Consider the following 57,671-nt stretch of genomic DNA (forward strand, 5'->3'; position numbering starts at 1 on the left):
GAGTACACGACTTTCCAGGGAAGGTGCTCTGAGACTTTTTTCTTTCTGTAAACTGATGACAGTATACAGAACAATCCAGAGACACGCAAGCTAATCATTATTACGCTATTTTAAGAGGTCAATAACAGAGCATCATGAGAAAAACAACAGAGTATAAACTGTTTGAACAAAACCTGTAAAGAAAATAAACAAAGTAACTAATAAATTTCTTAGTTAGTTGATTCTATACGAAAACAGGATTATGATAATTATCGACATATGACGGAAATAAAAAAGGAGAAATTATGGCGCGACCAAGAAGATGCAGAAAAATCTGTACAGAACCTGCATATGACAGTTTTAAACCGGAAGGAATCTCTGTGGGAGAAGAGATTACTATGACCGTAGATGAATACGAAGTGATTCGACTGGTTGACCTGGAAAAATATACACATGAACAGTGTGCAGAGCGAATGGGAATCTCAAGGACAACAGTGACTGAGATCTATGAATCCGCACGTTATAAACTGGCAGACAGTGTGGTAAATGGAAAAAAGTTACATATTTCAGGGGGCGACTATCAGTTATGTGATGGAAAGAATGTATTTTGCTGTAACAGACTCTGTAAAAGATCCGAAGAATCCGTCAGAAAAATAATCATTCAAAGAAAGGTTGGAGAACAGACAGCACTGAAAGAGGCAGGAATCCGGTTATATGGAGGCGTAAAAGGAAATGCAGATAAAGCGATAGAGGCTTATTTGAAAGGAAACCTTGACTATAATCCGGAAGTACACTGTACCACACACGAACATGGTCACTCCTGTGGCGAGCATCACTGTGGTGAAGAGAAACACGGATGTTCCGGAAATGGTGAAAATCAATAGGAAATAAAGTACTTTCTTTGGTTTTTCTCTAAAAAAAAGTAGTGGTTTGATGTACTTAGGGCTAGACGTCGCGCTAGCGACTTGGTACAATAAAAAACAACATGGTTTTATACCAAAAGAAAGGACGATTTATTATGAAACTGAAAGTTGGCGTACAGCTTTTCTCGGTTATGACCGAGTTGGCAAATGACTACCTCAAAACTCTGGAGAATGTTGCAAAAGCAGGCTATAAGTATGTTGAGTATGTAGATGTTCCCGGCAACAGCCCCGAAGAAATCGGCAATAAAGTAAAAGAGCTTGGTCTGACTGCTATTGCAAGCCACGTACATTTTGATCCTTTTACCTCTACCCATGAAGATATGGTTAAGATTGTAGAAGACAACGTCAAGATGCATTCGGAAGCTATTATCCTGCCGATGGGTATCATGACCACAATGGAAGAGATCAAAACAGTTGCCGCAGCCTGCAATGAAATGGCTGCTCTGGCAAAAGCACACAGCATGGCTTTCTATTATCACAACCACTGTCAGGAATTTTATCAGGTTGAAGGCAAAACCGCTTATGAATGGCTGGTTGAACTGACCGATCCCGAACTGGTTTTCTTCGAAGTCGATACTTTCTGGGCAACCCGCGGCGGACAGAAGGCTGTTGAACTGATTAAAAAGCTCGGTTCCCGTGCAAAACTGATCCATCAGAAAGATATGGGTAAATCTGCTGATCCGATCAACCTGATTGAGGGTGTTACCGATCTGACCAGAGAGAACTACTGCGAAAAGATTTTCGGCCGTACAAATCCGACCGATATCTGCACCGTTGGCACCGGTATCATGGATATCCCCGAAATCGTTAAAACTGTAACTGAGCTTGACTATGCTCCTTACATTATTGTTGAACTTGACTGCTGCGCCCGTCAGACCGAAGAAGAGTACAACACTCCTCTTTCGCCTCTCGCAAGCATCAAAGCAAGCCGCGAGTATCTCGAAAGCGTTATCGGCTGATTTAAACTTAATAAAACGCGCTTCCTTCTCCGGAAAATGAGGTGACCCCAAAAAGTTAGACTTTTGCGAGACGATTTCGGTCGTCTCGTTTTTCTTTATGTAGCTAGGATATGAAGCCTGTATTGAACAGGGCTCATCCATCTTAACTTCTCTTTTATTCGTTTTTCATTGTAGTATTTTATAAAACGTTCTATCTTAGATTTTAATTCCTCGTAGCTATAGTAAACAACACCATAGTAAATTTCTTGCTTGAGCAGTCCAAAGAAGTTTTCCATTACAGAGTTATCCAGGCAGTTTCCCTTTCTTGACATACTTTGAAATATACGTTCTTCTTTTAGTCTATGAGAATATGCTTTCATTTGGTAAGCCCACCCTTGATCAGAATGAAAAGTTCTTCTGTACGGACAATCCGCAGTGATCTCAATTGCCTTATCTAAAGCATCCATTACGTTCTTTGCAGAAGGTTTCCGGTGTAAAGGTGCCTGACACCAATGGATTTATGCTGTTTCAAAACAAGCCTTGAGCATTTGCGCAAATTCTTCAATATAGTATCCGGATAGGATAAAAATATCCCCTTTCACGAAAGAAAAATTTTTGTGAAAGGGGATGTTTTTTACAAGTATAGTAAATGCATGTATTTTACAGAATGTCACTTCCATCCGGTATTTTAGAAATAATCTGTCGGTTGACACTGAACAGGAAAGTCAGTGAAACAACAAGAGATGCAACCTCTGCAATCGGGAAGCACCACCATACCACATGCAGTCCTCCGATCCGGGAAAGAAGGTAGGCTACCGGGATCAGAACCACGAGCTGACGAAGGATCGATACGATCATGCTGTATACTGCTTTTCCGAGAGCCTGAAATACTGTTCCGCAGATGATACAGAACCAGGCGATCAGATAATGAACCCCGATGATACGCAGTGCAGATATACCGATGGCGAGCATATCTTCGGAAGCATTGAACATTCCAAGAAGAACCTGTGGAATCAGCTCAAAAGATAAGAATCCGACAAAGGTCAGACAGAAAGCAGTGATCAGGCTGAGTTTGATCGTTTTGATCATACGTTTTCTGTTCTGAGCCCCGTAGTTGAAGGCAATGATCGGCGTGATACCATTGTTCAGACCGAACACCGGCATGAAGAAGAAACTCTGAAGCTTGAAATATACACCGAACACAGCGGTTGCTGTGGATGAGAAAGCAATCAGGATCCGGTTCATGGAGTACGTCATCACAGAGCCGATAGACTGCATGATGATCGAAGGAACACCGATCGCATAGATCGTTCCGATGATTTTGATATCCGGACGGAATCCCTGAAAACGGATCTTAATCTCTGTGTTAAACTTGTGATTGCAGGTAAACGCAACAACAGCAGCGACACACTGGCCGATGACGGTTGCCACAGCGGCACCGGTAACGCCCATGGCCGGACATCCCAGCAGACCGAAGATCATGATCGGATCCAGAATGATATTGGTAAGAGCTCCGCATAACTGGGAAGTCATGCTGAAAAGTGTTTTTCCGGTGGAGGTTAGAAGGCGTTCAAAGTAAATCTGTGCAAGTAAACCGAAAGAGAAAATCATAACGGTACGAAGATATTCGATGCCCATCTCCATGATCTCAGCATCCGCACCTTTGATCTGGCTGGCATAAAATGGTTTTACAACGGTAAATCCCAGAATCAAAAATACAAGATAACTTAAAAAATACAGAAAAGCTGCATTGACACCGATCTTATTGGCTTCTTTAAACTTATGTTCCCCCAGTGATCTGGAGAGCAGAGCATTCATACCGACACCGGTACCGGTTGCAACAGCAATCAGTAATGTCTGTAAAGGAAAGGCAAGAGAAACAGCAGTAAGGGCATTCTCGGAAAGCTTCGCCACGAAGATACTGTCAACGATGTTGTAAAGTGCCTGCACGAGCATGGAAATCATCATCGGTAACGACATATTAAATAAAAGTTTACCGATGGGCATAGTTCCCATTTTATTTTCTGCTGCAGGGGCAGAAGTATTTTCTTTTGTCATAGGTCCTCCAATCTGTATGATATGTTTGGCTTCGCAGCGCAAAAAAGCGCCAACGATGTATGATACCACTATTTGTTGTAAGATTCAAGAAAAAAGAAAAAGTTCATAATATTTTGCATTGAGAACCGGAAACGAAAACTGTATAATGAAAACAATACGAAAGACAGGAAAATGAGGTGTGGGAAGAGCAATGATTACATATAATTATGGGAACAGTCATTCACCGATCACTTTGCTTCAGATGGTGGGAGATCATGATCTGCCGGGAATAGAAAACGAGATCCGGGAGATCCACAGACTGACGGATCAGGAGTTTGCGTTTGTGGCAGTAAAAGTGGAAAACTGGAATCACGATCTTTCACCATGGAATGCCCCGGCTGTATTTGGAACGGAAGATTTTGGAGACGGTGCGGAAAATACACTGGAAGAAGTATTGCAATTGTGTACGGACAACGACCGCAAATACTGTATCGGTGGATATTCGATGGCAGGATTATTTGCCCTGTGGGCAGCCATGCAGACAGATCGCTTCAAAGGTGTCGCAGCAACATCTCCCTCGGTCTGGTTTCCGGGATTCCTGGAAGATATGAAGAGCCGGCGGGTAGGAAGTGACTGTATTTACCTGAGTCTTGGCGATAAAGAAGAAAAAACAAGGAATCCGGTGATGGCGCAGGTGGGAAACTGCATCAGAGAGACGTTTACCTGGCTGAAAGAAGAAGAGATACCGTGTACGCTGGAATGGAATCACGGCGGCCATTTTAAAGAACCGGATATGCGGACCGCCCGGGCCTTCGCGTGGGTGCTGGAAGAACTTGCAAAGAAAGATTAGTATACTTTAAAATATGGAATGGAAAAATACGGGAGAATGAGAAAATGACAACGACAACGTTATGTTACATAGAAAACGAAGGCAAATACCTGATGCTTCACAGAGTAAAAAAGAAGAATGATATCAACGAGGGAAAATGGATCGGTGTCGGCGGTCATGTGGAATATCAGGAAAGCCCGGAGGAATGTCTGGTGCGTGAGGTGAAGGAAGAGACCGGGCTTACACTTACCTCGTATCGGTTCCGTGGTGTGGTGACATTTATCAGCGATACCTGCGAAGCGGAACTGATGTGCGTGTTCACAGCGGATGGATACACAGGGGAACTGATCGAATGCGATGAGGGAGAACTTTGCTGGGTAGATAAAACAGTTGTGCCAGAACTTCCGACCTGGGAGGGCGACAGAGTGTTTCTGGATATGCTTCTTTCCGGGGAAGAAAGATTTTTCTCGCTGAAATTAAGATATGAGGGAGATAAGCTTGTGGAGAAGAAAACTCATTTGTACTAAAAGATAGAGAGGAAGATTTATGCAAACAGTAGGAATAGATATCGGAACAACAACCATAAGCGGTGTGGTTCTGGAAAAAAACGGAACACAAAAACCCCGGATTCTTAAAGCAAAAACAATTGAAAACGGGAGCTTTCTTACAACGACAAAGGACTGGGAAAGGATCCAGGATGCAGAAAAGATTGTAAAGAAGAGCAGACAGATGCTGGATGATTTTCTGGACGAATATCCGGAAGTGGAAAAAATCGGACTTACCGGGCAGATGCATGGGATCGTCTATATCGACAAAGAAGGAACCTGTGTCAGTCCGTTGTATACCTGGCAGGATGCGAGAGGAAGTCTCTGTGAGGAGAATAACGGTTCCCTGACAGAAGAGATTCAGCAGACATGTAACGTGCAGGTGGCTTCCGGCTATGGAATAGTCACGCATATTTATAATTTGAGACATCATCTGATCCCGGATACGGCAGTGAGCTTCTGTACAATTATGGATTACTTCGGGATGCGGCTGACCGGGAGAAAAAAAGCACTGGTACATGCAGGCAATGCTGCAAGTTTTGGCTTTTTTGACGTATCGAAAAATGTTTTTATGACAGAAGAACTTTACAAAATGGGTGTGGAAGAACAGTGGCTTCCGCAAGTCTGCACCGGAATCGAAGCACTGGGAAGTTACAGAGAGCGAATCGTGACCACCGCGATCGGCGATAATCAGGCAAGTTTTCTCGGAGCAGCGGGAAATGAGAATAATACATTGCTGGTAAATATGGGAACCGGCGGACAGATCTCAGTACTCTCAGATCAGTATTTTACAGCGGAGGGAATCGAAGCAAGACCTTTCTTACATGGTACTTACCTGCTTGCAGGAGCTTCTCTGTGCGGAGGAAAAGCGTATGCACTGCTGGAAAAATTCTTCAGAGAATTTGTGAAAGAGGCAACCGGACAGGAGAAACCTCTGTACAAAACCCTGGAGAAACTGGCAGGAGACGGGAAAGCATCCTGCACCGGAAGGGAAAACAGGCAAAAACTTCAGATAGAAACAACATTTGACGGAACCAGAGTACATCCGGAGCAAACCGGAAGTATTACCAATCTCAGTGTGGACAATTTCACACCGGCAGCGTTTGTTTACGGGACTCTCGAGGGAATGAGCAGGGAACTCTATCAGATGTATCAGACGATTCAGAACGGAACCGGAATGCAAATAAAACGCATGATCGGATCCGGAAACGGATTGCGAAAGAATCCGGTTCTCTGTGAAATTGTAGAAGAAATGTTTGGCGCGAAACTGGCATTGGCAGAATGTGAAGAAGAAGCGGCAACAGGGGCGGCATTGAGCAGTATGCAGCAGGATGAATAATTGAAAAGTATGGGATGTGATTAATTTCTACAGTGATCATTGTATAGATTCCAGGCTTGCACAGGAGAATGAGAAAAAATGTGAGAATGCATTTCAGCAGATTACAGTTATTAAAGCGTATGAAGAGGATGTTACATGAAACAGAAGCTGTTAGATGAACTGATGGAGGTATCTGAAGAAGAACAGAAATATCTGGATGGTCAGGGTGACATTGAAAGACAATTGTATGTGAAGGAAAAGATAGAGGAAATAGACAGGGAACTGCTGCTTAAAAGGGGTCAGCATTATGTAGAGATTATGTATGTGGCACAGGGCAGCATTACGCATTGCATAGAGGGAAAGGAATTAGTGCTTCATAAGGGTGATGTTTTTCAGGCAATTTAAGAAACGATATGGAATGATACCGCACAAATATCGAAAAGAAAACAGAAAAGACAAAAAATGATAACGTGGAAAATAAGATATGACCTTGCCATCTGGGCACATCATGGAATGTTTGCTGCCGGAGAGGATTTTGATCTCACATTCGGCCTCATGCATACAGCAGAAAAGTCAGCAGAGATTCTGGTAAAAATGCTGTCAATGAGACCTGATAAACTGCAGACAATCACACCTGATAATTTCAGACATCTGGCTAAAAATTTTAACGTTACCCTTTCAGAAGAGTTTCTGTATGATAAATAAAAATTTAAAAAGCTGAAAGTGAAAAGCAGCAAGAACAAGGCAACATGCAGTTCCGGCTGCTTTTCTATATATTAATATTCTCCAAGATCAAATAATTCATCAAAAGTTATCTTAAGATTCGGAAACATCACCAGTTGCAGATCGTCTTTATTCTGAGCGGTGACGGTTTTGTAAAGATAGGGATACCCGGTACCATCTTCTCTAAAATCAAAAAGATAAATTTCCACAGATTTTTTTCTCCAGTCAACGATCCAGTATTCAGAGACCCCCACCTTACAGTAAATATCCATTTTCTCATGTCGGTCATAGTCTTCCGTGGCATTGGATAAAACTTCCATTACGAAACGGGGAATACCGGTAAAAGAAATATTTTTACGATCTCGCAGGTTGCAGATGATGGAGACATCAGGAACGATTATCTTATCATCATTCTCACGCCATTCATATTGTACACCGTCACCAAAAACACGACACAGGCTGTCTTTAATCTGGCTGCCGATTTTGATAACAAAATTATTGATAACCATAGAGTGTTCAAGATAAGTTTTGCTTAAATCTTCGATTGGTAAGGCATCATTCATACAGCGCTGCACCTCCTTACTTTATTGAGATAATTATAAGGTTTTGCAGGATATTCGTCAAGAACAGGAAAGCAAATGATGAGCAGATCAAGATGTCTTGCAAAACAGATAAAACTTTGTTAAAATAACCAAAATTACAGTTCCGGCAGATGCTTTTCAGATTTTAGTGATGTTATCTTAGCACAAAGCTGTTTCGAAAATAACGGGGAAAAGGAGAAATCATATGAGCATTATAAAAAATGAAATACCAATATTGGAGTTTGATACAGAACAAACGGCAGTGATCAGCCCAGTGCATGAGAACCTGAATCTGATTCTTCCGAAAAAATGTGTATTTGCCTTTCTTGGCGAATACATTGATGAATATGCGGAGAAGACCGGAGCACAGATTGTATCGTATTTTATCAGTGCGACCAAAGAATATCCTGTTTATATAACAACATATAAAGGTGAAAAAATTGTGCTTTGTCAGGCACCGGTGGGTGCGGCAGCTGCCACGCAGATTCTGGACTGGCTGATTGGATATGGGGTGCATGAAATTATTTCTGCAGGCAGTTGTGGAGCGTTGGAGGAGTTCGCAGAAGGAACGTTTCTGATACCGGAGAAAGCTTTGCGTGATGAAGGAACCTCATACCATTATGCTGCGCCTTCGAGATTTATGGAAATTAATAAAAGGGCAAGAAAAGCGATCGAAAAGACGATACTGGAACACGGGATGAAATATCAGGAAGTATTTACCTGGTCAACCGATGGATTTTTTCGTGAAACAAAAGAAAAGGTTGCATACAGGAAGGCAGAGGGATGCTCAGTAGTAGAAATGGAATGTTCAGCACTTGCCGCCTGTGCGGCATTCAGGAATGTGATCTGGGGAATGATATTATATACGGCGGACAGTCTTGCCGAGGTTGATGGATACGATGAGAGAAACTGGGGCGGCAATGCATATGAATATGCACTTACATTATGTATGGATTCTGTACTGGCGGTATAAAGAAAATCAGAGGAAGATATGACTTTGGTAAAAAACAGGGTTTTGTCTATGGAATCTGAGTTCCGCAGATGGTAAACTGGTGATATTAAAAACGGGCAGAAAAAGTTCTGACCTGTTACTTTATATTTGGGGAAAGGAAGAACAGACATGAAAAACAAGGAGAATTTATACGCTTCGATTCCTTATGTAGACAAAAAGGTATCCCGAATTTTTGCAGGAACTGCATTTTCACCGATCCAGGACGGGGCAGATGGAACGGATTTTTTTGAGGCGGCTCTGGCCAATGGAATCAATGCTTTTGATACGGCAAGGGTATATATGGAGGCGGAGCATTCTTTTGGCAACTGGCTGGAAAAGAGTGGCAGACGGGAGGAGGTAGTCATTCTCAGCAAATGCGGCCATCCGGATGCCATGTGGAACAAACGGGTGAATGAAAAAGAGATGCGAAAAGACCTGAAGAAGTCACTGGAAGAGTTGAAAACCGATTATATTGATATCTATATACTTCACAGGGATGATCCGGATATCGATGTGGCGGTAGCTGTGGAGACGTTTAATGCCATGCATGAAGAAGGAAGCATCGGCGCGTTTGGTGCATCGAACTGGATGCATACAAGGATCGAGGAGGCTAATGAATATGCCTACAAACATAACCTGATCCCGTTTTCCGTTTCCAGCCCGAACTTCTGTCTGGCCCGACAGGTGGAAGATCCGTGGGGAGGTGGATGCGTCAACATTTCCGGACCGGAAAATCAAGAGGCCAGAGCATGGTATGAAAAAAATCAGATGCCGGTGATCGCGTATGCATCTTTGGGCAGAGGCTTTTTCTCCGGCAGGATGAAAAGCGAGTATGCGGATCATGCCAGTGACTATCTGGATTCTTTTGCAATGACAGGCTATGCGTGTTCGGATAATTTTGAACGCCTCCGACGCTGTGAAATCATCGCAGAAAAACACGGTGTGACGGTAGCACAGATTGCCATGAACTGGATATTTTCCCATCCGTTGAATATTTTCGCAATCGCGAGTATGTCAAAAGCAGACAGGATGAAAGCGAACCGGGAAGCACTGCTGTTACAACTTTCCGATGAAGAAATCGCGTATCTTGACCTGGAAACACCTGAATTCTGTGGGTAAACGATTCGTATAGTCTTGCGTATCTGATACAGGAAAGCTAAAATAAACGAGATGAGAAAAAAATAAAAGCTATTATCATAGTGTGAGGTGAATACGCAATGAATTATTATGACCTTTCCAACCCGTCCACACCGCCAACCCGTGGATACCGGCTGGGGTTGTGGCGGCTTCGGAGGCAGCGGATCTACCGTAGCCTGGTCGTCCTGGCAGCGATTCTTACCTATATCCTGCTGTATCTGACATTGAAAAGAGACGATTATACGAATGATATGTTAAAAGCCATCGTTCTGCTGTTTTGTTCTGTGGCAGTGTTTCTGGCACTGTTACTGGTTGCACGCAATCGGATCGATGTCGTACGGATGAGAAAACGGGAAGTGCAGGAGCGGCATGATTATAATTATGCCATGTACCGTACCTTATATAAAAAGAAGGAAAAACTTCGCTCCATTACCCTGCTTCAGATGGCAAGGCAGCAGATCGAACTGCACCATCCGCAGATGGCACTGCAGGCACTGGAGCTGGTGAAAAGGGAAAAATTGAATGTAGCGCAGCTTCGCAGTTTTTATTTTTACCAGGCAGCAGCGCTATATCTGGATGCACAGGAGAGCTGGCAGGAAGCGCTGACCAGTTGTTATGCAATCCCACAAAAACCGCAGCAGTTATCACAGGAGGAAATCGAAAGCCTGTTTTTACCAGAGAGCAATCCGGACAAACTGGTGCTTGCTGTGAGTGACTGGGAGGAGCAGAAAGCTTCCTGGCCGGTGGTTACGATGCTGGCTGCGATTCTGATTTTGTATACCGGAGTCTATTACAGTGTCAATGGGTTACTGTCATGGCGGTATCATTACAGAGACTGGGTTGTGTATGTCTCCTTTTTCGTTCTTTTCTTTGGATGGACAGTGCTCACGCTGTACTGGCTGGTCAAACTGTTCCGGCTGATCGGAAAACAGATGGAAAAAGGAAAGGGTGCAAAGACTGTGCAGAAGATCTTTTTGGTGATTCTCTGGATCTGTCTCTTTTTGGGAAATAGCCTGATGCAGGTGGCTCAGATTTTTGGAAGTGATGCGGAGGTAGAGGTACAGCCGAATGGTGTGATCGAGATGAAGCATGAAAACTGGCTGGATCCGCCGGAGTATTATTATAACAAAGCTACCGGACTGTTTTTCCGCCGAACGCTGACACTGGATGAGATTATCGAATATGGAATCTCCGAGGAAACACTGGAAGACGATTCGACAGAACAGATATCCGATGGGGAAATACAGAATGATAGCGGAACCGAAGAAGATCAGACGACCGGAGAGAATACGACAGATACAAATATAGATGGAACCACAGAGAGCGGAGCAGATACCAAAACAGAAGATCCGCTGATGTCTCAGGCGCGGGCAGTCTATACATACATGAAAGAACATGGTGAGATAGCAGATGACGGAGATGTCTCCCAGGTGACTGCAAGTTGTAATGCAAAAGGAAACTTTTATGCCATTTTTGAAAGCGGTGAAGAGAATGGCAACAGCTGGGACAATCGCCTGGTCTATGACCGGACATCAAAGAATGGAGAATGCGAGTTGTTTGTCTATGAGAGGGTGGAAACAGGAAAAGATACCCAGCTGCTCGGATTCTATGCAGTGAATAAGACAACCGGGGAAGTAATCTCAGGGGAAAAAACATCCTGGAGTGAGGTGGGAAGCGAAGCCTACCGGGAAGCTACCGGAGAATAAAAATAACAAAAAAAGATACGATATCATATCATTGGTTTTCTTACGATATGATATCGTATCTTTTTTGCTTTACAGGAAATTGCTTTCCTGTAAAGCAAAAAACGCTCCGCGAGGATGCGCACTGCGCGTATAAGGTAGATGTCGCAAGCGACCGCCGCAGGCGCGAGAATGTGCCAAGGCACATTCTTTATATATTGCGGTCAGCAAAAGTGCTGATCTGCTTCCCTTTATTTCAGCAGATTGTCATCTGTGAAGTAGTCGATGCGCATGGAGTGACGAACATCGTCCAATGTTTTGGCGGCGGTTTCTCTGGCTGCGGCGCTGCCTTTTTTCAGGATGTCGTATACGTCCGGCAGGTTTTTCTCCCACATTTTACGGCGGTTACGGATCGGCTCAAGTTCGGACTGAATAACGTTATTCAGGAATTTCTTTACTTTTACATCGCCCAGGCCACCGCGCTGATAGTGGGCTTTCAGTTCATCCAGGTTGTTGTAGTCCGGCAGGAATTCTTCAAAGTGTTCCGGGCGACAGAATGCGTCCAGATAGATGAATACCGGGTTGCCTTCCACTTTTCCGGGATCCTGCACACGGATGTGGTTCGGATCAGTGAACATGGACATGATCTTTGTTCTGATATCTTCCGATTCGTCGGACAGGTAGATGCAGTTGCCAAGGGATTTGCTCATTTTTGCCTTACCGTCGATACCCGGCAGACGCAGGCAGGCCTGGTTGCTTGGCAGGACGATCTTTGGCTCAGTCAGGGTCTCGCCATATACGCTGTTGAACTTGTGTACGATTTCTTTACACTGTTCGATCATCGGCATCTGGTCTTCACCTACCGGTACACTTGTGGCACGGAAAGCGGTGATGTCAGCGGCCTGGCTGATCGGATAACAGAAGAATCCAACCGGGATGCTGGCTTCGAAGTTTCTCATCTGGATCTCAGCTTTTACAGTAGGGTTACGCTGTACACGGGATACGGTAACCAGATTCATATAGTAGAAAGTCAGCTCAGTCAGTTCCGGGATCATGGACTGGATGAAAATCGTGGATTTCTCCGGATCCAGACCACAGGCAAGATAATCGAGTGCTACCTGCATGATGTTCTGACGAACTTTCTCCGGGTGTTCTGCGTTATCGGTCAATGCCTGCGCATCGGCGATCATAATATAGATTTCGTCATAGTTGCCGGAGTTCTGTAATTTTACTCTTTCTTTCAGGGATCCGACATAATGACCCACATGAAGACGACCGGTTGGACGGTCGCCGGTTAAAATAATTTGCTTCATAAAAACTCTCCTTTGTGCTCTGTAAATAATGTGTAACTGCAGTATGCGTCTGACAGAGCAATATAAATTAATTATAAAGCCCGAGTAAGGGACTGTCAACAACGCAAAAGGGAAAATCGGGCGCGCCGGGAACAGAATTTTCCGAAATTTAGCAATTTAAAGTGGAAAAACATTAAATCGTATTGTGATAACTAAAAACACCTGTTATAATAACGAAAAGATGTTAAAGTCTTGAACTTGAATAAGGAAGGTAAGAAGAATGAATCAGTTGGAAATATTAAGAGAAAGTCTTGGACAGTGCGATGAAATTATTCTGGATGCACTGCTTATGCGTAACCGTATTGTAGAAGATATCATGGCATATAAAGAGGCAAATGGTATCCCGATCCTGCAGCCGGAACAGGAAGCAAAACAGAAAGAATGGCTGGAGCGCCGGATGGCAGACAGACGCCATAAAGCAGAAGTGGAAGATGTCTTTGGAAGCATTACCCAGAACAGTAAAAGAATTCAGGCAAGAAAACTGTTCAACTATAATATCGTCCTGATCGGCTTCATGGGAGCAGGTAAGAGTACGATTTCTGAATTTTTGAAAACCGCATTTGCGATGGATGTGATCGAGATGGATCAGATCATCGCCGAGAGAGAAGGCATGAGTATCTCCGATATCTTCGAAGTGTATGGCGAACAGTATTTCCGCGATCTGGAGACTAACCTGCTGATCGAGATGCAGTCGAGAACCAATGTGGTTATCTCCTGTGGTGGCGGTACTCCGATGAGAGAGTGCAATGTTGTGGAGATGAAGAAAAATGGTCGTGTCGTATTACTGACCGCAAAACCGGAGACGATTCTGGATCGTGTCAAAGACAGCCATGACCGTCCACTGATCGAAAACAACAAGACGGTATCATTTATTGCGGAACTGATGGAAAAACGTAGAGAAAAATACGAGGCAGCTGCCGATATCGTCATCGAGACCGATGAAAAAGATGAGCTGCAGATCTGCGAAGAACTGATCCACAGACTGCGTCAGATGGATAACAAATAATTTATGAAAAGCACATAAAAAGCTGCAGAAGCAATGGAAAAACATTGTTTCTGCAGCTTTTTTAGTTACGCGAGCAAAGAGCCAAAGTTCGTGTTCCAATGATAACAGATACCGGGCAGGATCAGATCGTCCGGTAATCAAGTTCCCCTCGTGTCTGGTCAATGACAAACTGTTTGAAGATATCCACCACCGGCGGATGATAGGCATCTTTTAAGATTCCGTGTATCGCCTGTCTGCAGGAAAACCGTTATGTTGTCTGACAAACCCGTTCCTGGGTCAGGATGCAGAACCGTTAAAACAGGCAGAAACACCGAAGAATATCATGTAATCGGTGGCGATGTTGCCGGTCTGTGTGCAGCCTTTGTCGCGAAAGAAAGAGGCCATGAGGTTACTTTATACGAAGCAGGCGAAAAGCTTGGCGGAAATATGCGACTGGCTGCTTACCCGCCGGGAAAAGGTGATATCACAAACATGATCCGCAGCTACATTCATCGTTGCCAAAAAGATGGAGTTGAGATAAAATTGAACCACGAGGTGACAGCAGACTTCATCAAAGAGGAAAACCCGGACAGCGTGATTCTTGCAACAGGCTCCCGGACACTGGTACTGCCGATCGAAGGCATCGATCATCCGTCCATTATTTACGGATCAGATCTGCTGGAAGGAAAACGTGCAGCAGGTAAGAAAGTACTGGTAGTCGGCGGCGGAATGGTTGGCTGTGAGACAGCAGCCTTCCTTGGCGAACAGAACCACGAGGTAACAGTTATTGAATTCAGAGATATCGTAGGTGCAGATGTGATCCACGAGCACAGAGTATATCTGATGAAAGATTTCGAAGAATATGGTATCGGTCAGATTACCGGAGCAAAAGTATGCAGATTCTTCGAAGACGGCGTAGAGTATGAGACAGCAGACGGCGAACATCACGAGGCCGGAGGCTACGATTCCGTTGTACTTTCCATGGGTTACAGAAATTATAATCCTCTTGAAGAACAGGTGAAAGCTATCGTACCGGATACCTATGTAATCGGTGATGCAATCCGTGCAAGACGTGCACTGGATGCAACGAAAGAAGCCTACGATGTGGCATCTCAGATTTAGACCCAAAACAGGAGGAAAAGAAGATGGAACAGAGAATCAAAGGAACAACAGGATTATTGGCACTGATTGGAAGCCCGGTAGGACATTCAGGATCCCCGGATATGTACAATTTCTGCTTCCGCTATCATAATCTGGATTATTGCTACATGGCTTTTGATATCAAAGAAGATCAGGTACCGGCAGCGCTGGATGCCATGCGTCTGTTTAACATGAGAGGATGCAACGTAACCATGCCGTGCAAAACCGCAGCAGCACAGAACATGGACGAATTATCCGATGCAGCAAGAATCATCGGTGCAGTCAATACAATCGTCAACGAAAACGGAAAACTGGTCGGTCATATGACAGACGGAATCGGATTCGTTGGAAACCTGAGAGACCACGGTGTAGATGTAAAAGGAAAGAAAATGGTAGTATTAGGTGCAGGTGGAGCTGCAACAGCGATCCAGGTGCAGTGTGCACTGGACGGAGCAGCATCTATTTCCATCTTTAACCCGAACGATCCTTTCCTGGATCGCGCAAAGAATACAGCTGCAAAGCTGAAAAAAGAAGTACCGGATTGCGATGTTCAGGTATTCTGTATCGAAGATCAGGACAAACTGAAAGAAGAGATCGCAAAAGCAGATATTCTGGTAAACGGAACAATGGCAGGGATGAAACCTCATGAAGATGTTTCCCTGATCACGGACAAATCCGTATTCCGTCCGGATCTGGTAGTATGCGATGTTGTATACAATCCGGAAGAAACAAAACTCCTCCGGGAAGCAAGAGAAGCCGGCTGTGCAAAGACCATCGGCGGAAAGGGCATGCTTCTGTGGCAGGGAGTTGCAGCCTACAAATTATATACCGGCCTGGATATGCCAGTAGAGGAATATAAAAAGTTCCAGGCGGAAAACGCAAAATAAAATGATGTAAAAAATGAAACAGAACAGCAAGAAGAATTATGTGATAACATCTCTCGCATTGTATTTCACGTATTTTATTCATGGAATAGGAGCGTCTATTTTAGGACAGTACAAACCACAGTTTGCAAAAGTGTGGGGCGCGACAGTGGGAAGTTAAGCGGATTGATCGGTGTGATCTGCTATGTGATCTTTTTCTTCGGAATTGCATTTTCTCCGTCGATGGGAATCGGCTATGCATTCGCCATTGTGGGCGGAATCGCCAATTCCTTCCTGGACACCTGTGTAAGTCCGACCTGTATGGAGATTTATGTCAATAATCCTTCGATTGCGAATCTGTTTACAAAATTTTCCATGTGTATCAGTCAGTTTCTGCTGCCGTTCTTTATCGGAATGGTAGCGGCAGCAAATATGTCCTACCGCACCATTTTTCTGGTGGCAGGAATTGCGATCCTGATAGATGGAGTTCTGATCCTGTTACTTCCGTTCCCGGTAAGAGAAAAGAAGAGCGGTGAAAAACAGGAGAAGAGTAAAGTGAAACTGACAAAAGTTTCTCTGGCAGCTGTGCTGATCGGATTTACCAGTTCTTCCACCTTTATGCTGTGGCTGAACTGTAACCAGGACAGAAAGAAATTGAGAGCACAGAAGAGTAAAGCAAAATACAGAATAATATAAAAAGAAGATACAGAATATAAGAGAAGACCTGCGGTAAGGGGAAATTACTGCAGGTCTTCTCTTTTTATCTTATACAAAAGGGTTATGAAGTAAGTTGGAATTTGAAATTATGTTTTTAAAGCTTTATTATTTTCTGTATTACAGACTTTTGTGAATGATGTCCAGAACCTGTTTCAATTCATGGACACCGATCTGTCCAGGTGCAGAAGCTTTGGAAGCGGCACCGAAGGTCAGTGCGGAACCAAAGGTCTCACCGGTCAGACGGCTTACAACACCCGTTCCGGCCATAGACATGGTGATGATCGGGCGGTCTGCGTACTGTTCTGACATTTCCAGAGTGGCTTCTAAAAGTGTCAGAACATCTTTTTTGCAGGTCGGCATCAGAGCAATCTTAGGAATGTCTGCGCCGAGGGTCTGCATTTTCCTGAGACGGCGAACAATCTCGTCTTTTTCAGGGGTTTTTGCAAAGTCATGGTTGGAAGCGATGACTTTTACGCCATTTGCATGGGCATGAGAAATGATGGAGGTTACAATCTCATCCCCGGTAAATGCTTCCACATCCACCAGATCCACATAGCCGCTTTCCGCTACGGCTTTGTTTAACTGTGCATACTGTCCCGGAGAGATTTCTTTTTCTCCGCCTTCCTTGGAGGTTCGGAAAGTGAAGAGTACAGGAATCTCGCCCAGAGCTTCATTCAGCTGCTTAGCGGTGGTCAGAACTTCCTCGGTATCGAAGACGTCATCGTACCAGTCCACACGCCACTCTGCAACATCTACAGGCAGTGCGGAGAAGGTAGAGGCTTCTTTGAGGATTTCCTCGCGGGTTTTACCAACGATCGGAACACAGATCTTCGGTCTGCCTTCGCCGATGGTAATGTTTCTTACTTTTACAGTATTCATAGTGTTTTCCTTTCCTGAAAAACGTTTTACATTTTAGTCGTATTTGATGTTCAGAACTTCTTTCATGTGTTCGATAGGCATCGGTTCGCCGGTCCACAACTCGAAAGCAGCAGATCCCTGGAACAGCATCATGCCCAGACCGTTCATGGTCTTGCATCCAACTTCTTTTGCCATGGAACGCATCTTTGTCTCCAGTGGAGAATAAGGAACATCGACAACGATCAGTTCCGGACGGAAGTAAGATTTGTCCGGTACTACGGACTGTCCTTCCAGCGGTTTCATACCAACACCGGTAGCGTTGACAAACAGGTAGCTGTCATCCATCTCTTCTTTCAGTTTGTCAAGATCTGCCAGATCGTAGAGTACTGCGTGAGAAGAAGTCCGGGTGTTGATCTTTTCTACGGTAGATACTGCACGGTCCCAGAATTCGTCTTTGCGGTTGAAGATTACGATTTCTGAAACTCCGTCCAGTGCCGCCTGGATCTCAATAGCTGTAGCAGCACCGCCGGCACCTACGATGGTCATCTTTTTGCCGATCACATCGATGTTGTTGTCTTTCAGAGACTGCATAAAACCGATACCGTCTGTGATATGACCGGTCAGATGACCGTTATCATTGACGATGGTGTTTACAGCACCGCAAAGTTCGGCTGCCGGTGACAGTTCGTCAAGATACTGTCCTACCAGTGTTTTGTTTGGCATGGATACGTTGGATCCTCTCATTTTAAGAGTACGGATGGCCTTTACTGCGTCTTCAATCTCGTCGGCACCAACTTCGAATGCCAGATATGCATAGTCATATCCCAGTTTTGCAAATGCTTCGTTCTGCATTGCCGGTGAGCTGGTGTACACCGTGAGCTTTCATCTGACATTTCATATCGTTTTTGGTTACCGGATCCAGATCACGGCCAATCTGATCCATCATTTCAACGATAGAGATATCTGCTTTACGTGTTGCAAAGAATTCCACAACATCCAGACCTACGGCACCGCCACCGATAACAGCTATCTTTTTGCCTTCCAGATCCTGCGGAAATCGTTGATATGACTGATCATACCTAAGATAGAATAAACATTTCCGCCTTCTTTGTCAATATTATCCATCAGACCATTGATCGGAGGAAGCAGAGGGCCGGAGCCGGTAGCATTAACGATCAGGTTCGGATGGAACTTGCGGATGTTTTCAGGTGTTGCCTGTGTTCCGGTAAAGATATACAGATTATCCAGAGCAGCGGCACGATGTTCCAGGAGATACATTTTCGGATATCACATTCGTGACCGGTTGCAACTTTATTTACCCATTCCGGATCTGCGATCAGTCCACGACCCATACCGATCAGATCTGCATCACCGTCAGCCAGGAGCTTTTCAGCCACTTCCGGATCACGGATATTTCCCATGGAGATACATGGTTTGCCGAATCTTTCTTTGACAGCTCTTGGCATGTAGGAACGCCATCCGTCTTCCAGTGTGTTTCCACCTTCTACCATCTCATCTGCACTCAGACGCAGCATGATCGGAGAGAAAGGTCCTACCTGTTTTCTGACTTCTTCGATGACCATACGGCAGAAACGTGTTCTGTTTTCTACAGAACCACCGAATTCGTCAGTACGTTTGTTAGTGGTAGGAGAGAGAAACTGGCTGATCAGATAAGAGTGTCCTGCATGAATCTCTACAGCGTCAAAATCTGCGATCTGCGCACGTTTTGCCCCATTTGATACCGGATTGTTCCGTACTTCGTACTCTCCCAATCCTCAAAAACATTCGTAATCCGCGCATTTTTCTTCAAAAAATGGCTACTTACTCATGTTTCTGGCAAGTCTTAAGGTCAGAAATCTTCCTGCAAGCAAGCCTGCGCCAGACTTCCGACTTTTTGACGTTTAGGTATCATGTATGTGTTAATTGTATAACAAAAGCATAACAAGTACTAATTCGTATTATTTGCGGTATGATTAAAAAATCTATCGGTTATTCTAAATTTTATTAAAATAAGAAAAAACGACTGTAATACGGATTCACATTGCATATCGGGCGGTGGAATGGTAAGATAAAACATATGTTTGAAAAAAGGAGAGGGATAGCATGAAAGAAGAACTGACGATCCGGGTGGCAAAGCCGGAAGACGCAAAAGGACTTCTGGAGATCTACGCGCCTTATGTGGAGAAAACAGCGATCACATTCGAATATGGAGTACCATCGGAGAAAGAGTTTGCCGGACGGATCCGCCATATTCTGACGAAATACCCATATCTGGTACTGGAAGAAAACGGGGAGCTGTTGGGGTATGTGTATGCAGGGACATTCAATGAACGGTCTGCTTACGACTGGGCGGTAGAGACGACGATCTATATCCGGGAAGATCAGAAAAAGAGAGGACTTGGAAAGAAGATGTATGCGGCGCTGGAACAGGTGTTGAAAAAGCAGAACATCACAAATCTGAATGCCTGCATCGGTGTGCCGGAAGTGCCGGATGAACATCTTGACCGCAACAGCATGGATTTTCATCATCATCTGGGATACCGGCTGGTGGGAGAATTTTATCAGTGCGGGTATAAGTTTGATACCTGGTATAACATGGTGTGGATGGAGAAAATAATCGGCGAACATCAGAAAAAACAGCCGGCGATGATCACGTTTCCGGAACTTTTAAAGAAAGATCCGACACCATGGGAAGCATAAAATCAGAGAAATAGTGGATGAAGCACAAAAAGAAAAATATGATGTAAGGAGAATTATATTACATGGAAGGAAATTTGACGAAGGGGCCTATTCTGAAGACGCTGACCAAACTGGCGATACCGATCATGGCGTCTTCCTTTCTGGGAACTTTATACAACATTACCGATATGGCATGGATCGGACTGCTCGGCTCAAAAGCAGTGGCTGGTATCGGTGTCGGAGGCATGTTCACCTGGCTGTCTCAGGGATTTGCATCTATGGCAAGGATGGGCGGACAGGTGCAGGTGGGGCAGTGTGTCGGAAGAGGAGATAAGGAAAAGGCTCATGGGTATGCCCAGGCGGCGGTTCAGCTGGCAACGGTGATGGGGCTGGTGTATGCACTGGTTGTACTTATTTTTACAAAGCAGATGATCGGATTTTTTAAACTGGAGGATCCGGAGGCGTATGCGGCGGCATTTGTCTACACAGAGATTGCCTGCGGACTGATCGTCTTTTCATTTTTGTCGGTGACACTGACCGGTATCTATACGGCGCAGGGAGATTCGAAAACACCGTTTTATGCGAACCTGATCGGTCTGGCGATGAATATGATCCTGGATCCGCTTCTGATTCTCGGACCGGGACCGCTTCCGAAACTGGGTGCGGCAGGAGGAGCCATTGCAACGGTAACGGCGCAGTTTATCGTTATGAGTATCATGATTCTTGGAATCGTGAAACAGAAGAAAGAAAATGTATTAAAAGGTATTACCCTGTTCGCAAAAATTCCGGCAGAATATCTGAACGGGATCTGCAAAATCGGAATTCCTACTGCGATACAGGGAATGGCATACTGCGTGATATCGATGGTAATCACCCGCATGGTATCTGCTTTTGGGGCAGAAGCCATCGCCACACAGCGTGTGGGAGGACAGATTGAATCCATATCCTGGAATACGGCAGACGGATTCGCCACCGCGTTAAATGCGTTTATCGCGCAGAACTATGGTGCGGGAGAGATGGGGCGTGTAAAGAAAGGATATCGGGCATCTCAGTGGACAGTCGGAATCTGGGGGATTTTCATTACGCTGTTGTTTGTGTGTGTTCCGCGTCCGATCGCAAATATTTTCTTCCATGAGCCGAAAGCGATTGCCACAGCGGTTGATTATCTGATCATCGTTGGATTCAGCGAAGCCTTTTTATGTATCGAGACAACGACAGTAGGAGCGCTTTCCGGACTGGGAAGGACACATCTATGCAGTGTGATCAGCATAATCTTTACCAGTGCCCGGATACCGCTGGCGATCATTCTTGGAGGGACTTCGCTGGGACTGAACGGTATCTGGTGGGCACTGTCATCGACTTCCATTGTTAAAGGTGTGCTGTTTGTGATTGTGTTCCAATGGGTAATCCGCACAAAAAAACAGGTGGCTGCCTGACGGAAAAACAGATACAGAATGTCAGAACGGAATCGGCAGAGACTTGGGGTCTTCGGTATTCCGGTAGGCAGAAGGGGTACAGCCTTTGCAACGTCTGAACTGACGGATAAAATAACTCATATTTTCGAAACCGGCGTTTAAAGCAATCTCAGTGATGGGAAGCCGGGTGGAGAGCAGCTGGGAGGCCGCCTGGTTGACCCGGTATTCATTCAGGTAGGAGAACGGTGTTTTTCCTGCCTTTTCTTTAAAAAAACGGCAGAAATAATTCCGGTTCATATGAATTGTGCCGGCAAGGTCTTCCAGAGATATTTTTTCTCCGTAGTGAGATTCAATATAAGAAAATACAGCTTTTAACGGATTCACATCACCGGAAGTTTCTCCTGCCTGTGTACCGGGGATAAAGGACTGGCTGGCAAACAGCAGTTCCAGAATCTGCAACAGCGTGATCTTGATCGAGAGAGCGGCAGTCAGCGAGGTATCGCAGTTTCGGTACTCGTCGGCTGCTTTTTTTATGAGTGCAGCAATCTGAGCAGTGAGTTCCGGAGCAAGTGCTTCACTATCGGGAAACAGATATTTTCCGGTGCAAAGAGGTACCAGATAAGAGGTCTGGCAGGAATCTGTCTGAAGAAAATTCAGCATATCCAACCGGAAAACCAGCGCATAATGGTGGGAAAACGGACTGTTTCCAAACAGTCCGTGCAGTGTGCCGGGATTAATAAAATAAATATGTCCTTCCTGGAGCAGCCGGGTACGGTTCTGGGTACGAAGTACAAGACTTCCTTTGGTAACATATATAAATTCCACTTCCTCATGCCAGTGATATGGCACAAAGTATTGCCCGTAAGGATCTTCCTGAGAGTATGCCTGAAACGGAAGACCGAGAGAACCATGAGAGTGACTTTCGTGATAAGATAAGCTATTCATGTAAATACAGTCCTTTAATTAAAATATAATCGAGTAATTATCTCAAAATGCTATGTTTATATTCTAAAGATAACACATGATTTTCAAAAAAGAAAGAGATGACGCATGGATCACAGGGATATCGTGGATTATTCGTTACTGTTCATTGGTAATATCCCACGAAGCGTGTTACCGGAATCGGAGTGAACAGTAACGATTGCTCTGTTTTGTGTATTTCTTATGAAAAATGGAAGAAACACACAGAAAGATATTACATAGGTGTCAAAAACAGAGCAACAGAAAGTGAATATAGTATAAAAAAATAGCAATATATTACAAGAAATGTGAAATGAAATATAGTATCCTGAATATATATGAAAACGAGTCTGAAAATACAGAAAATTTTCGGAAGAAAGAAAAGAGGACAAACATATGAGCAAAGCATGGTGGAAAAGTAGTGTTATTTATCAGATTTATCCAAGAAGTTTTGCAGATAGCAACGGAGACGGTATCGGTGATCTGAATGGTATTACCGCACATCTGGATTATCTGAAAGAACTGGGAGTTGATGTGATCTGGCTGTCACCAATCTATAAATCCCCGAACGATGACAATGGATATGATATCTCCGATTATCAGGATATCATGACCGATTTCGGAACAATGGAAGACTTTGACCGGATGATCGCTGAGATGCACAAACGAGGCATCAAACTGGTGATGGATCTGGTAGTAAACCACAGCTCCGATGAGCACAGATGGTTCCTGGAAAGCAAAAAATCAAAAGACAATCCGTATCGTGATTATTATATCTGGAAAGATCCGAAAGACGGCAAAGAGCCTAATAACTGGGGAGCATGCTTCGGAGGTTCTGTCTGGGAGTTTGACGAAGAAACAGGAATGTATTATCTGCATTGCTTCTCAAAAAAACAGCCGGATCTGAACTGGGAGAACCCGGTAGTACGTGACGAAGTATTTAACATGATGACCTGGTGGTGTGAAAAAGGTGTAGATGGTTTCCGTATGGACGTTATCAGCATGATCTCCAAAGATCCTGCATATCCGGACGGAGAGATCCGTGATGGACTGCACGGCGATATGTCACCATATGTATGCAACGGACCTCATGTACATGAATATCTGCAGGAAATGAACCAGCGTGTACTTTCCAAATTTGATCTGATCACTGTTGGTGAAACACCAGGTGTTACAACAGAGGAAGCAAAGAAATATGCAAATCTGGATGGAAGCGAACTGAACATGGTATTCCAGTTTGAACACATGGGAACAACAGAAGGAAAATACGGCAAATGGACCACTAAGAAACCGGAAATGAAAAAAGTCCGTGCTGTCATGAATAAATGGCAGAATGACCTGGAAGGAAAAGCATGGAACAGTCTATACTGGGATAACCACGATCAGCCGCGTGCCGTATCCAGATTCGGTGATGACAGCCCGATGTACCGTGAGGTATCCGCAAAGATGATCGCAACCTGCCTGCATATGCTGAAAGGTTCTCCGTATATCTATCAGGGCGAAGAAATTGGCATGACTAATGCATATTTCAAATCCATCGATGATTACAAAGATATCGAAGCTATCAACGCATACAAAGAGTATACCGAGAGCGGTCTGATGACAGAAGAAGAGATGCTGAACTGTCTGAAGATGGTCAGCCGTGATAACGCCAGAACTCCGATGCAGTGGGATGACAGCGCAAATGCCGGATTTACCACAGGAACGCCATGGATCAGTGTGAACAAAAACTATACACAGATCAACGCAAAGGCTGCCCTGGAAGACAAAGACAGTGTATTCTACTACTATCAGAAACTGATCCGGCTGCGTCATGAGAATGAGATTATCGTAGAGGGTGTATTCCACGGACTGCTGGAAGACAACGATGATATCTATGCATACGAGAGAATACTGGGCGATGAGAAACTGGTGGTAGCTTGTAACTTTACAAACAAAGAAGTACCTTGCGATCTGTTCGAAGGAAAAGAAGGCGAAGAACTGATCACTAACTACAAAAACCATGTAGCAGGTGTTCTGCAGCCATATGAAACAAGAGTAATTCTCTACAAATAATAATAAAAAACAAGAAAATATACCGCTGATCCGAAAGGAATATGTATAATAATTTCGAAAAAGTGAAAAATCAGGAATGGGGTGTCGAGCGAAACTGTCGTTCGACACCCCATTTTTGACAAAATAAGCACTTCCTGTTCCATATAATAATACTTGTTTTCCAGTAAGTATTCCAGATGGAACAGGGGGTGCTTTTTGTCTTACACAATCTATCCGGATGAACTGTTTGTTACCAATCTGGTGATGGATTATTATTTACTCCGACTGGTAAAAAAACTGTGTGGAGGAAGGGCAGGAGTATTGGCTTCTCTTGGAGGAGCTGCTTTTGGAGCTTTGAGTTACTGTATGCTGATTCTTTTACCCGTCAGCTTTCCGGCGAATACATTACTGGCATATGTGGCAATCAACACAATCATGGTGAGGTTTGGATGTGGACTGCGGACACCAGGAAGGCTCTGTGGTGGAATCGCCGGTCTGTACATAGCAGGATTCCTCATGGGAGGTATGCTGGAAGTCCTGAAACGATTCCTGGGATTTGCCGGGACAAAAGACGTATTGCTGGCGGGAACCGTCTGTTACCTTGTGTATGCTGCTGTTCTTCCACGATACCGGGAATGGAGAAAAAAAAGCAGGATCCGCTGCCGGGTAAGACTGCAGATGGAAGGGCAGATTACAGAGGTAAATGCCTTTTTTGATACAGGGAACAGCCTGTATGATCCGATCGCACAAAAACCGGTAAGTATCATTCAAAAAGGAACTCTGGAAAAGCTTTGTGATGCAGATACAATGGAAAAATTACAGGAATTTCAGAGGGGAAAGGCAGAAAAAGAAGCGGCTTTGTCGTTTCGGCGTATGCATCCACATTTTCTGGTTTATTCCAGTCTTGGCTGTTCTTGCGGGCTGCTGGTAGCAGTCACGCTGGATGCCATGTACCTGGAAAATGAAAACGTACAGAAAGTGATCCACGCTCCGGTGGTCGCTTTTTCGGGGGAAGACAGTTCTGCTTTCGGGGACTGTCAGATGATCTTACATCCAAATCTGATAGACAGTTAGGAGGAAATTCTATGATGCAGGCAGTATTACCCAGTCATTTTCGTATGCGTATGTTACCGGGTTTTTCCCGCATGCTGTGGAGAAAACCCGGAGAGGTGTATTATATCGGTGGAGCAGACGTACTGCCCAATCCGTTATCTCCTCAGCAGGAATCCGCAGTGATAGAGAGTCTGACAAAAGAGGACAGCCAGCAGGCGAGGGCAAGTCTGATCGAACACAATCTGCGCCTTGTGGTATACATCGCACAGAAGTTTGATAACACCGGTGTTGGAATGGAAGATCTGATATCTATTGGAACGATTGGACTGATCAAGGCAATCAATACCTTCAATCCGGAAAAGAAGATTAAACTTGCAACGTATGCGTCCCGCTGTATCGAAAACGAAATCCTGATGTATCTGAGAAGAAACAGCAGAACCCGCATGGAAGTCTCCATCGATGAACCGTTGAATGTGGACTGGGACGGGAATGAGCTGCTGCTTTCTGATATCCTCGGAACAGACGAAGATGTGATCTACAGGGATCTGGAGCACGAGGTGGAGTGTAAGCTTCTGGTAAAAGCTATTAACAAGCTAAATGCCAGAGAAAAGATGATCATCTGTCTTCGCTTCGGGCTGAATCAGCCGGATGGAAAAGAAAAAACGCAAAAAGAAGTGGCAGATCTTCTCGGAATATCTCAATCCTACATCTCCAGACTGGAAAAAAGGATCATGGTGCGGTTAAAAAAAGAAATTGTCCGCTATGAATAAACAGTTAAACGTAACTGTTCAGTACCTTCACAGTTACGAGCCAAAATGCATTTAAACGATAAAAACACGCTTTGCGAGTTTTTATCGTTATCGCGGCACTCCTCAAGGTTCCGTGCAAGCACGGACTTTGACTTGTTGCTCGCGTAAATCACCTTCGGTGATGGCATTTTGGCTTGTATGTCTCGGGATTTTGACATATTCATGTCAAAACACCTCGCGGGACAGTGGCTATTGAATAGTTACAGTTAAACTATGTTTATTGCTTGAAAGAAATGTCTGAAAACAGTATAATATAGAAAAACAAAAGCGAAAGTGAGGAGTTGCACCATGCATTGTGTGAAAAAAGTAACAGATGATTTATACTGGATCGGCGGTAGTGACCGCAGACTGGCTTTATTTGAAAATGTATACCCGATTTCAAGAGGAGTTTCTTATAACTCTTATGTCCTGCTGGACGAAAAAACGGTTCTGTTAGATACCGTGGACGCATCCATCAGCGGATTGTTTTTTGAAAATCTGGAATATGTACTGAACGGAAGGACACTGGATTACCTGATCGTCAACCATATGGAACCGGATCACTGCGCGGTCATCGGAGATGTGGTGAGAAGATATCCGGATGTAAAACTGGTATGTAATGCGAAAACAGTTCCTATGTTAAAACAGTTCTTTAATTTCCCGGTGGAAGACCGTACTGTGATTGTAAAAGAAATGGACACCCTGTGTACCGGAAAACATACCTTTGCCTTCGTGATGGCACCGATGGTGCACTGGCCGGAAGCTATGGTTTCCTATGATACTGTCGATAAGATCCTGTTTTCCGCAGATGGATTCGGAACGTTCGGAGCAATCAATGGAAACCTGTTTGCGGATGAAGTGAATTTTGAAAGAGACTGGCTGGATGATGCCAGAAGATATTTTATTAATATCGTAGGAAAATATGGCGTTCAGGTACAGAATCTTCTGAAAAAAGCAGCTACCCTGGAGATTAAAATGATCTGTCCTCTCCACGGACCGGTCTGGAGAGAGAATCTCGGATGGTTTATTGAAAAATACGATACCTGGAGCAGCTACAAACCGGAGGATCAGGCAGTTATGATCGCTTATGCATCCATCTATGGCAATACGGAAAATGCCGCTGAGATCCTGGCATCAAAACTGGCAGATAAAGGTGTAAAGAATATCGCCATGTACGATGTATCTGTGACAGATCCTTCGGTGATCGTATCTGAATCTTTCCGCTGCAGCCATCTGGTATTTGCCGCACCGAGCTATAACGGCGGTATCTTTACCAAGATGGAGACTGTACTGTCTGAATTGAAAGCACACAGTTTGCAGAACCGTACTGTAGCCATCATGGAAAACGGGACCTGGGCACCGGTTGCCGGAAGACAGATGCGGGAAATCTTTGCCGGTATGAAAAATATTGAACTCTTAGAGGAAAGTGTAACGATCCGTTCTGCGGTAAAAGAAGCACAGGAAGCATCTCTGGAAGCACTGGCTGAAAAAATCGCTTCTTCCTTACAATAAAAGGCAGGACAAAAAAGTCAAAATAATATACTTTTTTGTCAGTTTAATAGAGGAATTCTCCAAATTTTTATAGTATATTTATTTTAAACTATAATTATTCAGTATTCTCACAGTTACAAAATAAAAAATTAAAGGAGGTTTTTACAAACATGGGAATGGAAGAGTATAAGCTGGAAGCACATCCGGTAAGCAAAAAAGAAGCGATTATTCAGGGAGACTGTTATCGAATCACGATGCTGACATCTGCACTGGTACGTCTGGAATACAACAGCGAAGGTGTATTCGAGGACCGTGCAACACAGTCCGTACTGAACCGTGATTTCCCGGTACCGGAATTCAAGGTCGTTGAGGATGAAGAAGAGCTGGTTATTTATACAGATTCTCTGGAGATTCATTACAACAGAAAACCATTTGCAGCAAACGGTCTGTCTATCAAAGTCGTAGGCGGCGGTAGCGGCTGGGGAAGAAACTGGAATTACGGAGATGAACCGAGTGATCTTCTTGGAACAGCCCGTACACTGGACGGATGCGACGGTGCTATGAAACTGAGTGATGATGCTTATTTGAAGGGTGACACACCGATGAACGAAAAATACAGCGGTAAAGTTAAAATGGAGCATGGTATCATCTCAAGAAAAGGCTTTGCTGTTGTGGATGACAGTCATTCGATGGCACTGACAGAAGACGGATGGGTAAGTCCGAGACAGGGAGATGGCGAGGATCTGTATTTCTTCGGATATGGACATCGTTATCTGGAAAGTCTGAAAGATTTCTATTATCTGTGTGGAAAACAGCCGCTGCTGCCAAGATATGCATTTGGTAACTGGTGGAGCCGTTATCATCGTTACACAGAGGAGGAATATAAAGAACTGGTAGAACGTTTTGAAGACGAAAAACTGCCGTTCTCTGTAGCTGTTGTTGATATGGACTGGCATATTGTTGATGATGTAGATCCGAAATACGGAAGCGGCTGGACAGGATATACCTGGAACAAAAACTTCTTCCCCGATCCAAAAGGATTTATGTCCTGGCTGCATGAGCACAATATGAAGATTACACTGAATGTGCATCCGGCTGACGGAATCCGTGCATATGAGGAACTGTATCCGCGCGTGGCAGAAAAGATGGGAATCGATCCTGAAAGTGAGATTGCAGTACAGTTTGATCCTGCAGATCCACATTTCATGGAAGTGTACCTGAAAGATCTGCATCATCCGCTGGAAGAAGAAGGCGTGGATTTCTGGTGGCTTGACTGGCAGCAGGGAACTGTTACCAAAGTGCCGGGACTGGATCCGCTGTGGATGCTGAACCATTATCATTATCTGGACAGCAGCTGGAAGGGTAATCGTCCGCTGACTTTCTCCAGATATGCAGGTGTGGGAAGTCACAGATATCCGGTAGGATTCTCAGGTGACAGTGTAATCTCATGGGAAAGCTTACAGTTCCAGCCATATTTTACCAATACAGCAAGCAACGTTGGATATGGATGGTGGAGCCATGATATCGGTGGCCATATGATGGGTATCCGTGACGATGAACTGATGGCAAGATGGGTAGAATACGGAGTATTCTCTCCGATTAACCGTCTGCACAGCACCGATAATCCGTTCAACGGAAAAGAACCATGGAAATTTGACAAGATCACACAGGGTGTTATGGAAGATTACCTGCGTCTGCGTCATGGAATGGTTCCATATCTGTACACCATGAACCACAGAGCAAATTACGATGATCTGCCGCTGATCCAGCCAATGTATTATCTGGAGCCGGATCGTGAAGAAGCTTATCAGGTACCGAATGAATATTACTTTGGTTCTGAACTGCTGGTATCCCCGATCACAGAGAAACAGGATCCGGAAGTTCGTGCAGCGAAAGTAACAACCTGGCTGCCGGAAGGAATGTGGGTTGATTTCTTCACGGGTATGGTATACCAGGGTGGCCGTATGATCGATCTGTGGAGAGGTGTAGAAGATATGCCTGTTCTGATGAAAGCAGGAGCTATCGTTCCGATGAAAGATATGGCTGATTATGACAGCAGCACCGATAACCCGAAAGCTATGGAAGTTCGTGTATTCCCGGCAGAAGACGGAACCTTCACTCTGTGGGAAGACCAGGGAGATACACCTGTAGATAAAGAAGAAAACTGGGTAGCTACACAGCTGACATTTACCGGCGGAGAAGAAGATACTTTCACCATCGGCAAAGCACTGGGCAATGTATCTGTGATTCCGGAAAGCAGAAGCTGGAAGGTAGTATTCATGGGTGTGGAAAAAGCATGCTGCAAAGTAACTGCAGACGGCGAAGAAGTAGCTGTAAAAGTTTCCTATAATAAAGCAATTGCAGCACTGACCGTAGAAGTACCGGAAACAGCAGTAGGAAAAGAAATCGTGATCACATTTGCAGACGGTATATCTCTTGCAGAAAACGATCTGGCCGGACGCTGCTATGCAATGCTTGATAAAGCTCAGATTCCTTACAATCTGAAGTCTGCTATTCAGGCGGTTGTGGAAAAGATGGGCAAAGACGGCATCGGAACACTGGCAACCATGAATCTGAGCCCGGCACTGATGGGTGCAGTTCTGGAACTGCTGACAGCATAAGAGTGTGTGACAGATAAATTACATAGGTAAATACAAAAGCCCCTGTCCGGACAATACTATAAAGATTGTCCGGACAGGGGCTTTTTTGAAATATAGATTACTCTTTTTTGTAGTGACCGGATTTTCCGCCCAGTTTTTCCAAAAGCTGAATCCCGGAGATTACCATGCTGCGATCCATCGCCTTACACATATCGTAGATTGTCAGAAGAGCCACACTGACACCGGTCATGGCTTCCATCTCAACACCGGTTTTCCCTACACAGGAAGTCCGGCAGATTGCCGTTATTTGATGATTGGCAACATCCAGCGAAAATTGCACTTCACAGTCTGTCAGAGCAATGATATGGCACAGAGGAATCAATTCGGCGTTTTTTTTAGCAGCCATAATTCCCGCAATTCTTGCAACGCCAAGAACATCACCTTTTTTTGCAGTATGATGGGTGATTGCGTCAAAGACCTCTTTGTTAACGGTAATGGTTCCCTGAGCTATAGCTACCCGGTAAGTATCTGCTTTTTCATGGACGTCTACCATTATGGCATTTCCTTCATGATCAAAATGTGTAAATCCATTCATTGTATGTTTATCCTTTCTCATATGTGGTTTCCGTATGTCACGGATGTAATTTTGTTAAAATTATATGGTTTATAGTAGGATCTAATCCGCAGAGAATGTCACTGATTTGTTCACCGGCATTCTTTCGGTCTTCGTTGTCACACTGATTTAATACGACAACATATTCGCTGTTGTTTGTAGCTTTCCGTAGTCCCTGCCTGGAAGCAAAAATTGTTGCCATATGTTGGCAGGTCAGAGGATGTGATTCTTTTGCAGACAGAAGTTTGGTTGCTTGGTCCAGTCGGAAACAGCAGTCTTTTAAAGGAAGATCTAGCGCAGAAAGTCCAAGAACGGCAACAACTACGTCTGTCTGAGGGAGTATGACCGGTTCATGGGAATCCGGTACCTTGCAGGGCAGGCGTTTGGAACCGTCTGCTTCAATCAGAATCAGATCCGCAAGTTCTGCCGCACGCTGTAACCAGTGAGGATCCGGACTTTGAAGTTTCTGTGGCTGCACAGAATCCACAGTACCAATCACCGCCCAATTGTCTGTCTGCCAGATATGTTCCAGTTCCTGTTCGGTTTGAGCCAGTTTTAGGGAAGAGGGACGGAAAATATGGGTGGTTGTAGTTACCAGAACCTTTTTTTGGTGGAGCGCACCCCAGTCAGCGATACAGGCAATCAGAGAACTTTTTCCTCCAGCGCCTACAAAAGAAACACAGCATTTTTCTTTCATGAGAAATGGAAAAGCAGTCTGAAGAGGACTTTCTTTACTTTTTTTCAGTTCTTTATAATATTTATAAAATTTGCACATAAAATTCTGTTTGATTTGTGATACCGTGTGGTCTGGTGTCAGGCACTATAAATTTTTGATTTTCGGTATCTTTCCTTTCTCCTGCCTAGTTTATCAAATTATCAGAAAAAAGGAAAGCAAGGTTTTAATCTAACGCAGATAATTTCGCATCACTCGAAGAGCGTTTTTTTCAAGCCGGCTGACTTGTGCCTGAGAGATGCCGATTTCCTGTGCAACTTCCATCTGTGTTTTACCTTCGTAAAATCGTAGATTTACGATATGCCGTTCCCGTGTGTTTAACCGGTTCATTGCATCTTGCAGTGCAAGATTTTCCACCCAGTTTTCCTCCTTATTTTTCTTATCACTGACCTGATCCATTACATAGAGGGTGTCACCACCTTCGGTATATACTGGTTCGTATAAACTCATCGGACTCTGGATTGCATCAAGCGCATAGACAATTTCTTCTTTTCCCATTCCGATTTCGGAGGCAATCTCCATAATCGTCGGTTCACGGAGATTGTTTTTCAGATAATTTTCCCTGGCGTAGATAGCCTTGTAAGCAGTGTCGCGCAGGGAACGACTGACTCGGATGGTACTGTTGTCACGCAGATATCTTCGGATTTCCCCGATGATCATCGGTACAGCGTAAGTGGAAAATTTCACCTGCAAGGTTGTATCAAAATTATCAATTGCTTTCATGAGTCCGATGCATCCGATCTGAAAAAGATCGTCAGCGTTTTCGTTGCTTCCGGAAAAACGTTTGATCACACTGAGTACCAGACGAAGATTTCCCTTGATATACAGTTCTCTTGCCTCTTTGTCCCCTTTTTTTATCTTTTCAAAGAGCAATTCTTTTTCCTCATTGGTCAGTATCGGAAGCCTGGATGTATTTACGCCGCAGATTTCTACCTTGTTCAATGCCATAATAAGAATCCTCCTAATTGTATTTGTTTTTACAACTAAAATGATTCTCAGCTGGCAAAGCCTCTATTCATTTCCGACAAAAATAAAAAAAGTTTTACTCCTTGACAGATCATCACTTTTCTTTCTTTTCGAAGAGAATCTATCTGTGTTATACTGTCTGTAAGATAAGAATTTGAGAAAGACGAGGCAAATTTATGACAGATCACAGAAATATATCGACCGATGAAGAGTTAAAGGATAATGAACGAATGGAACAGGCAATTCTTTCCCTGCAGCAGAATCCGACACAGGAAATGCTGGCACATGCTCTGACTGTTGTACGCAGACGGATGCAGGCTCACGGACAGCTTATCGTGGCCGTGGAGCCGTCGGTGGGAAATCAGCAGATGCGCCTGCAGGCTATTCAGACCGATGATGGAAAAAAATGGTGGGCTGCTTTTACCAGTTTCGATGAGGAATTAAAGGGCGGTGGAAGTGTGATGTCCACGTTCCTTACAGATATGGAAAAATTATTTGTATCGGCACTTTCAGTGGATGAGATTGAGGGCGTGATAATCAATCCGTGGAATCGGACATTGATGTTGGATAAAAATCTGATTCGGATTATCCGGGGATAGGATACAGGAAAAATTGCTTCCAAGAGATGCCGATAAAAAAGTATTATGATTGTGCGAATGTGATAGAGAAAGCAGGAAAATAAGGATGGAAAAACGAAAATATAAAGTTGGAATTGTTACATTAAGTGATAAAGGATCCCGCGGAGAGCGGGAGGATCTGAGTGGTCCGAAGATTCAGGAATTGCTTCCGGACGATCGGTATGAAGTGGTATCTTATCGGATACTTCCAGACGATCAGCCAGCGATCGAGAAAGAACTTTGCAGACTGGCAGATGAGGAGCATTGTGCGTTGGTTCTGACAACCGGTGGTACAGGATTTTCCGTGCGGGATGTGACGCCGGAAGCTACGCTCGCTGTAGCTGACCGGGTAGCACCGGGGATTGCAGAGGCGATTCGGGCATACAGCCTGACGATCACACCGAGAGCAATGTTAAGCCGCGCAGCCAGTGCGATCCGCAAACAGACCCTGATCGTCAATCTTCCGGGAAGCCCGAAGGCAGTAGAGGAGAGTCTTACTTACATACTGAGTTCACTGGGACACGGGCTGGATATTCTTTTGGGAGAAGATGGGGAATGTGCACGGAAGTAGGAGAAAAAATGAGCGAAAAAGAAATTGTATTCTGCAAAAGCGGTGGATGTACAGCAAAACTGGGAGCCGGAGTGCTGGAACACATCCTGGAACGGCTTCCGAAGGGAAAAAAAGATGAAAATTTGCTGGTAGGATATGACAGCAAGGATGATGCAGCAGTATATCGCCTGAATGAGCACCAGGCAGTGGTACAGACATTGGATTTTTTTCCACCGATGGTAGAGGATCCGTATATATTTGGAAAAATAGCGGCGACGAATGCCCTGAGCGACATCTATGCCATGGGAGGAGAAGTAAAGACAGCACTGAATATTGTTTGTTTTCCGGAATTCATGGATCTGAATATCCTCGGAAAGATCTTACAGGGGGGAGCTGAAAAAGTACAGGAAGCTGGAGGAAGCCTTGCAGGCGGTCATTCGATCGCAGACAGTGATGTCAAATACGGTCTGTCCGTGACCGGTGTGGTAGATCCGGAAAAAATATGGGAAAACAACGGCGCAAAACCGGGTGATTGCCTGATTCTGACTAAACGACTGGGCGTAGGCATCCTCTGCGCCGCGAACCGTGTCAACCAGGCACCAAAAGGAGCGATGGAGCAGGTGATTGCTTCCATGACAACACTGAACCGCAAAGCGTCCGAGATCGGACGAAAATACCCGGTACACGCCTGCACCGATGTCACCGGATTTGGATTCCTTGGGCATCTGCACGAAATGATGGACGGCAGACATTCCTGCAAAATCTACGCAGACCGGCTCCCGGTATTTGACGGAGCGGAATCATGCGCAGAAGAATTCCTCCTGACCGCAGCAGGACAGAAAAACAGGAATCATCTGGAGCAGTATGTGCGGTTTGAGAATGTGTCGTTCGGGATGGAAGAAGTATTGTACGATCCGCAAACTTCTGGCGGACTGCTGTTTGCAGTGCCGGGAGAGGTGGCGGAAGAACTGCGCGGAGAACTGTGGGAGGCCGGACTTCCGGCGGAGATTGTCGGGGAAGTGATGGAGAGACAGGAAGTGGAGATTCGGGTGGCAGGGCGCAAATAGAGACTTGAATGATCCGGCATACAAAACGTATCTGTCATTCTTTTTTCGCCCAGAAAGAACTGAGTACCTGGAGCGTGTTGAAAAATCATTTCCGCAATCTGCAAGCCCTCTTTGCGGTATATTTTACCCTCATTCGGTTGCCGTAGCCCGTTACGCCGCCCTCATTCGGATAAAATCTCCCACAAACTGGGACTCGCAGCTCACGAAAAGCCTTTTTCAGACACGCTCTAATTCACACATCAGAGTTTCTATGTTTGATGATAGAATAGAAATCTTGCTGTTCATTTTACTACGAACAGCTTATTGGACAGCATTTAATTTGCCGGACGTGGAGTTCATAGTCATTGGAAGATCATTGACAAGGATACCCGTCCGTTATAAATTAATAGATAGCTAATAGTATCTATCATCAATATGAAAAAATACATAGGAGGAACCGAAAATGAAAAAAACAGTAAATGCACTCGGAGATATCTGCCCGATCCCGTTAGTGAAAGCAAAGGAAGCCATCAAAGAACTGCAGGGTGCCGGAACGGTGGAGGTGCTGGTAGATAATGAGATTGCTGTGCAGAACCTGACCAAGATGGCAAACCAGAAAGGTTATGGCTGTAGTTCACGGAAAGTGAAAGAACAGGAATACCAGGTGACGCTGACGGTTGGCGAGGTAGAAGCAACGCAGGAGACATCAGTGGAAGAAGCAGATTATGTAGTATGTGCACCGGCGAAGAAGAATCGGCTGGTGGTGATTTCTTCGAAAACGATGGGTGAGGGAAATGACGAACTGGGTGCTACGTTGTTGAAGGGATTTATTTACGCGCTGACACAGCAGGACGAGTTGCCGGGTCAGATGCTCTTTTATAATGGGGGAGCATTCCTGACCTGTGAAGGTTCTCAGTCTCTGGAAGATCTGAAAATGCTGGAAGAACAGGGCGTGGAGATTCGTACCTGTGGTACCTGTCTGAACTTTTATGGAATATCCGATAAATTACAGGTGGGAGAAGTTACCAATATGTACGATATCGCAGAGCGGATGACAAAAGCCGACCGGATCATCAAGCCATGATATATCTGGATAACGCGGCAACATCGCTGCAAAAGCCGAAAGAGGTGGAAGAAGCTGTGATTCGTGCCTTTCATACCATGGGGAATCCCGGACGGGGCGCACATGAGGCCACGTTGCAGGCGGGACGGTGTGTCTATCAGGTAAGAGAGCAGCTGGCAGAACTTTTTCATGCAGAAAAAGGAGAGCGGATCGCATTTACCTCGAACGCTACAGAGGCACTGAACACTGCGATTTTTGGACTGTTCCATAAGGGGGATCATGTGATCACCACAGTCTGCGAACATAATTCGGTTCTTCGGCCTCTTTACCGGTTGCAGGAGGAAGGTGTGGAAGTCAGTTTTCTTTCCGCAGATGAAAATGGTGTGTTGGAGTATGAAAAACTTCCGGAGCTTGTCAGGGAGAATACAAAAGGTATCGTAATTACACATGCTTCCAATCTGACCGGAAATATTACCGACCTGGAAAGAATCCGGGAAGTAACAGAGAGCAGAGATTTGCTTTTGGTGGTAGACGGGTCGCAGACGGCGGGAATTTTACCGGTGGATGTACAGAAACAGGGAATAGATATCTTTTGCTTTACCGGGCATAAGGGACTTTTGGGACCCCAGGGAACCGGTGGACTTTATGTGCGTCCGGGAGTGGAGATTTGTCCGTTGAAGGTAGGCGGAAGCGGTATCCACAGCTTTGACCGGGAACATCCGAAAGCGATGCCGGAGCATCTGGAAGCCGGAACTATGAATGTCCATGGAATCGCCGGACTTGGTGGTGCGCTGGATTATCTGAAGAAAAAAGGAACAAAGGAGATTTTGCAGCGGGAGCGGCAATTATTAAGACGGCTGGAAGAACAGATCAGGGAGATTCCCGGGATTCGTCTTTATGGTGATCCGGACGGAAACCGGCGTGTGGGAATTCTTTCTTTTAATATAGGAGAAGAAGATTCTGCGTATGTTGCGGACTGGCTGTATGAGGAACATGGAATTGCTGTCCGGGCGGGGGCGCATTGCGCTCCGTTGATGCACCAGACGCTGGGAACAAAAGAACAGGGGGCTGTGAGAATCTCTGTGTCACACTGGAATACGGAGAAAGAAGTGGATCGAACGGCAGAGGCTTTGTGGGAGTTGTCAGAAATATGAGAATGAAAAAGAAAACATGGATTTTGACTTTCGAGAGTACGACGCAGGCGATGGCAGCAGAAAAATATGCCATGGAACAGAACCTGCCGGGACGTCTGATACCGATTCCAAGGGAAATTACAGCAGGTTGTGGCCTTTCCTGGAAGGCAGTGCCGGAGGCAAGAGACGAGATTCTTACGGCACTGGAGAAAGCGGGCTGTCACTGGGAAGGGGAGTATATACTGGAATTGTAGAAAAACCTGAACGGCAGCTGTTTGGTTCCTTCACCTTGCAGGACAGTGACTGCTGAACAGCTGGTATAAATTTAATAATTCAGGAAAATACAGGAATGTATGGTGGACAAGGAGAAAAATGGAAGAAAATAAGCTGCATTATCATATGAAGGTGCGGGTGTTTCGAAAAGAAGGAGCTTTTGGTCCGGGAGTGGCGGAGTTGATGCACCATGTGGAAGAGACAGGGTCGCTCTCCGAGGCCTGTCGGTGCATGGGGATGGCGTATTCCAAGGGATGGCGTATTATGAAGCACGCGGAAGAAGATCTGGGGTTTTCTCTGATGGAAGGAAGCCGGGGCGGAAGCAGAGGCGGCAGGACCATGCTTACCGAGAAAGGAAAGGATTTCCTGCATCGATATGAAATGTTTATGGCGGAACTGAATCGGAGCGCCGGAGAATCTTTTATGAGATGGTTTGAAGTATAGACAGAGAAAGCATGCGCCGGAATATATATGGGATACTATGCGAAACGTGTTACCGGGAACGAAGTGCCCAGTAACTCATATGGGAAAAAGAGAGTCAAAAAAAGCGTACAGAATTGACAAATAAATATAAGTATTGTAAAGTTATATGTATGCAAGCGTTATTCTCGAATGAGAATAACGAAAGAGAAAGGAATTACGAATGAAAAAGAGTGATCTGATCATTGTCCGAGGAGCGGGGGATCTGGCGACCGGGACGATTCATCGACTGAAAAAAAGCGGATTTCATCTGCTGGTTCTGGAAACAGATCACCCGGCAGCGATCCGAAGACAGGTGGCACTGAGTGAAGCTGTGTACAGTGGAAGCACCTGTGTGGAGAATGTAGAGGCTGTCCGGATCGAAAGCGTGGAGCAGATGCGTCAGGTCTGGGAGGAAGGAAAAGTTCCGGTTCTGGTGGATCCGAAGGGAGAAAGTATCCGGTTACTGAAACCGAAGGTTGTGGTGGATGCGATCCTTGCAAAGAAAAATCTCGGAACAACAAAAGATATGGCACCGCTTACGATCGGACTTGGTCCTGGATTTTGTGCGGGTGAAGATGTGGATGTGGTGATCGAGACGAAACGTGGGCATAATCTTGGAAGGATTATCCGTCAGGGAAGTGCATATCCGAACACCGGGATTCCGGGAATCATCGGCGGCTACGGTGCAGAACGTGTCATTCATGCACCGGCAGCAGGAAGAATGAAAAACAGAAGTAAAATCGGAGATATCGTGGAAGCCGGGCAGGTTCTGGCTGTGATAGAGGGAGAAGACGGATCGACAGAAGTATCAGCAACCATTGACGGACTTCTCCGTGGTCTGATCCGCGATGATTATCCGGTGACAAAAGGATTTAAGATCGCAGATATTGATCCGAGAAAAGAAGAACTGGCAAACTGTTTTACGATTTCAGACAAAGCCCGCTGTATCGCAGGAAGCGTGCTTGAAGTGATCTGTGAAGCAGTGGAGTAGGTAGAGGAGAACACGCATGAAATTAATGAAGACTGAAGACGCGATCGGGCAGGTTCTGTGTCATGATATCACACAGATCATTCCCGGGGTGACGAAAGATGCAGTATTCCGGAAAGGTCATATCATTACCGAGGAGGATATACCGGTACTTTTGAGTGTTGGAAAAGAACATATTTATATCTGGGAAAAAGATGAGCATATGCTTCATGAAAATGAGGCGGCACAGATTCTGTATGCAATGTGCGGAAATGAGCATATGCATCCTTCAGAGGTCAAAGAAGGGAAAATTGAGGTGATCGCTGACTGTGACGGACTGTTGAAAATAGACAGGGAAAAACTGAAAAAAGTCAACGGGCTTGGAGAAATGATGATCGCAACCCGTCACGGCAATACCTGCGTCAAAGAAGGAGATAAGCTTGCAGGAACCAGGATTATTCCGCTGGTTATAGAAAAAGAGAAGATGGAGCGGGCGAAAGCAGTCTGTCAGGATGGTCCGATTCTGACATTGAAACCGCTGCACGGGAAAAAAGTGGCGATTCTGACAACGGGAAGTGAAGTATACCATGGACGAATCGAGGACAAATTTACTCCGGTACTGGTTGAAAAACTGAAAGAATATAACTGTGAAATGATCTTTCATGAAGTATATGATGATGATCATGAAGCAATCACCAAAGGCTGTCTGCAGGCAATCGAACAGGGGGCTGAGCTGGTACTTTGTACCGGCGGTATGAGTGTGGATCCGGATGACAAAACACCTCTGGCCATAAAAAACACAGGAGCGCGGATGGTTTCTTATGGTGCACCGGTACTTCCGGGAGCCATGTTCCTGTTGTCTTATTACCGGGAAAAGATCCCGATCGTAGGACTTCCCGGGTGTGTGATGTATGCAAAACGGACGATTTTTGATCTGGCACTGCCCCGTCTGCTGGCAGATGATGAGATCACAGCAGAGGAACTGGCAGCGTTGGGAGAGGGCGGTCTGTGCCTGAACTGTCCGGTCTGTACGTATCCAAACTGTGGTTTTGGAAAAGGGTGGTAACAGGAAGATGCTGGATCGGTATGGAAGAGTGATCAATTATCTGCGTATATCCGTTACGGATCGTTGCAATCTGCGATGCTGCTACTGTATGCCGGAAGGCGTTCAGGATGTAGGAATGAAAAACATCCTGACTTTTGAGGAAATCTGGGAGATCGTGAGAACAGGCGTAAGCCTTGGTATCACGCACATCCGTATTACGGGCGGGGAACCGCTGGTGCGAAAAGGCTGTGTGGATCTGATCCGTGGAATCAGGGAGATTCCCGGGGTAGAGACTATCACTATGACGACCAATGGTGTTTTGCTTGGAAATTATGGGAAACAGTTAAAAGAAGCCGGTGTGGACGGCGTGAATATCAGCCTGGACACACTGGATCCGGAAGAATTCTATAAGATTACCGGAAAACGGGAACTGCAGGAAGTCCTGGCAGGAATCCGGGCGGCAAAGACTGCCGGATTGCCGGTAAAGCTGAATGCAGTGAATAGAAAAGAACTGGATCCGATTCCACTGGTGCGTTATGCACAGGAAGAAAACCTGCCCCTTCGTTTTATTGAAATAATGCCAGTCGGATATGGCAAAAAATATGTGGGGAGAAGCAATGAAGAACTGCGGGAGACACTGGAGGCAGTCTGTGGAAAAGCAGAATGTATGACCAATCGGGAAGAACTTTCCCGGATGGGCAGTGGGCCGGCGGTGTATTATCAGTTTTCAGATCTGAAAGTTCCGGTTGGGTTTATCAGTGCCATACACGGAAAATTCTGTGATACCTGTAACCGGGTACGACTGACGGCAGAAGGGTATCTGAAACTGTGTCTGTGCTATGATGAGGGGGAGGATCTTCGCCGGGTGCTCCGCGAAGGAGAGAAGGAAAATTTGCGAACGATCATGGAGCAGACGATTTTCCGAAAACCGGCGGCACACTGCTTTGAACATCCGGCCGAGATGACAGAGACACATGAAATGGTAAAAATTGGTGGATAGAGTAGACACAATAGAAAGGAACAGTTTTGGGAGTAATTAAAGGAATCTGTATCAGTGAAAAACGTGGTACAGCGAAACATGAAATCGAAGAGGCCATTCTGGCAAAGGACTGGGGGATTCAGGGAGACGCTCATGCGGGACACTGGCACAGACAGGTCAGCATGTTATCTTATGAAAAAATCGAAGAATTTCGGAAAAAGGGTGCTGATATCGAACTTGGTGCTTTTGGAGAAAACCTGATCGTCAGCGGATATGATTTTCGCAACCTTGCGGTGGGAACCCGTTTTCAATGTGGAGAAGCCGTTCTGGAGATGACTCAGATCGGGAAAGAATGTCACAGCCACTGTGAGATTTATAAACGGATGGGTGAATGCATCATGCCCAGAGAAGGTGTATTTGCCATTGTGTTACATGGTGGTACGATCCGAAAAGGTGACCTATTGGAAAGAATAGAATAGCAGAAAAATCGTAACTGTTCAGTACCTTCACAGTTACGAAAAATCAAATAAAAGGAAACACAATCAATGAAAAAATTATATCAGTTGTTACTGGATCGATGGAATCAGAAGACAGATACGGTGCTGGTTACTATTGTAGAAGGAAATGGTTCTGTTCCGCGAACTACAGGGGCTTATATGGTAGTGGCTAAAAACGGAAGAATCTACGGAACTATCGGAGGCGGCAACCTGGAATATCAGGCAGTAAAAAAAGCCATGGAACTGGCAGGAACAGCTGCCCATTATGTGGAAAATTTTGATCTGGGAACCGGAGAAAACAGCGAACTGGGCATGGTCTGTGGAGGCAGAGTAAAAGTACTGTTTTACAGTGCCTGTGCACAGGATCCGGGCGTCGGAGAATTTTTAAAAGAAGCACTGGCGGCAGCAGATGAGGGAAAACCTTACTGGCTGGTTCTTCCATTTTCTGAAGGAACGCCCCGGATCCGAAGAGAGATCACAGAAGGAAGAGGACACTGCAGGATTCTGGAGGAAAACGGACAGAAGATTTACGCAGAAGAATTCTGTTACGATGGAAGGGTTTACATTTTTGGAGGCGGTCATCTGGCTCAGGAGCTGGTTCCGGTGCTCAGTCATCTGGGATTCTGGTGTATGGTTCTGGATGATCGGGAAGAATATACAGATCACGCTTTGTTTCCGGGAGTTCAGGAGACAAAGACCGTAGACTTTACAGCACTTTCGCAGATTCTGGAAGTAAAACCGGAAGACTATCTGGTGGTAGTCACGAGAGGGCATCGCTGTGATGCCGATGTGGAACGGTTTGCCTTGCGGACACCTGCTTCTTATATAGGTGTAGTGGGAAGTAAAAGAAAAACCCGGTACGTCAGAGAAAAATTGGCAAGCGAAGGCTTCACAGAGGAAGAACTGGATCAGGTGTATGCACCTATCGGAATCGAAATCGGAAGTGAAACACCGGCAGAGATCGCAATCAGCATCGCAGCACAGCTGATACAGGTCCGCGCAGACAAAACAGGAATGAGGAGAAAGAAAGAATGAAGAAAAAATGAAGAAAAAAAGTGTAAGTATGTTACTTGCAACAGCTATGGTAGTGTCTCTGCTTACAGGATGCGGCTCTAAGAACAACAGTGCGGCGGATACAACAAAAGAAGAGACACAGACAGAAGCAACTGCAGAAGCAGCAGCTGACGAAAGCAATGATACAACAGCAGACAATGCAGGCGAAGAAACTACTATTACAGTATTTGCTGCCAAGAGTCTGAATCAGGTAATGGAAGAACTGATTACAAATTTTCAGGAGACTCATCCAAATGTAAATGTACAGGGAAGTTATGACAGTTCAGGAACGCTGCTGACACAGATCGAAGAAGGTGCAGCCTGCGATGTGTTTTTCTCAGCAGCGGTAAAACAGATGGATCAGCTGGATGAGACAGATGGTCTGGTTGTGGACGGTACCCGTCATAATGTAGTAAATAACCAGGTGTGTCTGGTAACTTATAAAGAAAGTAACACAGAAGTAACCAGTCTGGAGGATCTGAACAAAGCCAGCAGTATCGCACTGGCGGATGGTTCGGTGCCGGTTGGAAAATACACCCGTCAGGCACTGGTAAATACAGGAATTCTGGAAAAAGCTGACGATGTATCTACTATTCCGACAGCTACTGTTTCAGAAGCGCTGGGCGGTGTGGAGATCAATGAGTGTGCCAATGTTGGTGCGGTTACTTCCGCAGTAGCAGAAGGCTCCAATGAGGTAGGAACGGTATACTATTCCGATACTTATGGACTGGAGGATCGTCTGGAGATCCTCCAGGTCATTCCGTATGATCTGACCGGTGATGTTATCTATCCGGTGGCACAGGTACAGAATCCGGAAGCAGAAGAACTGGAATCCACAACAGCCAAGGAATTTATAGATTTTCTGATCACCGATGATGCAAAGACCATTTTCCGGAAATACTACTTTGATACAGATGTAGAGAACTAATCAGACTTTTTGAAATAATATAATTAAAATACATATTTCCCGCCGTAACAGGATGTTCCGGCGGGGGGAAAGATTAGAATGGAGACACGAATGGAACAGATGATGGAATTTATGAAGGGGCTGGACTGGAGTCCTCTGCTGATCTCATTAAAGACTGGAGTGGTGGCTACCATTCTTTCTTTTTTTGGAGGAATCTATGCGGCAAGACAGGTGGTAAAAGCAGGTCCGAAGACAAAAGCGGTGATGGACGGGATTCTGACCCTTCCGATGGTACTTCCTCCCACAGTTGCCGGATTTTTCCTGCTTCTGATCTTCAGTGTGCGACGGCCGTTTGGTGCTGCGTTGTATGGAAATTTTGGAATCAAGGTGGTACAGACCTGGCTTGGCTGTATTCTGGCGGCAACGGTAATTGCTTTTCCACTGATGTACCGGAATGCCAGAGCTGCTTTTGAACAGGTGGATGCCAACCTGGTTTATGCGGCAAGAACGCTTGGTATGTCGGAAATAAAGATTTTCTGGAAAGTAGTGATTCCATCTGCCGGACCGGGTATTCTTTCAGGAACGATTCTGACATTTGCCAGGGCTATGGGTGAGTATGGGGCAACTTCCATGCTGGCGGGAAATATCCCGGGAAAGACAGGGACGATCTCTCAGAAGATCGCCATGGTTATCCAGGATGGCGACTATGGGACAGCAGGTTTCTGGGTCGTTGTGATCATGCTGATTGCTTTTTTTGTGGTGCTGGTGATGAACCTGCTCGGATCCGGTGATAATAAACATAAAAAACGGTGGTAAGGAGGGCGGATATGCTGCAGGTAAGGATAAAAAAGAAACTGGGGAATTTTCTGCTGGATGTGGATTTTTCCATGGATGGAGGCATATTTGCCATTCTGGGAGCTTCCGGATGCGGAAAAAGTATGACGTTAAAATGTATTGCAGGTATCGAACGGCCGGATGAGGGAAGAATCGTTTTGAATGACAGGGTACTCTTTGATTCGGCAAAACGGATTAATCTGCCACCGCAGAAACGAAAAGTCGGATATATGTTTCAGGATTACGCATTGTTTCCTACAATGAATGTGGTACAGAATATTCAGGCAGGGATGGGGAGAAAGCCGGATCCGAAAAAAGTCAGGGAATATATTACAGGATTTCAGCTTGGCGGACTGGAACATCATATGCCGGATCAGCTCTCCGGTGGACAAAAACAACGGGTAGCCATGGCACGTATGCTGGCAGCAGAGCCGGAAGTATTGCTTCTGGATGAACCGTTTGCCGCATTGGACAGCTATCTGAAATGGAAAATGGAACAACAGATGCTGGAACTTTTACAAAAAGTACAGACACCGGTACTGTTTGTATCTCACAGCCGGGATGAAGTCTATCGACTGTGTGATACGGTCAGCTGTATTCATCAGGGGCGGATGGAAGTGATCGAACCGGTAAAAGAATTTTTCCGGAATCCGAAGACGAAGACGGCGGCACTTTTATCCGGATGTAAGAATATCTGCGCGGTGGAAGCTATGGAAAGCCACAGAGATGGAAACTGGTTGTGGACATTGGACTGGGGAGTTGGCATCCGGGTATCGAAAGAAGCTTTACAGGCACGGACCATCGGGATCCGCGCCCACTTTTTTACAAAGGAAAAACCGTCGGAAGGATGTTACAGTGAGTTCCCGGTGGGAGAATACCGAATTATGGAAGATCCCTTTGAATGGAATGTTTCCTTCCGAAAAGACAGATCCTGCGAGTGGCTGCAATGGAAAACAGCGAAAACGGACTGGGATCCGTCGGAGGGTGTGCCGGAAAAATTGTATGTGAAAGAAGAAAATCTGTTGTTGCTGGATATCGATACAGATAACAGAAGATGAGAAAAACAGCCAATGGATCAGGGAGTGGGCCTGAAGAACATTCTGATGACTGCCAGGAGAGCAGTCACAGTTTCTTCAGGCATTTTTTCTCATCGATTTCCACAAGAATAATATCTTCCCCGATCTGACAGATGCATTCCCAGGGGATACAGAATTCGCTGTCTCTTCCGAGAAAACAGCAGAATTTTCCGGGGCCTGGGATGATGATGGCAGAAATCCGTCCGCTGCAGGGATCAAATTCCACATCCACAGGACAGCCAAGGGTTTTACAGTTGCAGGTATTGATGACTTCTTTTTGTTTCAGATCAATAATTCGCATAAAAAACCTGATTTTTATACTTCTTTTATATTAATTATATGTTTTGTGGTTAATTGTCTTGACGGTAAGTTTACGATTATATTATGATGGGAAAAGATAAAGCATCCACTGTGTGAGGAATACAGGAGTGATGAAAGTTACAGGAAAATAAGAAAACTGTGAGACAATTGAACGGGAAAATAAGAGGATACAGAAGAATACCGGACAATCAGAGGCAGTTTGCGGAAAGAGAAGGATGAAATATGAAGTGTCCGTTTTGTAATCAGGATAATACCCGGGTTGTGGATTCACGCCCGGCGGATGACAACACTGCCATCCGGAGAAGAAGAATGTGTGATGCGTGTGGAAAACGATTTACCACTTATGAGAAAGTGGAGACGATTCCGTTGATCGTGATCAAAAAAGACCAGAACAGGGAACAGTTTGACAGATCCAAGATAGAGGCCGGTGTCCTTCGTGCCTGCCACAAACGGCCGGTATCAGCAGAACAGATCCACCGGCTGGTAGATGATGTGGAAACAGAGGTGTTTAATCTGGAAGAGCGGGAGATCCCAAGCTCTGTGATCGGAGAAATCGTGATGGATAAACTCAAAGATCTGGAAGCGGTTGCCTATGTCCGTTTCGCTTCTGTGTATCGGGAGTTTAAAGATGTGAATACCTTTATGGATGAACTGAAAAAAATCCTGAAATAGCATATAAATCATAAGGATTCCGGGTTTGACAAAAAGAAGGTAATGAGCTACAATTGAAAAGATATATAATCACTGAATTAGTGTGTTAAAGTAAAAGAAAATAAAAACGAATGGAGGCAGATACAATGAAGACTTTTGATAAATCTTCCAAACTGGATAACGTATTATACGATGTAAGAGGACCCGTGGTGGACGAGGCGGCCAGAATGGAAGCGGATGGTCTCAGTATTCTGAAACTGAATATCGGTAATCCGGCTCCATTTGGATTTAATGCACCGGAAGAAGTTATTCTGGATATGAGACAATCATTGTGGGAATGTCAGGGATATTCAGATTCCAAGGGACTGTTTTCCGCAAGAAAAGCAATCATGCAGTACTGTCAGTTAAAGAAAATTCCGGGTGTGACGATGGACGATATCTATACAGGTAACGGTGTCAGCGAACTGATCAATCTGAGCATGCAGGCACTGTTAAATGATGGTGATGAGATTCTGATTCCGGCACCGGATTATCCGCTGTGGACCGCAACAGCTACACTGGCTGGTGGAAAAGTCGTACATTATATCTGCGATGAAGAGTCCGACTGGAATCCGGATATCGCGGATATCAGAAGCAAGATCACAGATAAGACAAAAGCTATTGTTATCATCAACCCGAACAATCCGACCGGTGCGCTGTATTCCAAAGAGATCCTGGAAGAAATCGTGAAAGTGGCAGAAGAATTCGGACTGATCATTTTCTCAGATGAGATTTATGACCGTCTGGTGATGGATGGACTGAAACATATTTCCATCGCATCGATTGCACCGAAAAATGTATTCTGTGTGACATTCAGCGGTCTGTCCAAATCTCATATGATCGCAGGATTCCGTGTGGGTTGGATGGTATTGAGCGGTAATAAAAAAGCGGCAGCAGGTTATATCGAGGGAATCAAGATGCTTTCCAATATGCGTCTGTGTTCCAATGTACCGGCTCAGTCGATCATTCAGACCGCACTTGGTGGCTATCAGAGTGTGGAAGAGTATCTGCAGCCGGGTGGAAGAATCTATGAACAGAGAGAAGTCATCTATAAATTGTTAAACGATATCCCGGGTGTATCAGCGAAGAAACCGAAAGCAGCATTCTACATTTTCCCGAAACTGGATGTGGAAAAATTCAATATCTACGACGATGAGAAATTTGCCCTGGATCTGCTGAGAGAAAAGAGAATCCTGATCGTGCATGGTGGCGGTTTCAACTGGGGACAGCCGGATCATTTCCGTGTGGTATATCTGCCGAGAATTGCAGATCTTGAGAAGGCGACAAAGAAACTGGGAGAATTTCTGGATGGATATCATCAGAAATAGAAAAAATGTTATGGATATACAAAAAAGAGAGAAGATGGAACTTTTATGGAGTTCTGTCTTCTCTCTTCTATATTGCGTTGTATATCAATAATTAGTCCGGTGGACCAATCTTGATTTAAAGTTCATGTTTATTCCTGTACATGATCCAGTCCCTGTGCGAGAATAGTTGCCACATGCGTGTCAGCCAGAGAGTAATATACGGTTTTCCCATCTCTTCGGAATTTGACCAGCGCCGACTGCTTTAACACACGTAACTGATGGGAGATGGCACTCTGTGTCATACCCAGAAGTTCTGCGATGTCGCAGACGCAAAGTTCACCACCGGATAATGCATATAGAATGCGGATTCTGGTAGGATCCCCGAACACTTTGTAGAGGTCTGCCAGACGGTATAATGTCTCATCAGCCGGTGCTTCCATCGGAAGATGCAGATGATGATGGTGGCAGATGTCACAGGTTTCTATCTCGCTGTTTGCGGAGGTATGTATGTGTGGTTGCTGTAGTGTCTGTTTCATTCCTTTTCACCAATTCCTTACTATACTGTTTCAGTCCTTTCGGACTGTTTCTTTTTTGATCATTACCATTATGTCTGCCTTTTAGTTTAACGGAAAAACCAGATTTGGTCAAGGTGTAAGAATCATACCTTTTATTGGGTAAGGTTATGAAAGGCTGACCTTTTTGAATGTTCGGTCACGAAAAAAACACCGGGTCGGAGTCCGTGCTTACACGTCTCGTGACCCGGTGTGAGTCAGATCAGGAATTGATCAACAGTATAAAAGTCTTAGAAATTCAGAGTAAAGGTAAACGTCAGTTTGTCCTGATCTACCCGATATTTTTTTGCCAGAGCAGGACCACAGCTGTTAGAGCCACAACCGGACATATATCCATCCAGGCACAGCACTGTGTACGGAGATTTTTCCAGTTCGAAGCTGTGTACTTTTGTAGTCAGTTCCTCCTGTGTGTACCGGGATGCATTAAAACTGAAGTTCTGTGTACCGGATATCAGCAGAGAACGATGATCGGAAGTGGTCAGTGCCAGTCCGGAGCAGTTCCAGTGGCTTCCGTTTTCCTGCGGACGCAGATAATCTTCATGGAGACTGTCTACATCAGAGGTATAAAGCCCAAGTTTTGCATCGTGATGTTTGTCCGGATAACTTTCAATCGGTCCATAACCGAAATAAGTAACATCGGCAAAGGCCGGTTCCAGAAACAGGCGCAGACCGAAACGAGGCAGGAACGGCATCTTTGGCAGCGGAGTTTTTGCAAGCGGTACGTGAACCGGTTTTCGCTCACCGTCTACGGTAACGGTCAGAGTACCGTCTTTGGCAACTTTCCATGTAATAGTTCCCTCGATGATCCTCTGCAGATATACGGCCGCCAGAGAATAGGTGGAAGTGATCGTTACACCATCTTCATCCTGCGTCCATTCAGTAGCATAAATTTTTGTGCGTGCTCTGTCGTAGCCTGCAGCTTCCCATTCCCAGCGGATCCGGCGGTCATTATCCATCGGTGCACGCCAGATATTTAACTGGATCGGCTGAGCAATCAGGTTTTTCTGATCTTTTACAAGAGCAGTGAAAGTTCCTTTCCACTTGTCATAGACGTAACGGAAAGCAGAGCCGCTGACTACCAGTTCGTTTTCCAGATCTTCTACAGATACAGCAGATGCAGCAGATGCGGTCGAAGCACCGGAAGCTTTGGCAACAGCGGCGACAGCACTTGTGGCATCGGTAGAAAAGATCAGCTGATCATGACCGGCTTCATATCCTGACGGGGTCAGCAGAGCATCTTTTTTTTGCAGATAATGCAGGGTAACGATGGTATTGGCTTCTACAGTTACAGCAAATGGTAATGTAATCGTTACTTTTTCTTTTGCCGGGCAGTCTACCGGATCCAGTGTACCGGAAAGAACAGTCATACCGTCTTTTTGTACATCGTAAGTGATTGTAAATCCATCCTTGATATTGGTATAATCCAGTTTGTTATCCAGTTCGACCAGTCCTTTGGAAGCATCCAGCAGAGTGGCACGGATTGGACGTGCTACATTTTTATGTTCCAGAAGACCGGTATGTGGGGTACGATCCGGGTATACCAGACCATCCATACAGAAGTTTCCGTCATGTATTTCCTCGTTCCAGTCACCGCCGTAGAAGAATTTATCTTTGCCTTCGATGGTCTTACCCATATAGACGGAGTGGTCACACCATTCCCATACGAAACCACCGATATAACCGGGATATTTGTAGAGACGTTCAAAATAAGCCTCCAGATCTCCAGGTCCGTTACCCATAGCGTGGCAGTATTCTACTTCGATAAATGGTTTTTTACCTTCTTTAGAGCAGAACTCATCGATAAATTCCACCGGTGCATACATCCGGGAGAAGACATCCAGATCATGTACATCGTTGACATAATCAGTATTGGTCTGCTGCCAGATACTGTTCTCATAGTTCAGAACACGATCCGGGTCGTAAGATTTGATCCATGCGGCGGCTTTTTCCAGATTAGGACCGTATGCACTTTCATTTCCCATGGACCAGGAGAAGACGCTGGAGCAGTTTTTGTCTCTGTGAACCAGGTGTTGGATACGATCTACGACAGCGTTTTCATAAGAAGGATCGCGCATCAGATAGCCATAGCTTTCTTCGTACTGTACTTCTCCCATATCGACATGTTCACTCTTACTTCCGTAGAGTGTGGTACATCCGTGGGATTCCAGATCTGCTTCATCCATAACATAAAAACCGTATTTGTCATACATCTGTGTGGCCCATGGAGCATTTGGATAATGGCTGGTACGGATCGCATTGATGTTATGTTCCTTCATCAGCTTCAGATCAGTCAGAAGCTGTTCCCTTGTGACTGCAGCTCCGGTAAACGGATTGCTGTCGTGGCGGTTGGTACCTTTGATCTTGAAGTTCACACCGTTGATATAGATGACATTTCCTTTGATATCGATCCGGCGAAGGCCGACTTTCTGAGCGATCACTTCATCCGGTGTGGAAAGAATCAGCGTATACAGTGCCGGATGTTCTGCATTCCACAGATCCGGATCATCTACGGCAAACCGCACTTTTCCGTCAGAAGGAGTGGCAGCAGCCAGGAAATCTCCGTCTGGTGCATACAGCTTTACAGTGACGGAAGGAGAACCACAAAGTTCCAGATCGACCAGAATCTCAGCTTTGGTAAGATCCTCGCTGACCGGTGTATGGACAAAATAATCACGGATATGATCTACCGGACGAACCAGCAGGTAAACGTCGCGGAAGATACCGGTAAAACGAAGTTTATCCTGATCTTCCAGATAGGTTCCGTCACACCATTTTAAAACCAGGACAGTCAGGCGGTTATTGCCGGCGGTTACTTTGTCAGTAATATCAAATTCACTTCCGGAATGGGAAATCTGACTGTAGCCGACGAAAGCTCCATTGATCCATACATAATAGCAGGAGTCCACGCCGTCAAAGTTCAGATAAATTTTCTGCGTCGCTTCTTCTTCAGTCAGTGAAAATTCTTTCACATAGACACCTGCCGGGTTGTCATCCGGCACATAAGGCGGATCGAAAGGAATCGGATAGCGGACATTGGTATACTGATTCTGATCGTATCCAAGGATCTGCCAGCAGCTTGGAACCGGGATGGTATCATAGCCTGTGGTATCCGCAGCTTTTTCAGTGCATCCTTCAGGAACCTGGTGATAGCTTTCATAGAATTTAAATTTCCAGTCGTCACCATTTAAAATGATTGCCCGGGAAGCCTTCAGCATGTCTGCGCCGTTGGCTTCTGCTTCTTCTCTACATGGAACATAGTAGGCACGAAGCGGTTCTGTTCCGATGTGTAAAGAGGAAGGATCCTGAAAATAATTTTGCAGTTTCATAAGAAAAACCCTCCTTCTAAAAGGTGCAATGTTTAGGTGTATGCACCTGATATATCTATTTTAATCGGTCAATGTCAGAAAAACAAGAGAAACAAGCTGATGTTTCAGACTTTTCTGCTATGCATGTGTGGCGGTTGACACAATGCTGTCTTACGATAACCGGAAGATCACAGTTTCGTATGGCTTCAGTGTTAAAATATCATCTTCCGGGCAAATATCATGTTCCGGATAATTAGATAAAAGTACTGAAGTATCCAGCTGCAGACCGGTTCCGGTGTACTGGAATTTCTGCACATCCTGCGAAAAATTATGTACAGCGAGCCAGGTTTCATCCTGATAACTTCTTGTATATGCAATCACCGGTCCGTCCTCCGGGCAGCAAAGCTGCAGATCACCGTGTGCCATGACAGGGTGTTCTTTCCGCAGAGAGATCAGTTTCTGATAAAAACGAAAGACAGAAGAATCATTTGCCAGCTGACTGGCTGCATTGATTTCTTTATAGTTGGGATTGACACCGAGCCATGGTGTATGATCGGAAAATCCACCATTTAAACTGTCATCCCACTGCATCGGTGTCCGTGCGTTATCGCGACTGATTCGTTGAGCTTCTGCCAGTGCTTTTTCGGGAGCAATCCCCTGTTCCAGCATGGTATGGTAGGCATTTTTGGTATCAATATCGTCATAATCTTCAATGGAAGGATAAGCAACATTGGTCATACCAAGTTCCTCCCCCTGAAAGACAAAAGGAGTTCCCGGGAGCGTATGGAGGTAGGATGCCAGCATTTTTGCGGAGACTTCCCGGAAGGTTGTATCATTTCCGTAGAGGGAAACCTGGCGTGGCTTGTCGTGATTACTTAAAAATCGTGCCCACCAGCCGTCTTTTTTCAGCAGTTCATAATCGTGACGAAGATCCCGTTTCATTTTTTCCGGTGACCAGGTCTGAATCTCCACGATCGGCGGTACAAAAGGAATTGCCATGTTAAATTCTTCACTGGCAGCACTCGAGTAATGGATAGCATCCTGATCGTTATTAATATTAACCTCTCCGACACTCATCAGATGGTCGGGTGTCATGGTTTTTGCAACCATTTCCCGGATATAACGATGTGTTCCTTCCAGGTTCACACAGGCGACAGTACCAAACTGTTCGTTTGGATTGGCACGGCCATCCAGTCCTTTGTCCAGATAACTGATGGCATCGATGCGGTAGCCATCCACGCCTTTATCGTTCCAGAAGCGGATAATATCAAAGATTTTTTCTTTTGTCTCCGGATTGTCCCAGTTGAGATCCGGCTGTTCTTTTGCGAAGAAATGCAGATAATACTGTCCACGCTCCGCTACATATTCCCAGGCACTGCCGCCAAACACAGACATCCAGCCATTCGGTGCACCACCATCAGGAGCAGGATCTCTCCAGATATAATAATCACTGTAGGGGTTGTTGCGGGATTTTCTGGATTCCTGAAACCAGATATGTCTGTCAGAAGAGTGATTCAACACCAGATCCATGATAATTGCAATCCCCCGCGCATGAGCCCCGTCCCGGAAAGCATCCCAGTCCTCCATGGTTCCGAATTCTTCCATGATGGAGGTATAATCGGAAATGTCATATCCATTATCCACATTTGGTGAAGCGAACACCGGTGACATCCATACCGCATTGATGCCAAGTTCCTGCAGATAATCAAGTTTTTCAATCATTCCTTTCAGATCTCCGATTCCGTCATGGTTGCCGTCTTTAAAACTTCTTGGATAAATCTGATAGATCACCAGATCTTTATACCAGTCTTTTTCGTGTTTCATTTCGTTCTCCCTTCGTTTTTTTGCATAAATATTTGGTGAGTTTATTATATTCTATTGTGCAAAAAAGAGCAAGATGAAGTCGTTTCCGATGCTTGACGAACGAACACAGCATGTTATAATAAGATGCAAATGCAGAATATTTGAATGGAGGATACAAACATGAAAAAAACAATTTTTGCTGAAAAAGCACCTGCAGCAGTAGGACCTTATGTACATGCTGTAGAAGCTGGAAATATGGTGTTCACTTCCGGTCAGCTGGGACTGGATCCGGAGAACGGAACTCTGCCGGAAGGCATCGAGGCACAGACCCATCAGGCACTGAAAAATCTGGGAGCTGTTCTGGAAGCAGCAGGCGTTGGATATGAAGACGTTGTTCGTACCATGGTATTTCTGGATAATATGGATGACTTTGCAACGGTCAATGCCATCTACGCAGAATACTTCAAGGAGTCTGCACCGGCTCGTTCCTGTGTGGAAGTTGCAAGACTTCCGAAGGGCGGTCTGATCGAGATCGAAGCAATCGCAGCAAAATAAAGGAAAAAGATACCCGGATACGGAGAAAATACATCCGTATGCGGGTGTTTTTTTATACAATACGCTTTAATATGATAATATGATAAAAAAATAAAGTAAAAATGATTGACAAGACAAGAAGTTTTAGGGATAATGGATTACAAATATTTTACGGACTGTGAAAGTACGAAGTACGGAACAATCCGGTATTATAATTACATAAAGGAAGGATGAGAAAAGGGAATGAGTAACACAGATACTATAGTAATCCTGATCGCATTTGCGGCATATCTGGTGCTGATGATTGCGATCGGTGCGATCTACATGAAAAATACGAATAATTCAGAAGATTATTTTCTTGGCGGAAGGGGACTGAGTGGCTGGGTGGCTGCGCTGTCGGCACAGGCGTCGGATATGAGTGGATGGCTGTTAATGGGACTTCCAGGAACCGTGTATGCACTGGGAACAGGGCAGTCCTGGATCGCGATTGGACTGTTTCTCGGAACAGTCTGCAACTGGGTGTTTATTTCTTCACGATTGAGAAAATATACGATCAGGGCAAATAACTCCCTGACACTGCCGGCATACTTTGAAAACCGGTTCCGTGATAAAAAAAGGGTACTGCTTCTGGTATCTTCGATTGTGATCGTTATCTTTTTCCTGGTATATACAGCGTCTGCACTGTCTGCCGGTGGAAAACTATTTAACTCTGTATTCGGTGTGGATTATCATGTGGCTCTGGCCATCGGTGCTGCGGTTATTCTGATTTATACGTTTATGGGCGGTTTCATGGCGGTTTGTGTGACCGATTTTATTCAGGGAAGTCTGATGTTAGTAGGACTGCTGGTGGTTCCGATTGCCGCGTATTTTATGGTAGGAGCGGATCAGGTAAAACCGATTCTTGACCAGAGCGGTGTTGTGGGCGGTGCTTCGGCATATCTGAGTCTGTTTCGGAATGGTGACCGGTCTTATACCGCAGTGGAGATTATCTCACAGCTGGCATGGGGGCTGGGATATTGTGGAATGCCGCATATTCTGACTCGATTTATGGCGGTAAAGAATCAGAAAGAGTTGAGAAAATCGAGAGTAATTGCTATTATATGGGTAACGATTTCTCTGGCAGCAGCTGTAGCGATCGGCATTATCGGTCGTGTCTATCTGTTTCCGACGATTCTTGGAACGGAGGGAAATGCTTCCACAGAAAGCGTCTTTATCGAGATGATCACAAAAATGTTTACGAAAGATACGAATCTGCCATTTATCGGAGGAATCTTCCTGTGCGGTATCCTGGCAGCGATTATGTCCACAGCGGATTCGCAACTTCTGGTGACGGCTTCATCCGTGTCTAAAGATATTTATAAGGATATTCTGAAACCGGAATCCGATGAGAAAAAAGTGCTGAAGGTGAGCCGCTTTACGGTACTGGTTGTTGCATTGCTGGCATTTTTGATTGCCTGGGATCCAAACAACAGTATTATGGGACTGGTATCTAACGCATGGGCAGGTCTTGGTTCGGCGTTTGGGCCGATCGTAGTGATGTCCCTGTTCTGGAGAAGAACGAATTTTGCCGGAGCAGTAGCGGGGATTGTGTCCGGTGGCGGTGCAGTTTTGATATGGGATTATCTGCCGCTGGTACATGGACAGACGCTTGGATCTGCGACCGGGCTGTATTCACTGGTGGTAGGATTTGCGCTGAGTATTCTCTGCATTGTGATCTTCAGCCTCTGTACGAAGAAACCATCTCAGGAGATTCTGGCAGAGTTCGATGAAGTAAAAAACTGGAAAGAGTAAGAAATTTATGAATTATTTGCTGACAATAGAATATGAAGGAACCCGTTACGAAGGATGGCAGAGACAGAAGAAAACCACCCAGACGATTCAGGGAAAGCTGGAACAGGTATTATCCAGAATGACAGAAAAAGAGATTGAGATCGATGGGGCAGGGCGGACGGATGCCGGGGTTCATGCGAAGAATCAGACAGCCAGTGTGCATCTGGCAAAGAAATGGGATCCGAAGGAGATTTTGCAATATATGAATCAGTATCTGCCGGAAGATATCTGTGTAAAGTCTGTGGAACCGGTATCGGAGCGGTTTCATGCAAGACTCTGGGCGGAAGGAAAATGTTATTCTTACCGGATTGGAACGGATGAGCAGAAATCGGTGTTTGACCGGAAGTTTCGGTATCATCTGGGGGAAGCGCTGGATGTAGAGGCGATGCGCCGGGCAGCACAGGATCTGGTGGGAACCCATGATTTTAAATCGTTTTGTGGCAATCCGAAGATGAAGAAATCTACGGTGCGGACGATTACGGATATAGTGATTGAAGAGTCGGAGCATGAGATACGGATTGTGTATACGGGAAATGGTTTTCTTCAGTATATGGTCAGAATCTTAACCGGAACTTTGATTGAGGTTGGGCAGCATAGGAGGGATGCGGACAGTATGCCGGAGCTGTTTGAGAGGATGGAGCGGAAGTTTGCGGGCGTTACGGCGCCGGCAGAGGGGCTGTGTCTTGAACGCGTATTTTACTCGAAAAAATAGGAGAAAAGAGTTTTTATGGAGGCGGACGCGGCAGTCATTGCTTCGGTCTGCTGGCAGCGTGGGCAGGGGAACTTTGAGCTAGCCGCTAACTTCGGCTATAGTTCACGAGGGTCAGTGGACCCTCGCGAAAGCCTGCGTAAGCGTCGGATCTCAAAGCTTCCCCTAACCGCCCACAAAGTGCTGCCTGCAGACCGAAGCAATGACTGCCGCTGTGCGTTGGTGGAAACTCTTGTGGCTGGTATGGTGAGATTTTTTTGAAAAAGTGGAAGAAAATGAGAAAAACGAAGAAATATTTGCTATAAGTGATAAGAATATGCTGAATGAGTTGAGTGTATAAAGAAGGAAGATAGTTGTGTACGTTAAGAGGTACTGCTATCTTCCTTTTTATAGTATCTGATATTTTGCAACAATGTTCACCGCCGGATAGCAATGAAAGTATTTATTCCGGATATACCAGGCGGTCTTCTTTGATGTCGGTTAAGACTTCGGTCAGGAAGCGGTTGGCCAGGTAGTTTGCCATGGACAGGTTCATGTCCAGGTAGTTGCCACAGTCTTTTGGGGATGCGCCCGGGACTTCGTCGTGGTAGTCGCGGATGAAGGTGAACATCTCGGTCATCAGCGGGACGATGTCTCCGGAGGTGTAGTCACCTGCCAGAAGGAGATAGAAGCCGGTGCGGCAGCCCATTGGTCCGAAGTAGATGGTTTTGGAGCCGAAGTCCGGGTGATTTCTTAAGAAGGTGGCTCCCAGATGTTCGATGGTGTGTACTTCTGCAGTGTTCATCACCGGTTCTTCGTTCGGGGATGTCATACGGATATCGAATGTGGTGATCAGGGAATCGCCGACCGGGTCTTTGCGGGATACATATACGCCCGGCTGAAGTTTTAAGTGATTAATAGTAAAACTTGTAATTTTCTGCATAATAAAACAACCTCCTGTGTAATGATGTACTCACAAAATCGGACACAGAAAGATCTCGGGAGTACATGGATTATCGCTCTTTTCAGAAACAGGCAGTGTCTGCACCTGTTCGCTGAAAGCTATTATAACATAGTTTGAACTATTTCACAAAATAAACATATTTTGATAACAAATTGACCACAAACCTTTTCTATACTATAGCCATAAACAAAGAAGAAAGAAATAAAGAAAATTAGTAACTATTCA

55 protein-coding genes and 4 pseudogenes are annotated in these 57,671 nt (G+C 45.2%); 42 read left to right on the forward strand and 17 right to left on the reverse strand.

From position 1 onward, the window contains the following. Nucleotides 1-284 precede the first annotated feature (284 nt). The gene (locus FYJ57_RS09080; RefSeq protein ID WP_154432417.1) at nt 285-863 is read left to right on the forward strand and encodes a DUF134 domain-containing protein; all 579 of its coding nucleotides are present in this window, start codon (nt 285-287) and stop codon (nt 861-863) included. 134 nt (nt 864-997) lie between these two features. Further along, a complete protein-coding gene (locus FYJ57_RS09085) occupies nt 998-1,861 on the forward strand; it encodes a sugar phosphate isomerase/epimerase family protein (protein WP_205839945.1) in 864 nt (287 codons plus the stop codon). A 95-nt stretch (nt 1,862-1,956) separates the two neighbouring features. On the opposite strand, the pseudogene FYJ57_RS09090 reads toward FYJ57_RS09085, so the two are convergent. Beyond that, nucleotides 1,957-2,337, reverse strand: a pseudogene (locus FYJ57_RS09090) (transposase); the annotation flags it as partial. Nucleotides 2,338-2,500: 163 nt separating this feature from the next. Beyond that, on the reverse strand, nt 2,501-3,898 hold the full coding sequence (locus FYJ57_RS09095) for an MATE family efflux transporter (protein WP_154432419.1): 1,398 nt from the start codon (nt 3,896-3,898) through the stop codon (nt 2,501-2,503). Nucleotides 3,899-4,076: 178 nt separating this feature from the next. Between FYJ57_RS09095 and FYJ57_RS09100 the strand changes: the two genes are divergently transcribed. From FYJ57_RS09100 to FYJ57_RS09120, 5 genes and pseudogenes are all read left to right on the forward strand, one after another. Next, nucleotides 4,077-4,727: an alpha/beta hydrolase gene (locus FYJ57_RS09100; protein ID WP_328597457.1), complete on the forward strand. Its 651-nt coding sequence runs from the start codon at nt 4,077-4,079 to the stop codon at nt 4,725-4,727. A 44-nt stretch (nt 4,728-4,771) separates the two neighbouring features. Next, entirely contained in the window at nt 4,772-5,233 is a 462-nt protein-coding gene (locus FYJ57_RS09105; protein ID WP_022173090.1) for an NUDIX hydrolase, read from the forward strand. 19 nt (nt 5,234-5,252) lie between these two features. After that, the gene (locus tag FYJ57_RS09110; protein WP_154432420.1) at nt 5,253-6,590 is read left to right on the forward strand and encodes a sedoheptulokinase; all 1,338 of its coding nucleotides are present in this window, start codon (nt 5,253-5,255) and stop codon (nt 6,588-6,590) included. A 135-nt stretch (nt 6,591-6,725) separates the two neighbouring features. Next, entirely contained in the window at nt 6,726-6,974 is a 249-nt protein-coding gene (locus FYJ57_RS09115) for a cupin domain-containing protein (RefSeq protein WP_022173088.1), read from the forward strand. Between the two features lie 75 nt (nt 6,975-7,049). Then, nucleotides 7,050-7,274 (forward strand): annotated as a pseudogene (locus FYJ57_RS09120) (rhamnulose-1-phosphate aldolase); the annotation flags it as partial. Between the two features lie 71 nt (nt 7,275-7,345). On the opposite strand, the gene FYJ57_RS09125 reads toward FYJ57_RS09120, so the two are convergent. Further along, the gene (locus FYJ57_RS09125; protein ID WP_154432421.1) at nt 7,346-7,855 is read right to left on the reverse strand and encodes a Uma2 family endonuclease; all 510 of its coding nucleotides are present in this window, start codon (nt 7,853-7,855) and stop codon (nt 7,346-7,348) included. A gap of 223 nt (nt 7,856-8,078) precedes the next feature. On the opposite strand from FYJ57_RS09125, the gene FYJ57_RS09130 reads away from it, so the two are divergent. From FYJ57_RS09130 to FYJ57_RS09140, 3 genes are all read left to right on the forward strand, one after another. Beyond that, on the forward strand, nt 8,079-8,846 hold the full coding sequence (locus FYJ57_RS09130; RefSeq protein WP_154432422.1) for a nucleoside phosphorylase: 768 nt from the start codon (nt 8,079-8,081) through the stop codon (nt 8,844-8,846). Between the two features lie 147 nt (nt 8,847-8,993). After that, nucleotides 8,994-9,983, forward strand: coding sequence for an aldo/keto reductase (locus FYJ57_RS09135; protein ID WP_154432423.1), 990 nt, complete (start codon nt 8,994-8,996; stop codon nt 9,981-9,983). Between the two features lie 98 nt (nt 9,984-10,081). Continuing rightward, nucleotides 10,082-11,707 (forward strand): hypothetical protein, encoded by a 1,626-nt coding sequence (locus FYJ57_RS09140; protein ID WP_154432424.1) that lies wholly within the window; start codon nt 10,082-10,084, stop codon nt 11,705-11,707. 227 nt (nt 11,708-11,934) lie between these two features. Here the strand turns inward: FYJ57_RS09140 and trpS are convergent, their stop codons facing one another. Further along, nucleotides 11,935-12,996, reverse strand: coding sequence for a tryptophan--tRNA ligase (gene trpS / locus FYJ57_RS09145; protein ID WP_022173084.1), 1,062 nt, complete (start codon nt 12,994-12,996; stop codon nt 11,935-11,937). A gap of 259 nt (nt 12,997-13,255) precedes the next feature. Between trpS and FYJ57_RS09150 the strand changes: the two genes are divergently transcribed. The 4 genes from FYJ57_RS09150 to FYJ57_RS09165 all read left to right on the forward strand — a co-directional run bounded on the left by FYJ57_RS09150 (nt 13,256) and on the right by FYJ57_RS09165 (nt 16,719). After that, the gene (locus FYJ57_RS09150) at nt 13,256-14,041 is read left to right on the forward strand and encodes a shikimate kinase (RefSeq protein WP_154432425.1); all 786 of its coding nucleotides are present in this window, start codon (nt 13,256-13,258) and stop codon (nt 14,039-14,041) included. A 249-nt stretch (nt 14,042-14,290) separates the two neighbouring features. Beyond that, a complete protein-coding gene (locus tag FYJ57_RS09155; protein ID WP_331466645.1) occupies nt 14,291-15,142 on the forward strand; it encodes an FAD-dependent oxidoreductase in 852 nt (283 codons plus the stop codon). A 23-nt stretch (nt 15,143-15,165) separates the two neighbouring features. Beyond that, on the forward strand, nt 15,166-16,047 hold the full coding sequence (aroE, locus tag FYJ57_RS09160) for a shikimate dehydrogenase (protein ID WP_154432426.1): 882 nt from the start codon (nt 15,166-15,168) through the stop codon (nt 16,045-16,047). A gap of 171 nt (nt 16,048-16,218) precedes the next feature. Beyond that, the gene (locus FYJ57_RS09165) at nt 16,219-16,719 is read left to right on the forward strand and encodes an MFS transporter (protein ID WP_328597460.1); all 501 of its coding nucleotides are present in this window, start codon (nt 16,219-16,221) and stop codon (nt 16,717-16,719) included. A gap of 138 nt (nt 16,720-16,857) precedes the next feature. On the opposite strand, the gene aroD is transcribed toward FYJ57_RS09165, so the two are convergent. The 3 genes and pseudogenes from aroD to FYJ57_RS16260 form a co-directional block, all read right to left on the reverse strand. Further along, nucleotides 16,858-17,619 (reverse strand): type I 3-dehydroquinate dehydratase, encoded by a 762-nt coding sequence (aroD, locus tag FYJ57_RS09170; protein WP_154432427.1) that lies wholly within the window; start codon nt 17,617-17,619, stop codon nt 16,858-16,860. A gap of 33 nt (nt 17,620-17,652) precedes the next feature. Continuing rightward, complete coding sequence (locus FYJ57_RS09175) at nt 17,653-18,471, reverse strand: shikimate dehydrogenase (protein WP_287890095.1); 819 nt, start codon at nt 18,469-18,471, stop codon at nt 17,653-17,655. Further along, a pseudogene (locus FYJ57_RS16260) lies at nt 18,434-19,328 on the reverse strand (oxidoreductase); the annotation flags it as partial. The gene FYJ57_RS09175 and the pseudogene FYJ57_RS16260, both read right to left, overlap by 38 nt. A 373-nt stretch (nt 19,329-19,701) precedes the next feature. Between FYJ57_RS16260 and FYJ57_RS09185 the strand changes: the two are divergent. Both FYJ57_RS09185 and FYJ57_RS09190 read left to right on the forward strand, forming a co-directional pair. Next, a complete protein-coding gene (locus FYJ57_RS09185) occupies nt 19,702-20,298 on the forward strand; it encodes a GNAT family N-acetyltransferase (protein ID WP_154432428.1) in 597 nt (198 codons plus the stop codon). Nucleotides 20,299-20,360: 62 nt separating this feature from the next. After that, nucleotides 20,361-21,713 (forward strand): MATE family efflux transporter, encoded by a 1,353-nt coding sequence (locus tag FYJ57_RS09190; RefSeq protein ID WP_154432429.1) that lies wholly within the window; start codon nt 20,361-20,363, stop codon nt 21,711-21,713. Nucleotides 21,714-21,734: 21 nt separating this feature from the next. Here FYJ57_RS09190 and FYJ57_RS09195 read toward each other — a convergent pair whose 3' ends face one another. Next, nucleotides 21,735-22,637, reverse strand: a complete 903-nt coding sequence (locus FYJ57_RS09195) for an AraC family transcriptional regulator (protein ID WP_022173076.1) — start codon at nt 22,635-22,637, stop codon at nt 21,735-21,737. 411 nt (nt 22,638-23,048) lie between these two features. Between FYJ57_RS09195 and FYJ57_RS09200 the strand changes: the two genes are divergently transcribed. The 5 genes from FYJ57_RS09200 (at nt 23,049) to FYJ57_RS09220 (ending at nt 30,639) form a co-directional block, all read left to right on the forward strand. Further along, nucleotides 23,049-24,707, forward strand: a complete 1,659-nt coding sequence (locus FYJ57_RS09200; RefSeq protein ID WP_154432430.1) for a glycoside hydrolase family 13 protein — start codon at nt 23,049-23,051, stop codon at nt 24,705-24,707. A 195-nt stretch (nt 24,708-24,902) separates the two neighbouring features. After that, complete coding sequence (locus tag FYJ57_RS09205; RefSeq protein WP_154432431.1) at nt 24,903-25,760, forward strand: sigma-E processing peptidase SpoIIGA; 858 nt, start codon at nt 24,903-24,905, stop codon at nt 25,758-25,760. A gap of 11 nt (nt 25,761-25,771) precedes the next feature. Continuing rightward, on the forward strand, nt 25,772-26,509 hold the full coding sequence (sigE, locus tag FYJ57_RS09210) for an RNA polymerase sporulation sigma factor SigE (RefSeq protein ID WP_022173073.1): 738 nt from the start codon (nt 25,772-25,774) through the stop codon (nt 26,507-26,509). 327 nt (nt 26,510-26,836) lie between these two features. After that, nucleotides 26,837-28,039, forward strand: coding sequence for an FprA family A-type flavoprotein (locus FYJ57_RS09215; RefSeq protein WP_154432432.1), 1,203 nt, complete (start codon nt 26,837-26,839; stop codon nt 28,037-28,039). A gap of 149 nt (nt 28,040-28,188) precedes the next feature. Next, nucleotides 28,189-30,639 carry a glycoside hydrolase family 31 protein gene (locus tag FYJ57_RS09220; protein WP_154432433.1) on the forward strand — a complete coding sequence of 817 codons (2,451 nt, stop codon included), beginning with the start codon at nt 28,189-28,191 and terminating at the stop codon, nt 30,637-30,639. A 97-nt stretch (nt 30,640-30,736) separates the two neighbouring features. Here FYJ57_RS09220 and moaC read toward each other — a convergent pair whose 3' ends face one another. The 3 genes from moaC to sigG form a co-directional block, all read right to left on the reverse strand. Next, complete coding sequence (moaC, locus tag FYJ57_RS09225; protein WP_117524934.1) at nt 30,737-31,213, reverse strand: cyclic pyranopterin monophosphate synthase MoaC; 477 nt, start codon at nt 31,211-31,213, stop codon at nt 30,737-30,739. A 37-nt stretch (nt 31,214-31,250) separates the two neighbouring features. Then, on the reverse strand, nt 31,251-32,006 hold the full coding sequence (gene yqeC / locus FYJ57_RS09230; RefSeq protein ID WP_154432434.1) for a selenium cofactor biosynthesis protein YqeC: 756 nt from the start codon (nt 32,004-32,006) through the stop codon (nt 31,251-31,253). Between the two features lie 129 nt (nt 32,007-32,135). Next, complete coding sequence (sigG, locus tag FYJ57_RS09235; RefSeq protein WP_154432435.1) at nt 32,136-32,912, reverse strand: RNA polymerase sporulation sigma factor SigG; 777 nt, start codon at nt 32,910-32,912, stop codon at nt 32,136-32,138. 194 nt (nt 32,913-33,106) lie between these two features. Here sigG and FYJ57_RS09240 point away from each other — a divergent pair, with 194 nt between their 5' ends. From FYJ57_RS09240 to selD, 3 genes are all read left to right on the forward strand, one after another. Next, nucleotides 33,107-33,529 (forward strand): SseB family protein, encoded by a 423-nt coding sequence (locus FYJ57_RS09240; protein WP_154432436.1) that lies wholly within the window; start codon nt 33,107-33,109, stop codon nt 33,527-33,529. A gap of 85 nt (nt 33,530-33,614) precedes the next feature. Next, nucleotides 33,615-34,118 carry a molybdopterin adenylyltransferase gene (gene mog / locus FYJ57_RS09245; RefSeq protein WP_118315883.1) on the forward strand — a complete coding sequence of 168 codons (504 nt, stop codon included), beginning with the start codon at nt 33,615-33,617 and terminating at the stop codon, nt 34,116-34,118. An 8-nt stretch (nt 34,119-34,126) separates the two neighbouring features. After that, entirely contained in the window at nt 34,127-35,164 is a 1,038-nt protein-coding gene (selD, locus tag FYJ57_RS09250) for a selenide, water dikinase SelD (RefSeq protein WP_154432437.1), read from the forward strand. 85 nt (nt 35,165-35,249) lie between these two features. Here the strand turns inward: selD and FYJ57_RS16535 are convergent, their stop codons facing one another. Then, nucleotides 35,250-35,363, reverse strand: coding sequence for a DUF6783 domain-containing protein (locus FYJ57_RS16535; protein WP_408636466.1), 114 nt, complete (start codon nt 35,361-35,363; stop codon nt 35,250-35,252). On the opposite strand from FYJ57_RS16535, the pseudogene FYJ57_RS16540 reads away from it, so the two are divergent. The 13 genes and pseudogenes from FYJ57_RS16540 to FYJ57_RS09310 all read left to right on the forward strand — a co-directional run. Continuing rightward, nucleotides 35,319-35,561 (forward strand): annotated as a pseudogene (locus FYJ57_RS16540) (DUF6783 domain-containing protein); the annotation flags it as partial. The gene FYJ57_RS16535 and the pseudogene FYJ57_RS16540 sit on opposite strands and share 45 nt — an antisense overlap. 45 nt (nt 35,562-35,606) lie before the next feature. After that, nucleotides 35,607-36,227 carry a sulfurtransferase-like selenium metabolism protein YedF gene (gene yedF / locus FYJ57_RS09255; protein WP_154432438.1) on the forward strand — a complete coding sequence of 207 codons (621 nt, stop codon included), beginning with the start codon at nt 35,607-35,609 and terminating at the stop codon, nt 36,225-36,227. After that, nucleotides 36,224-37,360: an aminotransferase class V-fold PLP-dependent enzyme gene (locus FYJ57_RS09260; RefSeq protein ID WP_154432439.1), complete on the forward strand. Its 1,137-nt coding sequence runs from the start codon at nt 36,224-36,226 to the stop codon at nt 37,358-37,360. Before yedF ends, FYJ57_RS09260 begins: the two co-directional genes overlap by 4 nt. Next, nucleotides 37,357-37,593: a putative Se/S carrier protein gene (locus tag FYJ57_RS09265; protein ID WP_117524942.1), complete on the forward strand. Its 237-nt coding sequence runs from the start codon at nt 37,357-37,359 to the stop codon at nt 37,591-37,593. The genes FYJ57_RS09260 and FYJ57_RS09265 overlap by 4 nt, the downstream gene beginning before the upstream one ends. A 118-nt stretch (nt 37,594-37,711) precedes the next feature. Next, the gene (locus FYJ57_RS09270; protein ID WP_154432440.1) at nt 37,712-38,056 is read left to right on the forward strand and encodes a winged helix-turn-helix domain-containing protein; all 345 of its coding nucleotides are present in this window, start codon (nt 37,712-37,714) and stop codon (nt 38,054-38,056) included. A 199-nt stretch (nt 38,057-38,255) separates the two neighbouring features. Further along, nucleotides 38,256-39,065, forward strand: a complete 810-nt coding sequence (gene yqeB, locus FYJ57_RS09275) for a selenium-dependent molybdenum cofactor biosynthesis protein YqeB (RefSeq protein WP_154432441.1) — start codon at nt 38,256-38,258, stop codon at nt 39,063-39,065. 16 nt (nt 39,066-39,081) lie between these two features. Further along, on the forward strand, nt 39,082-40,107 hold the full coding sequence (locus tag FYJ57_RS09280) for a molybdopterin-binding protein (protein WP_154432442.1): 1,026 nt from the start codon (nt 39,082-39,084) through the stop codon (nt 40,105-40,107). 7 nt (nt 40,108-40,114) lie between these two features. Continuing rightward, nucleotides 40,115-41,086 carry a GTP 3',8-cyclase MoaA gene (moaA, locus tag FYJ57_RS09285; RefSeq protein ID WP_154432443.1) on the forward strand — a complete coding sequence of 324 codons (972 nt, stop codon included), beginning with the start codon at nt 40,115-40,117 and terminating at the stop codon, nt 41,084-41,086. 26 nt (nt 41,087-41,112) lie between these two features. Further along, nucleotides 41,113-41,544 carry an MOSC domain-containing protein gene (locus FYJ57_RS09290; protein WP_154432444.1) on the forward strand — a complete coding sequence of 144 codons (432 nt, stop codon included), beginning with the start codon at nt 41,113-41,115 and terminating at the stop codon, nt 41,542-41,544. Nucleotides 41,545-41,610: 66 nt separating this feature from the next. Beyond that, nucleotides 41,611-42,597: an XdhC family protein gene (locus FYJ57_RS09295; protein ID WP_106492376.1), complete on the forward strand. Its 987-nt coding sequence runs from the start codon at nt 41,611-41,613 to the stop codon at nt 42,595-42,597. Nucleotides 42,598-42,604: 7 nt separating this feature from the next. Further along, nucleotides 42,605-43,543 carry a molybdate ABC transporter substrate-binding protein gene (modA, locus tag FYJ57_RS09300; protein ID WP_154432445.1) on the forward strand — a complete coding sequence of 313 codons (939 nt, stop codon included), beginning with the start codon at nt 42,605-42,607 and terminating at the stop codon, nt 43,541-43,543. A 90-nt stretch (nt 43,544-43,633) separates the two neighbouring features. Further along, nucleotides 43,634-44,338, forward strand: coding sequence for a molybdate ABC transporter permease subunit (gene modB / locus FYJ57_RS09305; RefSeq protein WP_022171976.1), 705 nt, complete (start codon nt 43,634-43,636; stop codon nt 44,336-44,338). A gap of 11 nt (nt 44,339-44,349) precedes the next feature. Then, nucleotides 44,350-45,414, forward strand: a complete 1,065-nt coding sequence (locus tag FYJ57_RS09310; protein WP_154432446.1) for a sulfate/molybdate ABC transporter ATP-binding protein — start codon at nt 44,350-44,352, stop codon at nt 45,412-45,414. A gap of 64 nt (nt 45,415-45,478) precedes the next feature. Here FYJ57_RS09310 and FYJ57_RS09315 read toward each other — a convergent pair whose 3' ends face one another. Then, nucleotides 45,479-45,733: a PRC-barrel domain-containing protein gene (locus tag FYJ57_RS09315; protein WP_022171974.1), complete on the reverse strand. Its 255-nt coding sequence runs from the start codon at nt 45,731-45,733 to the stop codon at nt 45,479-45,481. A 242-nt stretch (nt 45,734-45,975) separates the two neighbouring features. On the opposite strand from FYJ57_RS09315, the gene nrdR reads away from it, so the two are divergent. After that, entirely contained in the window at nt 45,976-46,425 is a 450-nt protein-coding gene (nrdR, locus tag FYJ57_RS09320) for a transcriptional regulator NrdR (protein ID WP_022171973.1), read from the forward strand. A gap of 125 nt (nt 46,426-46,550) precedes the next feature. Then, on the forward strand, nt 46,551-47,771 hold the full coding sequence (locus tag FYJ57_RS09325) for an aminotransferase class I/II-fold pyridoxal phosphate-dependent enzyme (protein WP_022171972.1): 1,221 nt from the start codon (nt 46,551-46,553) through the stop codon (nt 47,769-47,771). Between the two features lie 128 nt (nt 47,772-47,899). Here FYJ57_RS09325 and FYJ57_RS09330 read toward each other — a convergent pair whose 3' ends face one another. The 3 genes from FYJ57_RS09330 to FYJ57_RS09340 all read right to left on the reverse strand — a co-directional run bounded on the left by FYJ57_RS09330 (nt 47,900) and on the right by FYJ57_RS09340 (nt 53,451). After that, nucleotides 47,900-48,286: an ArsR/SmtB family transcription factor gene (locus FYJ57_RS09330; RefSeq protein ID WP_022171971.1), complete on the reverse strand. Its 387-nt coding sequence runs from the start codon at nt 48,284-48,286 to the stop codon at nt 47,900-47,902. A 266-nt stretch (nt 48,287-48,552) separates the two neighbouring features. Next, on the reverse strand, nt 48,553-51,648 hold the full coding sequence (locus FYJ57_RS09335; protein ID WP_154432447.1) for a glycoside hydrolase family 2 TIM barrel-domain containing protein: 3,096 nt from the start codon (nt 51,646-51,648) through the stop codon (nt 48,553-48,555). A gap of 150 nt (nt 51,649-51,798) precedes the next feature. Beyond that, nucleotides 51,799-53,451, reverse strand: coding sequence for a glycoside hydrolase family 13 protein (locus FYJ57_RS09340; RefSeq protein WP_154432448.1), 1,653 nt, complete (start codon nt 53,449-53,451; stop codon nt 51,799-51,801). 159 nt (nt 53,452-53,610) lie between these two features. Between FYJ57_RS09340 and FYJ57_RS09345 the strand changes: the two genes are divergently transcribed. The 3 genes from FYJ57_RS09345 to truA all read left to right on the forward strand — a co-directional run bounded on the left by FYJ57_RS09345 (nt 53,611) and on the right by truA (nt 56,506). Further along, nucleotides 53,611-53,985 carry a RidA family protein gene (locus FYJ57_RS09345; RefSeq protein WP_022171968.1) on the forward strand — a complete coding sequence of 125 codons (375 nt, stop codon included), beginning with the start codon at nt 53,611-53,613 and terminating at the stop codon, nt 53,983-53,985. Nucleotides 53,986-54,207: 222 nt separating this feature from the next. Further along, nucleotides 54,208-55,755, forward strand: coding sequence for a sodium/proline symporter PutP (putP, locus tag FYJ57_RS09350; protein ID WP_154432449.1), 1,548 nt, complete (start codon nt 54,208-54,210; stop codon nt 55,753-55,755). A gap of 7 nt (nt 55,756-55,762) precedes the next feature. Further along, nucleotides 55,763-56,506, forward strand: coding sequence for a tRNA pseudouridine(38-40) synthase TruA (gene truA / locus FYJ57_RS09355; RefSeq protein WP_154432450.1), 744 nt, complete (start codon nt 55,763-55,765; stop codon nt 56,504-56,506). A 439-nt stretch (nt 56,507-56,945) separates the two neighbouring features. Here the strand turns inward: truA and FYJ57_RS09360 are convergent, their stop codons facing one another. Further along, nucleotides 56,946-57,425: an S-ribosylhomocysteine lyase gene (locus tag FYJ57_RS09360; protein ID WP_154432451.1), complete on the reverse strand. Its 480-nt coding sequence runs from the start codon at nt 57,423-57,425 to the stop codon at nt 56,946-56,948. Between the last annotated feature and the right edge of the window lie 246 nt (nt 57,426-57,671).

This window comes from Oliverpabstia intestinalis (assembly GCF_009696065.1).
In the GTDB taxonomy this organism is placed as follows: Bacteria; Bacillota; Clostridia; order Lachnospirales; family Lachnospiraceae; genus Oliverpabstia; species Oliverpabstia intestinalis.

What these genes read in the sequence shown, in the direction of transcription:
- FYJ57_RS09080 (WP_154432417.1), top strand. Translation starts at nt 285, where the DNA reads ATGGCGCGACCAAGAAGATGCAGAAAAATCTGTACAGAACCTGCATAT.
- FYJ57_RS09085 (WP_205839945.1), top strand. Translation starts at nt 998, where the DNA reads ATGAAACTGAAAGTTGGCGTACAGCTTTTCTCGGTTATGACCGAGTTG.
- FYJ57_RS09095 (WP_154432419.1), bottom strand. Translation starts at nt 3,898, where the DNA reads ATGACAAAAGAAAATACTTCTGCCCCTGCAGCAGAAAATAAAATGGGA.
- FYJ57_RS09105 (WP_022173090.1), top strand. Translation starts at nt 4,772, where the DNA reads ATGACAACGACAACGTTATGTTACATAGAAAACGAAGGCAAATACCTG.
- FYJ57_RS09110 (WP_154432420.1), top strand. Translation starts at nt 5,253, where the DNA reads ATGCAAACAGTAGGAATAGATATCGGAACAACAACCATAAGCGGTGTG.
- FYJ57_RS09115 (WP_022173088.1), top strand. Translation starts at nt 6,726, where the DNA reads ATGAAACAGAAGCTGTTAGATGAACTGATGGAGGTATCTGAAGAAGAA.
- FYJ57_RS09125 (WP_154432421.1), bottom strand. Translation starts at nt 7,855, where the DNA reads ATGAATGATGCCTTACCAATCGAAGATTTAAGCAAAACTTATCTTGAA.
- FYJ57_RS09130 (WP_154432422.1), top strand. Translation starts at nt 8,079, where the DNA reads ATGAGCATTATAAAAAATGAAATACCAATATTGGAGTTTGATACAGAA.
- FYJ57_RS09135 (WP_154432423.1), top strand. Translation starts at nt 8,994, where the DNA reads ATGAAAAACAAGGAGAATTTATACGCTTCGATTCCTTATGTAGACAAA.
- FYJ57_RS09140 (WP_154432424.1), top strand. Translation starts at nt 10,082, where the DNA reads ATGAATTATTATGACCTTTCCAACCCGTCCACACCGCCAACCCGTGGA.
- trpS (WP_022173084.1), bottom strand. Translation starts at nt 12,996, where the DNA reads ATGAAGCAAATTATTTTAACCGGCGACCGTCCAACCGGTCGTCTTCAT.
- FYJ57_RS09150 (WP_154432425.1), top strand. Translation starts at nt 13,256, where the DNA reads ATGAATCAGTTGGAAATATTAAGAGAAAGTCTTGGACAGTGCGATGAA.
- FYJ57_RS09155 (WP_331466645.1), top strand. Translation starts at nt 14,291, where the DNA reads ATGTTGTCTGACAAACCCGTTCCTGGGTCAGGATGCAGAACCGTTAAA.
- aroE (WP_154432426.1), top strand. Translation starts at nt 15,166, where the DNA reads ATGGAACAGAGAATCAAAGGAACAACAGGATTATTGGCACTGATTGGA.
- aroD (WP_154432427.1), bottom strand. Translation starts at nt 17,619, where the DNA reads ATGAATACTGTAAAAGTAAGAAACATTACCATCGGCGAAGGCAGACCG.
- FYJ57_RS09185 (WP_154432428.1), top strand. Translation starts at nt 19,702, where the DNA reads ATGAAAGAAGAACTGACGATCCGGGTGGCAAAGCCGGAAGACGCAAAA.
- FYJ57_RS09190 (WP_154432429.1), top strand. Translation starts at nt 20,361, where the DNA reads ATGGAAGGAAATTTGACGAAGGGGCCTATTCTGAAGACGCTGACCAAA.
- FYJ57_RS09195 (WP_022173076.1), bottom strand. Translation starts at nt 22,637, where the DNA reads ATGAATAGCTTATCTTATCACGAAAGTCACTCTCATGGTTCTCTCGGT.
- FYJ57_RS09200 (WP_154432430.1), top strand. Translation starts at nt 23,049, where the DNA reads ATGAGCAAAGCATGGTGGAAAAGTAGTGTTATTTATCAGATTTATCCA.
- sigE (WP_022173073.1), top strand. Translation starts at nt 25,772, where the DNA reads ATGATGCAGGCAGTATTACCCAGTCATTTTCGTATGCGTATGTTACCG.
- FYJ57_RS09215 (WP_154432432.1), top strand. Translation starts at nt 26,837, where the DNA reads ATGCATTGTGTGAAAAAAGTAACAGATGATTTATACTGGATCGGCGGT.
- FYJ57_RS09220 (WP_154432433.1), top strand. Translation starts at nt 28,189, where the DNA reads ATGGGAATGGAAGAGTATAAGCTGGAAGCACATCCGGTAAGCAAAAAA.
- moaC (WP_117524934.1), bottom strand. Translation starts at nt 31,213, where the DNA reads ATGAATGGATTTACACATTTTGATCATGAAGGAAATGCCATAATGGTA.
- yqeC (WP_154432434.1), bottom strand. Translation starts at nt 32,006, where the DNA reads ATGTGCAAATTTTATAAATATTATAAAGAACTGAAAAAAAGTAAAGAA.
- sigG (WP_154432435.1), bottom strand. Translation starts at nt 32,912, where the DNA reads ATGGCATTGAACAAGGTAGAAATCTGCGGCGTAAATACATCCAGGCTT.
- FYJ57_RS09240 (WP_154432436.1), top strand. Translation starts at nt 33,107, where the DNA reads ATGACAGATCACAGAAATATATCGACCGATGAAGAGTTAAAGGATAAT.
- mog (WP_118315883.1), top strand. Translation starts at nt 33,615, where the DNA reads ATGGAAAAACGAAAATATAAAGTTGGAATTGTTACATTAAGTGATAAA.
- selD (WP_154432437.1), top strand. Translation starts at nt 34,127, where the DNA reads ATGAGCGAAAAAGAAATTGTATTCTGCAAAAGCGGTGGATGTACAGCA.
- yedF (WP_154432438.1), top strand. Translation starts at nt 35,607, where the DNA reads ATGAAAAAAACAGTAAATGCACTCGGAGATATCTGCCCGATCCCGTTA.
- FYJ57_RS09260 (WP_154432439.1), top strand. Translation starts at nt 36,224, where the DNA reads ATGATATATCTGGATAACGCGGCAACATCGCTGCAAAAGCCGAAAGAG.
- FYJ57_RS09265 (WP_117524942.1), top strand. Translation starts at nt 37,357, where the DNA reads ATGAGAATGAAAAAGAAAACATGGATTTTGACTTTCGAGAGTACGACG.
- FYJ57_RS09270 (WP_154432440.1), top strand. Translation starts at nt 37,712, where the DNA reads ATGGAAGAAAATAAGCTGCATTATCATATGAAGGTGCGGGTGTTTCGA.
- yqeB (WP_154432441.1), top strand. Translation starts at nt 38,256, where the DNA reads ATGAAAAAGAGTGATCTGATCATTGTCCGAGGAGCGGGGGATCTGGCG.
- FYJ57_RS09280 (WP_154432442.1), top strand. Translation starts at nt 39,082, where the DNA reads ATGAAATTAATGAAGACTGAAGACGCGATCGGGCAGGTTCTGTGTCAT.
- moaA (WP_154432443.1), top strand. Translation starts at nt 40,115, where the DNA reads ATGCTGGATCGGTATGGAAGAGTGATCAATTATCTGCGTATATCCGTT.
- FYJ57_RS09295 (WP_106492376.1), top strand. Translation starts at nt 41,611, where the DNA reads ATGAAAAAATTATATCAGTTGTTACTGGATCGATGGAATCAGAAGACA.
- modA (WP_154432445.1), top strand. Translation starts at nt 42,605, where the DNA reads ATGAAGAAAAAAAGTGTAAGTATGTTACTTGCAACAGCTATGGTAGTG.
- modB (WP_022171976.1), top strand. Translation starts at nt 43,634, where the DNA reads ATGGAACAGATGATGGAATTTATGAAGGGGCTGGACTGGAGTCCTCTG.
- FYJ57_RS09310 (WP_154432446.1), top strand. Translation starts at nt 44,350, where the DNA reads ATGCTGCAGGTAAGGATAAAAAAGAAACTGGGGAATTTTCTGCTGGAT.
- FYJ57_RS09315 (WP_022171974.1), bottom strand. Translation starts at nt 45,733, where the DNA reads ATGCGAATTATTGATCTGAAACAAAAAGAAGTCATCAATACCTGCAAC.
- nrdR (WP_022171973.1), top strand. Translation starts at nt 45,976, where the DNA reads ATGAAGTGTCCGTTTTGTAATCAGGATAATACCCGGGTTGTGGATTCA.
- FYJ57_RS09325 (WP_022171972.1), top strand. Translation starts at nt 46,551, where the DNA reads ATGAAGACTTTTGATAAATCTTCCAAACTGGATAACGTATTATACGAT.
- FYJ57_RS09330 (WP_022171971.1), bottom strand. Translation starts at nt 48,286, where the DNA reads ATGAAACAGACACTACAGCAACCACACATACATACCTCCGCAAACAGC.
- FYJ57_RS09335 (WP_154432447.1), bottom strand. Translation starts at nt 51,648, where the DNA reads ATGAAACTGCAAAATTATTTTCAGGATCCTTCCTCTTTACACATCGGA.
- FYJ57_RS09340 (WP_154432448.1), bottom strand. Translation starts at nt 53,451, where the DNA reads ATGAAACACGAAAAAGACTGGTATAAAGATCTGGTGATCTATCAGATT.
- FYJ57_RS09345 (WP_022171968.1), top strand. Translation starts at nt 53,611, where the DNA reads ATGAAAAAAACAATTTTTGCTGAAAAAGCACCTGCAGCAGTAGGACCT.
- putP (WP_154432449.1), top strand. Translation starts at nt 54,208, where the DNA reads ATGAGTAACACAGATACTATAGTAATCCTGATCGCATTTGCGGCATAT.
- truA (WP_154432450.1), top strand. Translation starts at nt 55,763, where the DNA reads ATGAATTATTTGCTGACAATAGAATATGAAGGAACCCGTTACGAAGGA.
- FYJ57_RS09360 (WP_154432451.1), bottom strand. Translation starts at nt 57,425, where the DNA reads ATGCAGAAAATTACAAGTTTTACTATTAATCACTTAAAACTTCAGCCG.